Genomic DNA, 54,795 nt, shown 5'->3' on the forward strand with positions numbered 1-54,795 from the left:
GTCAGTTGGACGTCGTCGTCGAAGTCGCATCGGTCGCCGCGCCGCTGCCGGCCACGCCGACCAGAACGGCCAATGCGGGAAACAGCGCCGGGGCGAAGCCGCCCAGCAGTGGCACGAAACCCGTGACGGCCTCACTCTCGGTCAGGCAGATCGTGGTGATCTGGCTTGCCGTCATGTAGCTGGCGGATTTGACGCCGAATTCGCAGACATTCGCTTCGGTCGCCCTGGCAAAGGCGTCATCGGCAGACCCGGCGGCAGCCTGGGCAAACGCTGCGCTTGGCATCGCGAGGGCGACGGTGGCGACAAAACAGAACCTGTTCATGGAGATATCCTTTCGATCCGATAGCTATGAATTAGCAGGGGGCGACGCGGTCTCGGTAGCATTAAATACCTCGATATCTACACAACCTCCAGTTGAATCGACGCGGATGATTTTAGGGGCTGGTCGGCTGCCCCGCTTGTCGAATCGGTCTGAAGGACCGCAATCGATGGCAAGTAATGCGTCAGGCCGGTTCGTCGTCCTGAGTTGCGGCCCGTCCGGCCCGACCGCCGCGGCGTCGTGCGATCGGTGATCGCGCCAGACCTGCCTTCAGCGTCTGCATCATCGGATGATCCGCAGGCTGATCTGCATATTGATCGCACAACGCGGCCACCCGCGCCCGCAGGTCACCGGTCTGGCTTCTCTTCATCGCCCAGTCCAGAAAGATGACGCGACAGTCGGCCGCCGTGATGCCGTCGATGCGAAACGCCTCGCGGATCAGCCCGGCGGGGTCCAGAGCGTCGCCCTTCATCGGGCAAGCCGCGCGCCGATGACCGCATCGGCCGAAGCTGCCGCGTCTGCCATGGCTGCCTGCAAATCATTCATCGTGTCGAACCCCGTTTCCCGCAGCACAAAGCGGCGGCCACCTTCGCCCAGCGCACCCGGGTCCAGCACGCCACCGGTCAGCAATCGCCCGGCCGCCTGCAAGCGCCAGAAAAGCCCGGCCGCACGGTCGAGTGCTGCGCCATCTGCGGCGTCGAGCCAGCCGCCCGCGACACCGGCCGCGATCTGCCCCGGGACATCGCGCAGATCCGACCCCATGACAAGGGCCGCGGTCTGCGCGGCGAGCTCGACATCCATCAGCCGGCCCGGCCCCATCTTGGCATCCCAGTCGCCCTGCGCCGGCTTTGCGTCGGCCAGTCGCGCGCGCATGGCGGCGACGTCGGTCAGAACGCCGGGTCCGCGCCCCTTCGACTTCAGCAGGCTGCGGCGGAACGCCTCGACCCCTGCCATCAGCACCTTTGCCCCGGCAATCGGCTTGGCGCGGGTCAGCGCGAGATGTTCCCAGGTCCAGGCCTCTTCCTGCTGGTAGTCGCGGAAGGCGGCCCAGGAGGTTGCGACCGGACCCTGTTTGCCCGATGGGCGCAGGCGCATGTCGACCTCGTATAGGCGGCCATCGGCCATCGGTGCGGACAGCGCCGTGACCAGCGCCTGCGTCAGCCGCGCATAGTAGCTGCGGACCGGCAGCGGTCGCGGGCCTGTCGAATTGCCCCAGACGTCGGCGTCGTAGATCACGATCAGGTCCACGTCGGACAGGGCGTTCAACCGCCCGGCACCCAGTGACCCCATGCCCAGCACAACGGCCCCCTGCCCAGGCAGCGGTCCGTGCCTGCGGGCGAAATCGGCGCAGACGACGGGCCAGATGCCTGCGATCACCGCCTCGGCCAGGTCGGCGTAGTGCTGGCCACTGTCGGTCGCGTCCGTCAGGCCGCGCAGGTGGTGGACGCCGATGCGGAAATGCCACTCCCGCGCCCAGCGGCGGGCGATGTTCAGCGCCGTCTCGAAGTCGTCGGTGCCGCCCATCGCATCAGCAAGCGCAGTCGTCAGCGCAGCCACCCCCGGCCAAGGTGCGAAGAAATCGCCGCCGATCACCGCATCCAGCACGCCCGCGTTGCGCGATAGATACTGGGCCAGCGCCGGTGCCGTGGCGCAGATGTCGACGATCAACTGCGTCAGGCTGGGGTTCGCCTCGAACAGGGCGAATAGCTGGACGCCAGCGGGCAGGCCGGACAGGAAGGCGTCGAAGTTGATCAGCGCCTCTTCGGGCCGGGCGGCCTCTGCCAGTCGCGACAGGATGCCGGGGCGCAGGCGCTCGAAGGTCTGCACGGCGCGGGCCGACCGGAGCGCCGGGTAATCCGGCCAGCGGGCCGTGATCTCTTGCCCCCAGTCGCCCGGATCGGCCTTGCGGGGGCTGTCGGGGGCAAAGAAGCCTTCGGTCAGGCTGTGGACCTCGGTCAGGCGATCGGTCAGGTCGGCGCGCAGGGTCGCGCTGTCCGTGTCCATGAAGGCGGCCAGCCGGTCGAAGCCAGCGGCGTCCTGCGGCAGGCTGTGGGTCTGCGCGTCGTTGATCATCTGCAACCGGTGCTCGACGGTGCGATGCGCCGTGTAGTGGTCGGACAGACGGTCGCGCAGATCGACCGGTATCCAGCCCGAGGCCGCAAGCCGCGACAGTCCCGCGACAGTGCCGCGCACCCGCAATGACGCATCGCGGCCCCCCGCGATCAATTGGCGCGTCTGGGTGAAGAACTCGATCTCGCGGATGCCGCCGCGGCCCAGTTTCATGTTGTGCCCCTCAAGGGTCAGCCTGCCGCCCAGACCCTTGTGGTCGCGGATGCGCAGCCGCATGTCGTGGGCGTCCTGGATCGCGGCATAGTCCAGATGCTTGCGCCAGACGAAAGGGCGCAGCGTGTCGAGGAACCGCTGCCCCGCGGAGATGTCACCGGCACAGGGCGCGGCCTTGATGTAGGCGGCACGTTCCCAGGTGCGCCCCACGCTTTCGTAATAGCGCTCTGCGGCGGTCATCGACAGGCAGACCGGCATGACGGAGGCATCGGGCCGCAGTCGCAGGTCCGTGCGAAAAACGTAGCCGTCGGCGGTGTTGTCCGACAGCAACGCGCACATGCGACGGGTGACGCGGACAAAGGCGGCGCGGGCGGTCACGCTGTCCTCTGGCGTGAAGCGATCGTCGTCGAACAGACAGATCAGGTCGATGTCGGAGGAGTAATTGAGCTCTCCCGCGCCCTGCTTGCCCATCGCCAGCACGACCATGCCGCCTGCGTCGGCGGCGTCGTCGGGGATCAGTCCGGGCAGCTTGCCGCGCGCGATCTCGGCCGCGACAAGCGGCACGATGCAGGCCTGCACGGATGCGGCAGCAAGGTCGGTCAGCGCCTGCGTCACGGTTGACAAGGGCCAGACGCCTGCCAGATCGCACAGTGCCGTCAGCAAGGCGACCCGCGCCTTTGACTGCCGCAGGCCGGGACCGAGGTCGGCAAACGGGATCGCGGGAATCGCCGCAAGGGTCTGCGCCAGAGCCGCTTCTGGATCGTTCTGGGCGGCTTGCAGCCAATCCGCCTCTCGCGCAATCAATCCCGCAAGGTAAGGGCTGCACCCGGCGGTTCCCGCGATCAGATCGCGCAGGGGGGCGTCGGCCCAAGGCACATGAGCCGATGCGTCGGCCCCACGATCGGCGTCAAAGGGACGCGGGTGGCGGGTCATGCGGACAGAGAGGGTCATGCAGGCGTCTTTCGAGTTGGTCTTGGCGGGGCTGGAGCCGCCAGCCCTTTCGGGCAATAGTGCAAGCGTGGCGAAAGGGCTGGCGATGAGCAAGAGTTTGAAGCGGGTTCAGGCCGCATTGATCGCTGCGGGGCTGGACATCGTGCCACTGGAAATGGCGGCCGAGACGCGCACGGCGGCGCAGGCAGCAGCCGCGGCGGGCTGTGCACTGGACCAGATCGCCAAGTCGATCGTGTTTCAGGGTGCCGAGAGCGGTGCCGTCGTGCTGTTCGTCACGGCGGGCGGGCGACAGGTGGACCCTGCCCGCGCCGCTTTGGTCGCCGGTGAGGCGTTGGTGCGCGCCGACGCGGATGCGGTGCGCGCGCAGACCGGCTTTGCCATAGGTGGCGTGTCGCCGGTCGGGCATCTTTCGCCGGTGCGGGCCTTCCTCGATCCCGCGTTGCTGGCTTTCGGAACGGTCTGGGCCGCCGCCGGCACGCCGCGACACATCTTCGCCATCGCCCCGCAGGACCTCTTGCGAATTTCCGGCGCGCAAGTGGCTGATTTCGCAAGCTGATACTCGGCAATGTAAATTACCTTCACATCGACCCTTGCAGGAATGGACGTCCGACCTCATATCGAGAATGTGAACGACATTAACATCAACACCGACAGGAGCACGCCGATGTATTCGACCCCCTCTTACAGCCAACCCAGCGGCCCGATGGTCTGGTTGCGCCGCACCGAAGCCTGGCTTGACGCCCGTGGCAAGGGTGCCTGGATCGTCGCGATGATCGCGGGATTCATTCTGGTGTGGCCAGTCGGCCTCGCCCTTCTGGCCTACATGATCTGGAGCAAACGCATGTTTTCCCGCAATACACCCATTCGCGCCATGTCCCGTCCTTTTGGTGGCAGCGTGATGCAATCTTCCGGCAACCGGGCTTTTGATGCCTACAAGGAAGAGACGCTGCGCCGCCTGCAGGAAGAGCAGGACAGCTTCAACGATTTCCTCGGCCGTCTGCGCGACGCCAAGGACAAGGCCGAGTTCGACCAGTTCATGGCCGATCGCAAGGGCGACACTGCTGTGCAGGAACCGCGCAGCGACTCCTGAACTGCAAAGGCATGATGCGTCTCTGGCGGCCCCGACATCCGGGGCCGCCGCCCTGCCAATCAAAGGACCACGACAATGATGACCGCTCCCTTGCCCCTGACCAACGGCCTGCCCGACCCGGAACATGACGCCGACTTCTACGCCGGCGTGCCGACCAAACGGGCGCTGGCCTGGGCCGCCGACGTGACGCTGGTGCTGATCGTGTCGCTGCTGATCGTGCCCTTCACGGCCTTCACGGCGATCTTCTTCTTTCCGGTCCTGATGATGACGGTCGGCTTCGTCTATCGCTGGTTCACCATCGCGGGCGGGTCCGCCACGTGGGGGATGCGCCTGATGGGGATCGAACTGCGCGCACATGACGGTGCCCGCCTGAACGGCACGACCGCCTTGTTGCACACGCTGGGCTATACGGTCTCGTTCGTCACTTTTCCGCTGCAACTGCTGTCGGCGGCAATGATGGCCACCACACCGCGCGGTCAGGGCGTCAGCGACTATCTGCTGGGCACGACCGCGATCAATCGCCCCGCCTGAGCGTCACGGAGCAGGCGGAAAATCTCGGTCACGACAATTCCGCATTTCGGGGGGCTTGTCGGCGCACCCCGCGGGCCACTATCTTCACCTCATGCGCCACCTGCTTCCTCCGACGCCGCAATTCTACGTGACGGCCCCGCAACCCTGTCCGTATCTTGACGGGCGGATGGAACGAAAGCTGTTCACCGCCCTGCAGGGCGAGGCCGCGACGGCGTTGAACGATACCCTGTCAAAGCAGGGGTTCCGACGGTCGCAGAACGTGCTGTACCGGCCAAGCTGCGCCGAATGTGCCGCCTGCATGTCCGCCCGCATCCGGGTGGCGGATTTTCAGCCCACCCGCAGCCAGCGCAGGGTCCTGAAGCGCAACGCGATGCTCAAGCGCCGGGCGACCTCGCCCTGGGCGACGGAAGACCAGTACGAGCTGTTCCGCCGCTATCTTGACGCACGCCATGCGGACGGCGGGATGGCGGACATGGACATGTTCGAATTCGCCGCGATGGTCGAGGAGACGCCGGTCCGGTCGCGGCTGATCGAATACGCCGACATGCGCGACAGCAAGGCGGGACCGGTTGCGGCCTGCCTGACGGATATCCTCGATGACGGGCTGTCGATGGTGTATTCGTTCTTCGCGCCCGAGCTGGAGCGGGACAGCCCCGGCAGTTTCCTGATCCTCGATCACATCGCGATCGCGCGCGAGCTGGGTCTGCCTTACGTCTATCTGGGCTACTGGGTGCCGGGCAGTCCCAAGATGGGCTACAAGGCGAATTTCACCGCCCTCGAGATCTTTCGCGACGGCGTCTGGGCGGATATCGGCGATCCGGATGGCTACGATTCCGCGCTGCATCCGCTGTCGACCGATCCCATCGCCGAACAGGTTGCGCGGATCAACCTGCCCAACGGGTCCTCGGTCGTGCGCTAGGGCATCAAGGTCGTCCGGTCGCCCTCGACGACGATGACCTGCCCGTCCTGCAACGCGACGAATGGCATCCGCTGATCGGTCAGCCACTGCGCCGCCTTGTCCGCGCCACTGGAATCGCGATGGCCAGAGCCCGCATGCGGGACCACGGATTTCGGAAAGAGGTTGAGGCCTTCGTAGGAAATCGCCTCATCCCCGAAGGTGCCGACCTTGGGGTCGTCCATCAGATCGAGGCCGCGCAGGGTGGGTGCCGCGACGATGGCCCCGGCGCTGAAGCCGCCATAGACTAGCGCATCCTGTGCCAGCAACCCGTGGATCACCCCGTCAAAGCCGCTGGCGCGCATCGCGCGGCGCAGCACAAAGGCGTTGCCGCCCAGCACCCAGACCAGCCCGCAGGCCGAAAGCTGATCGTGCAGCCGGATCGGCGAACCGACGTAGTCCCGCAGGTCGAACCAGCCTGCTGGCAGGCCAAGCGCGTGCAGTTCGGCCACCGGGTCGTAGGTCGTCGCGGCATAGACTGCGCGCGCGGCGGCGGGGATGTAGTCCAGCGCATTGCCGATCACGAGCGTGTTGCGCCGCTTGCCGACAAGCCGCACCAGCGTATCAGCATGACGGCCAAGGCGTTGAGAGGATAGATAAAGGCGCATGGTTACAATCCGTTGGAGGCAGGAGTTCACGGACCGGCGTCTGGGTCCGCGCGTTGAAGTCCCGCCGATCCTGCATCCGATCGCGGCGCTGGCAAGTGCAAACCGCACGAAACTGTCGCGACCGAAGGGCAAGTCGCGGCCAGCACGGCATCGTCAGGAAAGCCTCCGCACAGCACGGCCTGCGTCAGCGCACTTTGCATGCGGGCCGCGCGGGGCTATCTCTGGCGTCAACATGAAGGAGGCCAGAGATGTCCGATTACACCCCGCCCGCGGTCTGGACCTGGGACGCCGAGAATGGCGGCCAGTTCGCGAAGACCAACCGCCCCATCGCCGGGGCCACCCATGACAAGGACCTGCCGCGCGGCGATCACCGTTTCCAGCTGCACTCGCTCGCCACGCCGAATGGCGTGAAGGTGACGGTCATGCTGGAGGAATTGCTGGAGGCCGGGCATGCGGGCGCGGAATATGACGCCTGGCCGATCCGCATCGGTGACGGCGATCAGTTCGGATCGGGGTTCGTCTGCATCAATCCGAATTCCAAGATCCCGGCGATGCTGGACACCCAGACCGACACCCGCATCTTCGAGAGCGCGTCGATCCTCCTCTACCTCGCCGAAGAATTCGACGCCTTCCTGCCGAAGGACCGCAAGGCGCGAACCGAGGCCATGAACTGGCTGTTCTGGCTGCAAGGCTCTGCGCCCTACCTTGGCGGCGGGTTCGGGCATTTCTACGCCTATGCACCCGAAAAGTTCGAATACCCGATCAATCGCTTCACGATGGAAGCCAAGCGCCAGCTCGATGTGCTGGACCGCAACCTGGCCGACCGCGAATACCTGAGCGGGTCCGACTATTCCATCGCGGACATGGCGACGGCCCCCTGGTATGGAGCCTTGGTCAAGGGACAGGTTTATGATGCGGCTGCGTTTCTGGACGCCGCCAGCTACACCAACGTCCTGCGCTGGGCCGATACGGTCATGAACCGCCCGGCCTACAAGCGCGGTCGCATGGTGAACCGCCTGTTCGGAGAGCCGTCCGAACAGTTGCACGAACGGCACGCCGCGTCCGATTTCGAGACGCAGACCCAGGACAAGATCGGTAAATCCGAGGGCTAGGCGGAACATCGCCTTCACCGCGGCATTGATGTGCAGACGCCCAAAGAGGATTCTGCAATGCCGACGACCGACGCCCACCCCAAAAACATCACGACCAAGGGGTGGGTTGCGCTGCTCAAACGGGTCTGGACCGAGATCGGCGACGATCATATCGGGTTGATCGCAGCGGGCTGTGCCTTCTACGGACTGCTTGCGATTTTTCCGGGACTGGTCGCCGCCATGGCGCTGGCGGGGCTTTTCACAGACCCCGCCACGATCGTGGACCAGCTTGAAACCCTGACCCGCGTGATCCCGACCGAGGCCGCGCAGATCGTCATCGATCAGGCAAAATCGGTTGCAGGAAGCGACAGCGGCGGGCTGGGGCTGGCGGCGATCTTTGGCCTCGCAACCGCCTTCTATTCCGCAACCAATGGCATGGCGGCACTGATCGAGGGGCTGAACGTCGCCTTCGACGTGACCGAACCGCGCAGCTTCTTTCGGTCCTTCGTCGTCCGGGGCGGCCTGACGCTGGGGCTGATCGCAGGCTTCTTCGGCATTGTGCTGGTACTGGTCGCCTTGCCTATCGTACTGACGTTCCTGCGCCTTCCGACCGACACGGTGTGGTATGTCATGCTGGTACGCTGGCCCGTCGTGCTGATCCTCGTGGCGGCCGGGCTGGCCGTGCTCTACCGCTTCGGCCCGGCGCGGCCAAACCGCCAGTGGCGCTGGATCACCCCGGGGGCAGCATTCGCATGCCTTCTGTGGATCGCGGGATCGGCCGCATTCGGATATTATGTCAGCAACTTCGCAACTTACAACGAGACGTTCGGCGCGTTGGGCGGCGTCATCGTCCTGCTGATGTGGCTGTGGCTGTCCGCTTACATCGTCCTTTTGGGAGCCGAGATCGATGCCGAGATCGAGGCGCAGGCCAAACAGGCTCCGTCCCCCGCCACAGCAGAGGCCGCCAGTGCCGATTCCGATCTGCTGGATGCGGGACACGCCGGCGCGAAACCGGGACAGGCGCAGGACGACCGCACCGAAATGCAGCCGCGCCCGACCGAGCGCAAAGGTGCCCCGCTCTCGTTCGGCGGATTGGCGCTTCTAGCGGGGGCAGTCGTGTTGGCAGGAAAAGGCAAAACCCGGGGCTGATTTACGAATGTTGCGAAATTTCATGACTTCACGACATTTTCTCCTGACCTGTGGTTGACCCTTTCGCGCGGTCCGCCTAGAACATCGTCACGTAAAGGAATCCCGCATGACCACGGACGTACTCATCGTAGGAAGAACGCGCATGGGCCGGTGACGGTTTGACCATAACGGTTCCCCATGCGCCCCCGTCAAACGCGGGGGCTTTTTTGTGCGATACACCCTGCGACGACGACCGCTGACAAGGACTGAAACGATGACAAAGACGATGACTGGCGCAAAGATGGTGGTGCAGGCCCTGATCGATCAGGGCGTGGAGGTCGTGTTCGGCTATCCCGGCGGAGCCGTGCTGCCGATCTATGACGAGATTTTCCAGCAGAACCATATCCAGCACGTCCTTGTCCGTCACGAACAGGGGGCCGTCCATGCCGCCGAAGGCTATGCCCGGTCCACCGGCAAGCCGGGTGTCGCGCTTGTCACCTCTGGCCCCGGTGCGACCAATGCGGTCACCGGCCTGACCGATGCATTGATGGACAGCATCCCGATCATCGTGCTGACGGGTCAGGTGCCGACCTTCATGATCGGAACCGATGCCTTTCAAGAGGCCGATACCGTCGGCATCACCCGCGCCTGCACCAAGCACAACTGGCTGGTGAAGGACACCGACAAGCTGGCCAACACCATTCACGAGGCGTTCCATGTCGCGACCTCGGGTCGGCCCGGTCCGGTTCTGATCGACATTCCCAAGGACGTGCAGTTCGCCAACGGCACTTATTCGGAAAAGGCGAAGCGCCGTTCGCACTACGCGCCCCAGGTGAAGGGCGACATCGCCACGATCACCGAACTGGCCGAGGCAATGGCCCGTGCAAAGCGTCCGGTCTTCTACACAGGCGGCGGCGTCGTGAACTCCGGCCCCGCCGCGTCGCAGTTGTTGCGTGAATTGGTGGAGGCCACGGGCTTTCCGATCACCTCGACGCTGATGGGGCTTGGCTGCTATCCTGCCTCCGGCCCCGCGTGGCTGGGGATGCTGGGGATGCACGGCACCTATGAAGCCAACATGACGATGCACGGCTGCGATCTGCTGATCAACATCGGTGCCCGGTTCGACGACCGCATCACCGGCCGCATCGACGCCTTCAGCCCCAAGTCGCAGAAGGCGCATATCGACATCGACGCGTCCAGCATCAACAAGGTGATCCACGTCGACATGCCGATCCTTGGCGACGTGGCGCATGTGCTGGAGGATCTGCTGAAGGTCTGGAAGGCGCAGGGTCGCCGCACCGAGCGGGAGTCGCTGGCGAAGTGGTGGAAGCAGATCGACGAATGGCGCAAGGTCGATTGCCTTGGTTTCACGCAGGACAGTCCGGTGATCCGGCCGCAATACGCGTTGAGCCGGCTTGAGGCGCTGACCAAGGACCACGACCGCTACATCACCACGGAGGTCGGCCAACACCAGATGTGGGCCGCGCAGTACATGGGGTTCGAGGCACCGAACCGCTGGATGACCTCCGGCGGCCTTGGCACGATGGGTTACGGCATGCCCGCTTCGATCGGCGTTCAGATGGCGCACCGTGACGCGCTAGTCATCAACGTGGCAGGCGAAGCGTCATGGCTGATGAACATGCAGGAGATGGGGACGGCGATGCAATATCGACTGCCCGTCAAGCAGTTCATCCTGAACAACGAACGCCTGGGCATGGTCCGCCAGTGGCAGCAACTGCTGCACGGCGAACGCTACAGCCAGTCCTGGTCAGAGGCCCTGCCCGACTTCGTGAAACTGGCCGAGGCCTTTGGTGCCAAGGGCATTCGTTGCGACAATCCGGACGATCTGGACGAAGCGATCAAGGAAATGATCGCCTACGACGGGCCGGTCATCTTTGACTGCCTCGTGGAAAAGCACGAGAACTGCTTTCCCATGATCCCATCGGGCAAGGCGCATAACGAAATGTTGCTGGCCAATGCGCAGGTGCAGGGGTCCATCACGGCCACGGGGGCGGTGCTGGTCTGACCGACGTCCGACCCACGCCCGAAAAGACAAGGATTTGAACATGTCGGCACTGAACATCAAGAAGGGCGCGAGCAGCCACTCCGCCTATGACCTGCGCCCCACCTTCGGGGATACCATCGAACGGCACACGCTGGCCGTGATCGTCGAGAACGAACCGGGCGTGCTGGCGCGCGTCATCGGGCTGTTCGCCGGACGCGGCTACAACATCGAAAGCCTGACCGTGGCCGAGATCGACCACACCGGACATCGGTCGCGCATCACCATCGTCACGGCAGGCACGCCGCAGGTCATCGTCCAGATCAAGGCGCAGCTTGGCCGGATCGTGCCGGTGCATGAGGTGCACGACCTGACGGTCGAAGGCCCGTCCGTCGAACGCGAACTGGCGCTGCTGAAGGTCGCCGGTCAAGGCGACGCGCGGGTCGAGGCACTGCGGCTTGCCGACATCTTTCGCGCCAGCGTGGTCGACAGCACCCTGCAATCCTTCGTGTTCGAGATCACGGGCACACCCGAAAAGATCGACGCCTTCGCGGACCTGATGCGTCCGCTTGGTCTGCAGGAGGTGGCGCGCACCGGGGTCGCAGCCCTCGCGCGCGGGACGCAAAGCCACGTCTGACGCAGTGCCCGTATGCTGCAAGGATTGGCACCATTCCGGTCGGACTCTCAGGGCCGATGCGCCATTCTGACGATCCCCTGTAGCAGCCTGCGGTTCCGATACGCACACCGCAAGCCGCACACGGCGCTACGCTCCGCGAAAGACAGCCTTTTCTGACCCGACGCCCCCCTTGCCCCTGCCCGGCAGCAGCGTCAGACTGTGCGACGAAACCGTCGAGGACCACCAATGCCGCGCAAGATCATCATAGACACGGACCCCGGACAGGACGACGCCGTCGCGATCCTGCTGGCACTGGCGTCTCCGGAACTCGAGGTGATGGGCATCACCGCGGTCGCCGGCAACGTGCCGCTGTCCCTGACCCAGCGCAACGCCAGAATCATCTGCGAACTGGCCGGTCGGTCCGACATGGGGGTCTATGTCGGCTGCGACGCGCCACTCGCGCGCCGGCTGGTGACGGCAGAGCATGTACACGGCAAGACCGGGCTTGACGGGCCGCAGATGGTGGATCCGACGATGCCCTTGCAGTCCAGACATGCGGTCGATTTCATCATCGACACCCTGCGCGGTGCGGCACCCGGCACGGTCACGCTCTGCCCTCTTGGCCCGCTGACCAACATCGCGACCGCCTTTCGCCGCGCGCCCGACATCATCGCCCGCGTGCAGGAGATCGTGTTGATGGGTGGTGCCTATTTTCAGGTCGGAAACATCACGCCCACCGCCGAATTCAACATCTACGTCGACCCCGAAGCTGCCGCCGAGGTATTTGCCGCCGGCGTGCCGCTGGTCGTCATGCCGCTTGACGTCACACACAAGGCGCTTGCGACACAGGCCCGCGTCGACGCCTTTCGCGCCCTTGGCAGCCGCGTGGGCGACATGGTCGCGGAATGGACCAACTTCTTCGAACGGTTCGACAAGGAAAAATACGGCTCGGCCGGGGCACCGCTGCATGATCCCTGTGTGATCGCCTACCTGCTGCAACCGGACCTGTTTACCGGACGGCATGTCAATGTCGTGGTCGAGACGGGCTCTGACCTAACCCTTGGCATGACTGTCGCGGACTGGTGGCGCGTCACGGACCGCGCGCCGAATGCGATGTTCATGGGCGACGTTGACGCCGATGGTTTCTTTGCCTTGCTGACCGCGCGTCTGGCCCGCCTGTGAGTACTGCAATCGCCCTTGCCTCGGCCACCGATGCCGACCGCGTCATGGACCTGATGACGCGCTATCATACGGACGCGGGCCTGCCCCACGACGATGGACATCGCGCCACTGTGGCCGGGCCGTTGCTGGACGGCTCGCCTCTTGGGGCGATCTGGCTGATCGGTCCCAAAAGCAGCCCGCTGGGGTATGTGATGGTGACGTTCGGATGGTCGATGCCGCACGGCGGCATGGTCGGCTGGCTCGAGGAATGCTACATTCGTCCCTCTGTCCGCGGCCGTGGCATCGGGACCGAGGTCCTGCACGCCGTCGCAGTGAACCTGGGCCGCGCCGGGATGAAGGCGATGCACGCGATCCTGCCCCTGGCCGACCCGGACGCCGCCGCGCGCTTTTGCACGCGGGCTGGCTTCCGCGCGGTCCCCGGCGCACGCATAATGACGGACCCGCTATGATTGCCTTCGACAACAGTTTTGCCCGGCTGCTGCCGCAAATGTTCACGCGAATAGGTCCCACGCCCGTGCCTGCGCCACAGATGCTGGCTCACAACGATGCCTTGGCCAGCATGCTGGGGATCGACCCCGACTGGCTGACAACGCGAGAGGCGCTGGCGGTCTTTGCCGGGAACACCAATCCCGCAGGGGCAGCCCCGCTGGCGCAGCTTTATGCCGGCCATCAGTTCGGCAACTGGAACCCGCAACTGGGTGACGGCCGCGCGATCCTGCTAGGCGAGGTCGTGGGCACCGACGGCATACGCCGCGACATCCAGCTGAAGGGGTCCGGCCCGACCCCCTACAGCCGGTCCGGCGACGGTCGCGCCTGGCTGGGTCCGGTGCTGCGGGAATACCTGGTGTCCGAGGCGATGGCGGCGATGGGCGTGCCCACGACCCGCGCCCTTTTTGCCGCCACGACGGGTGAAACCGTTCATCGCGAAACCGCCCTGCCCGGCGCCGTGCTGACCCGCATCGCGCAAAGTCATATCCGCGTCGGCACCTTTCAGGTCCATGCCGCGCGGCAGGACCGGGCTGCGTTGCAGGCCCTGACGGATCATGTGATCGCACGGCATTATTCGCAGGCCGACGGCATCCCCGGACTGCTGGATGCTGTCGTCGCCGCACAGGCCCGGCTGATCGCTCGGTGGATGGGACTAGGTTTCATACACGGCGTGATGAACACCGACAACATGGCCGTCAGCGGAGAGACCATCGACTATGGCCCCTGCGCCTTCATGGACGGCTATGACCCGGCGACGGTTTTCAGCAGCATCGACCGGATGGGGCGGTATGCCTATGCGAACCAGCCGGGCATCGCACTGTGGAACCTTGCCCAGTTCGCGACGGCGTTGATACCGCTGATGCCCGATCAGGACGCCGCGATCGAGGATTTTACAGGTCGCATCAATCGGTTTGGCGATCTTTATCAGGCCGAGTGGGTTTCCGTCTTCGGGGCCAAGATCGGTCTGGCCGATCCCGGTCTGGACGACGCCGACTTGATCCAGACGCTTCTGACCCTGATGGCGCAGGACCGGTTGGATTTCACGAATACCTTCGCGGGACTGAATGGCCCCGACATCGCTTCGCAGTTTTCGGATGCCGCGGGCTTTGCCGACTGGGTTGCCGCATGGCAGACACGCAGGTCCGTTGACCATGCAACGATCATGGCGGCGGCCAATCCCCGGGTGATCCCCCGCAACCACCGGATCGAAGAGGTCATCGTCGCCGCAGTCGCGGGCGATATGGCACCGTTCCACAAGCTTCTTGGCGTCGTGACACAGCCCTTTGCCCCGCTTGACGCCGCCCGCGCGCCCTATGCCGCGCCGCCGACCCCGCAAGAGATCGTGGCCGCAACCTTTTGCGGCACATGAGCGTCTAAGTTTCTTGATAGTGCCCCGCCGGAAGCTCCAGAGCCATCAACCGGACGGGACCCATCGACCTGAATCGAACCCCGCCGCAAGAACCCGGAATGTCGTGCGGGCCCCGCAGGGCCCGCTTCGTTGTTTCAAGATCGGCGCCGTTGGCTATTCGGTAACGACGACGTCCGTCATCACGTCCGGTTCGCCGGTGACGGACCCGTTGGGGCCGTCGCCACGCTTGATCTGGTCGACGATCTCCATGCCCTCGGTCACCTGACCGACGATGGTGTATTGACCGTCCAGGAACGGACCCGGTGCAAACATGATGAAGAATTGGCTGTTGGCCGAATTCGGGTCCTGGCTGCGCGCCATGCCCACGACGCCACGCTCGAAGCTCAGATCGGTGCTGAACTCTGCGGCGATGTCCGGCATCTCGGACCCGCCCGTGCCGGCGCGGGACAGATCAGCGCCCGTCTTGCCGAATTCAACGTCGCCGGTCTGCGCCATGAAGCCGTCGATGACCCGGTGGAACACCACGCCGTCGTAGCCCCCGGCGGCGGCGATCGCCTCGATCTGGGCGGCGTGCTGGGGGGCCGTGTCCTCGAAGAGGTCGACGTGGATGGTGCCGTTGGCCTCGCCCGCGACGGTGATGTCAAGGCCGGTGGCAAAGGCCGGGCCGGCCGCGAGCGTCAAGAGTGCTGCGAGCTTAAACATCTGCGGCCACCTTCATGCTGATCATCCGGTCCGGATTGCGCGGCGGCTCGCCCTTGGCGATGGCATCGACATGGGCCATGCCCTCGATCACCTGGCCATAGACGGTATACTGGCCGTTCAGGAAATCGTTGTCCTTGAAGTTGATGAAGAACTGGCTGTTGGCCGAATTCGGGCTGGACGACCGAGCGGCACCGATCGATCCGCGGGCGTGTGGCACCTTGGAGAATTCGGCAGGCAGGTCCGGCTTGTCCGAACCGCCGGTTCCGGCGCGGGAGGGGGTGTAGTCCTTTTCCATGTTCGCATGTTCCACGTCGCCGGTCTGCGCCATGAAACCGTCGATCACGCGGTGAAAGGCGACGTTGTCGTAGGCCCCGGCGCGGGCTAGTTCCTTCATGCGTTCGACGTGCTTCGGCGCCACGTCCGGCAGCAGCTGGATCACGACGTCGCCATCCTTCAGCGTCATGATGATCGTGTTTTCGGGGTCCTTGATATCGGCCATTGCGGCACCTTTCCTGTGATGAACTTGGGGGTGACATATGGCGAATGGCCCGCGATGCCAAGTCACGCCCGGTTGACGCGGGCGACCCCTTGCCACAGGAATGCGGACAAACAGCGGATGGAGGCCGGGATGGCTTGGAAGACACTCGACGACATGGAACTGGCGGGCAAGCGGGTGCTGGTGCGCGTCGATATCAACGTGCCCGTCGAGGATGGCCGCGTCACCGACACGACCCGCATCGACCGCATCGTGCCGACGGTGAAGGACATCCAGGCCAAGGGCGGTCTGCCCGTCCTTCTGGCACATTTCGACCGGCCAAAGGGCCGCGTCGTGCCGGAGATGTCGTTGAAGCAGATCGTCCCGGCGCTGGAATCCGCCTTGGGGCAGGACGTGATCTTTCTGAACGGCAACTACGGCGAAGGTGTCGCTGGGATGCAGGACGGCGACGTGGCGCTGCTGGAAAACCTGCGTTTCAACCCCGGCGAGGAGGCGAATGACGCAGGTTTCGCCAAGCGTCTTGCGTCGCTGGGCGATGTTTACGTGAACGACGCATTTTCCGCCGCACACCGGGCGCACGCCAGCACGGAGGCGCTGGCGCACCTGTTGCCCGCTTGCGCCGGGCGGCTGATGGCCGAGGAGTTGTCGGCGCTGGACCGCGCGCTGGGATCGCCCGAGCGCCCGGTGGTCGCGGTCGTTGGCGGGGCGAAGGTGTCGACGAAGCTCGATCTGCTGTCGAACCTCGTCGAGAAGGTCGATGTGCTGGTGATCGGCGGCGGCATGGCGAACACATTCCTTGCCGCCAGTGGCATCGATGTGGGCAAAAGCCTGTGCGAGCATGATCTGGCCCAAACCGCCCGTGACATTGCGCAGAAAGCCGCCGACAAAGGGTGTGAAATCCTGCTGCCGCGCGATGTCGTGGTCGCGAGGGAATTTAAGGCGGGTGCCGCCAGCGAGACGGTCAAGACCGAGGATTGCCCGGCGGACGCGATGATCCTGGATGCTGGACCCGATTCCGTCGCCCATATCATGCAGGTTCTGGAGCGGGCGAAAACGCTGGTCTGGAATGGCCCGCTGGGCGCATTCGAGATCGAGCCCTTTGATGCCGCCACCAACGCCGCAGCCAAAGCCGCAGCGCAACTGACCCGCGCTGGCAAACTTGTTTCCGTGGCCGGTGGCGGCGACACGGTTGCAGCGCTGAACAAGGCGGGTGTCGCTGGCGATTTCACCTATGTCAGCACCGCAGGGGGCGCATTCCTGGAATGGATGGAAGGCAAGACCCTGCCCGGCGTGGCGGCACTGGAGAAGTAAAGCGCTGTTTGCGCTACCATTCCCCGCGTTAGCGCAACCAGAATTGTCAACCCCTCGCCCGCTGCCTATGCAAGGGCCGGGGGCGCTGTGCCCCGGCGACAAGGGAGCGACAGGGTGAACAAGGACATGGCAGCGCAGGTGCGTGCGGGCAACGGTTTCATCGCGGCACTGGACCAGAGCGGCGGATCGACCCCCAAGGCGCTGGCGGCCTACGGTGTCACGTCGGACGCCTTTGCGTCTGACACCGAGATGTTCGACCTGATCCACAGCATGCGGGCGCGCATCGTGGCTGCCCCCGCCTTCAACGGCGACAAGGTCGTCGGCGCGATCCTGTTCGAGGATACGATGGATCGGCAATTGGCAGGCGAACCCGCACCAGCGCATCTGTGGAACACGCAGCGGGTCGTGCCATTCCTGAAGATCGACAAGGGGTTGGAGGCTCAAGTGGACGGCGTGCAGCTGATGAAGCCGATGCCCGGACTTGATGCGCTGCTGGACCGGGCGCATGGGCTGGACGTCTTCGGCACCAAGGAACGGTCGGTCATCGGGGCGGCCAATGTTGCGGGGATCGACGCCATCGTCGCCCAGCAATTCGACGTCGGCCGTCAGGTGCTGGCCCACGACATGATGCCGATCCTGGAACCCGAAATCACGATCAGCATCGCGGACAAGGCCGAGGCGGAGGCGCTGCTGCTGGACAGCGTGCTGCGCCATCTCGACACCCTTCCCGAGGGGACCGAGATCATGATCAAGCTGACGCTGCCGGAAACGCCCGGTCATTATCAGCCGCTGGTCGATCATCCCCGGATCATGCGCGTGGTCGCCCTGTCCGGGGGTTACAGCCTGGACGAGGCGACGCGGCGGCTGGCACTGAATCCGGGGATCATTGCCAGTTTCAGCCGCGCCCTGACCGAAGGGCTGTCGGCGCAGCAATCGGACGCCGACTTCGACGCCGCCATCGCGCGCAACATCGACGCAATCCACGCGGCCTCCGTCGCCGGCTGAGTCCTGCAGGCCACGGTCGCGAAAAGTTTCGTGATCGTGGCCGCTCGATCGGTTTGCAGGGTCGGCCCGATGTGGGATGGTCCACCCATGCGCTCCTCCGAGGCGCGATCGAGGCAAGACATGACCGACAGCAATCGTCCCGGACTGGGCACCCTGATCTACTTCCTGCTGACCCTGATGCTTGGGCTTTACTTCACGTTTGCCGCCGTGCAGGGCGATTACGGCCTGTTCAAGCGCGCCGAGGTGGATGCCGAGGCAAAGGTATTACGGCAGGAACTGGCCACACTGAAGGTAGAGGTGGCGAGGATGGAAAACCTGACCCGACGTCTGTCCGACGACTACCTTGATCTGGACTTGCTGGACAGTCAGGCGCGCGACGTGCTGGGCATGGTGCGAACCGACGAGATCGTCATCCAGTAGGGACCGCTGCTGGATTGGCACTAATTCGCCGCATCGCATTGCCTTGCGTCACGGCCCACTCTATCATCGATAACTAGTTTAACGCTAAACTATCTTTCGTTGCGCAGAGGGAGTGACCATGCCGCCGAAGAAACAAGACGCGAGCATTCAGGACTCGGGGGCCAACGTCTCCGCCGAAGAACTGCTGGGCCACTACCGCGAAATGCTGATGATCCGCCGTTTCGAGGAAAAGGCCGGCCAGCTTTACGGCATGGGCCTGATCGGTGGCTTCTGTCACCTCTACATCGGACAGGAAGCGGTCGTCGTTGGCCTGGAAGCCGCCGCCGGCGAAGGCGACAAGCGCGTCACATCCTACCGTGACCACGGTCACATGCTGGCATGCGGCATGGACCCCAAGGGGATCATGGCAGAGCTGACGGGCCGCGAGGGCGGCTTTTCCAAGGGCAAGGGCGGGAGCATGCACATGTTCTCGAAGGAAAAGCATTTCTACGGCGGTCACGGCATCGTCGCGGCGCAGGTGCCGCTTGGCGCGGGTCTGGCCTTCGCCGACAAGTATCTGGGCAACGACCGCGTGACCTTCGCCTATTTTGGTGACGGTGCCGCGAACCAGGGCCAGGTCTACGAGACCTACAACATGGCCGAACTCTGGGACCTGCCGGTGATCTTCGTGATCGAGAACAACCAGTATGCGATGGGCACCTCCGTGCAGCGATCCACCAAGTCGCCGTCCCTGTGGGAACGCGGTGCCGCCTATGGCATCCCCGGCGAGGAGGTCGACGGCATGGACGTGCTGGCGGTCAAGGCCGCAGGCGAAAAGGCCGTCGCGCACTGCCGTGCGGGCAAGGGACCATACATACTTGAAGTAAAAACCTACCGCTATCGCGGCCATTCGATGTCGGACCCGGCCAAGTACCGGACTCGCGAGGAAGTGCAGAAGATGCGCGACGAACGCGACCCGATCGAACAGATCCGCGAGGTTCTGCTGACCGGCAAGCACGCCAGCGAAGACGACCTGAAGGCCATCGACAAGGAGATCAAGGGCATCATCAACGACGCTGCCGAGTTCTCCAAGGAGTCGCCTGAGCCGGGCCTCGACGAGCTCTGGACCGACATCTACGCAACCGAAGTTCCGCAGGAGGCCTGAGCGATGGCAACTGAAATTCTGATGCCCGCCCTGTCCCCCACGATGGAAGAAGGCACGCTGGCGAAATGGCTGGTCAAGGAGGGCGACAAGGTGTCCTCTGGCGACATCCTGGCCGAGATCGAGACCGACAAAGCCACGATGGAATTCGAGGCCGTCGATGAAGGCATCATTGGCAAGATTGTCGTGGCCGAAGGCACCGAGGGCGTGAAGGTCAACGATGTGATCGCCCTGCTGCTCGATGACGGCGAGACGATGGACGACGTCAAGGCCGAGGCGCCCAAGGCGTCTGCCCCGGTTGCTGCCGACAAGGAACAGTCGTCCGAAACGGCCCCTGCCGCGGGCATGTCGCATCCCAAGCCGAAGGCCACCGCAAAGGCCCCGGATTCCAGCCCCGACTGGCCGGAGGGGACCGAGATGAAATCGACGACCGTCCGCGAAGCGTTGCGTGACGCGATGGCCGAGGAAATGCGCCGCGACGACAAGGTTCTGCTGATGGGCGAGGAGGTCGCCGAGTATCAGGGGGCCTACAAGATATCTCAGGGCCTGCTGGACGAATTCGGAGCCAAGCGGATCATCGATACGCCGATCACGGAACACGGCTTTGCCGGCATCGCGGTCGGTGCGGCCTTTGGCGGACTGCGTCCGATCGTGGAATTCATGACCTTCAACTTTGCCATGCAGGCGATGGACCAGATCATCAACTCTGCCGCCAAGACGCTTTACATGTCCGGCGGCCAGATGGGCGCACCGATGGTGTTCCGTGGCCCGAACGGCGCTGCCGCCCGCGTCGGCGCGCAACACAGCCAGGACTATGCCGCGTGGTTCATGCAGGTGCCGGGTCTGAAGGTGTGCATGCCCTACTCTGCTGCCGACGCGAAGGGCCTCATGAAATCCGCGATTCGCGACCCGAACCCGGTGATCTTCCTCGAAAACGAAATCCTTTACGGGCGTTCGTTCGACGTGCCGGTGATGGACGATTTCACCATCCCCTTCGGCAAGGCCAAGATCGAGCGCGCCGGTGACGACGTGTCGATCGTGTCTTTCGGCATCGGCATGACCTACGCCCTGCAAGCCGCCGACAAGCTGGCAGAAGACGGGATCGAGGCCGAGGTGATTAACCTGCGCACCCTGCGCCCGATGGATACCGAAACGATCCTGAATTCCGTCAAGAAGACCAACCGCTGCGTCACCGTCGAGGAAGGCTGGCCGCAAGGCAGCGTGGGCAGCTACATTTCGTCGGTCATCATGCAGGAAGCATTCGACTATCTGGACGCGCCGGTCATCAACTGCACCGGCAAGGACGTGCCGATGCCCTATGCCGCGAACCTGGAAAAGCTGGCGCTGACGACCACCGCCGAGGTGATCGAAGCCGTCCGCAAGGTCACCTACAAGTAAGGAACAGCGCGATGCCCACGGAAATCCTGATGCCCGCACTGTCCCCCACGATGGAGGAAGGCACGCTGGCGAAATGGCTGGTCAAGGAGGGGGACACCGTCGCCTCCGGCGACCTGCTGGCCGAGATCGAGACCGACAAGGCCACGATGGAATTCGAAGCCGTCGATGAAGGCGTGATCGGCAAGCTGATGGTCGCCGAAGGCACCGAAGGCGTGAAGGTCAATGCCGTCATCGCTGTTCTGCTGGAGGAAGGCGAGAGCATGGACGATGCCGAAGCCACCCCCAAGGACGCCACCCCGGAAAAGGCCGAAAAGGCCGACCAGAAGGCGGCACCCGCCAAAGGCTATGGCAACGACGGCGACGCGGCCCAGCAGGACAAGGACCACGACTTCAAGGCGGGCGACAAGGCTGACCAAAAGGCCGCCAAACCCGCCACGAACGCCGCCGGCGACCGCATCTTCGCGTCTCCCCTCGCCCGGCGGATCGCCGCGGACAAAGGGCTTGATCTTGCGGAGGTGACCGGCACCGGCCCGCGCGGCCGCATCGTGAAGGCGGACGTGGAGGGGGCTTCTGCCCAGCCGAAGGCCGCAGCTCAGCCTGCAAAGGCCGACGCACCGAAGACGGATGCACCGAAAGCTGCAGCGATGGCTTCTGGCCCGTCCACCGATCAGGTCATCAAGATGTATGACGGCCGTCCCTTCGAAGAGGTCAAGCTGGATGGAATGCGCAAGACCATCGCCGCGCGCCTGACCGAGGCCAAGCAGTCCGTGCCGCATTTCTATCTGCGTCGCGACATTCTGCTCGACGATTTGATGAAGTTCCGTGCCCAACTCAACAAACAGCTCGAAGCGCGAGGTGTGAAGCTGTCGGTCAACGACTTCATCATCAAGGCCTGCGCGCTGGCCCTGCAACAGGTGCCGGAAGCGAACGCCGTCTGGGCCGGTGACCGCACGCTGAAGTTCAGGAAATCGGACGTGGCCGTCGCCGTCGCCATCGAAGGTGGCTTGTTCACACCAGTCCTTCGGGATGCAGAGATGAAATCGCTCTCGGCGCTGTCTGCCGAGATGAAGGACCTGGCCACCCGCGCCCGCGACCGCAAGCTGGCCCCTGCGGAATATCAGGGCGGCAGCTTTGCGATCAGCAATCTGGGCATGTTCGGGATCGACAATTTTGATGCAATTATCAATCCGCCACACTCTGCAATTCTTGCCGTCGGCGCGGGCGTCAAGAAGCCGGTCGTCGGCAAGGACGGCGAACTGACCGTCGGCATGGTGATGTCCGTCACGCTGTCCGTCGATCACCGGGTCATCGACGGCGCGCTTGGGGCCAATCTGCTGCAAGCGATCAAGGAAAACCTTGAAAGCCCGATGACGATGCTGGCCTGACGCAAGGCCCATATCGCGTGAAAAAAGGCTCCCCATGTGGGGAGCCTTCAACACCGAGCGCCGGTGTTTTCGTCTGTTCAGTCTTCCGTCAAAAGGATGTGGTTCATCGACAGCGCCGGCTGGGCACAGCCGGCCTCACCCACGATCTTGGCCGGGACGCCGGCCACCGTCTTCATCGGCGGCACGTCATGCAGCACCACCGAACCGGCCGCAATCCGACTGCAATGACCAACCGTGATATTGCCAAGGACCTTGGCCCCGGCCCCGATCAGGACGCCGTTGCCAATCGTCGGATGCCGCTTCTCTTCCTGCTTGCCGGTGCCGCCAAGTGTCACCGAATGCAACATAGAGACATTGTCGCCCACGACCGCGGTTTCCCCAACCACCACGGAATGGGCATGGTCGATCATCAGACCCTTGCCGATCTTCGCAGCAGGATGAATGTCGACGCCAAAGACTTCTGACACCCGCATCTGAACAAAATAGGCCAGGTCCGCCTGACCGTCCTGCCACAGCCAGTGGCTTAGGCGGTAGGCCTGCACCGCCTGATAGCCCTTGAAGAACATCAGCGGCTGCATCAGGCGATGACAGGCTGGGTCGCGGTCCATCGTCGCAACCAGATCGGCGCGGGCGGCCTGCACCAGATCCGGGTCTTTCGCATAGGCCTCATCGGCGACGTCACGGATGGTCTGGGCCGACATCTCGGTCGACTCGAGCTTCATCGCGATCCGGTAGCCAAGTGCATCCTCGAACCGGTCATGTTGCAGCAGCCCCCCATGGAACATCGCACCCAACGACGGGGCATCTGCTATGGCATCACGCGCCTCTTGGCCGATGCGATCCCAGACAGGGTCGATGCTGCGAAGGTTCGCTCTTGTCTTTGCCATCGTCGTCATCCCCAACCGGACGTGTATTCCGAACATATAGCGTACCAGCGGAAAAATCAAAAGGGGACGGATGCGCCAATGCGGTCAGGATGCATCCCAAGGCGTTGCGATATGCGGCGTCGCATCTGCTTGGCCTCACGGGCTGTGCGCAGGCACATGCCGCCGCCGCCAGCGTGCCATCGCCCCAGATGACATGCCGCCGAAACGATCGCTTGCGATAGCGATCCGCGAGGCTGGCACCAGCGACGATAGCCACCGCCGCTGTCGCCCGGTCGTCGACCGGCAGCGCCAGCAAGGTCCGCGTCGCGATGTCGAGATCGGTCAGATGAAGGGGGCGCATCAACCACCGATCTCTTTTGACACGAAGGGTCCCGTGCCGTAGCGCGCCGAAAGCTGCGCCACGTGCACCACATAGGTCGTGCCGACCCCGTCAGCCAGACGCATCGCCGCACTATAGGTCCAGACCGCGTCCGACACCGTCTCTTCGCGCCGGATCACGTCGCCCTGCCGCACTTGAACGACATAGCGCTCGGCTTCTTCACCCAACGGCACATCCCCCCGGCCCCAGATATCACCGTCGATTCTCGTCTGCCTGATCCAGCTAAAGCGCATGTCATCACCAGTAGCCGTCGCCGCGATGTGAACGACGGGATAAGGACGCAGGCCATTGCCCATGAACGTGTGAACCGCGTGGCGATAACTCCGGTCGGTGACGGGTCGTTTTACCGGACCATAGCGGAAATGCCGGGTGCGCCCCCGCGCCGCCGAAGGAATCGTGATCTGCGACTGCCGTCCGTCCATGATGACAATCCGTGATCCCACCGGCCAGATATCGCGGATCATGGCCGATGACCCGCGCTGGCCACGCAGCAACTCTGTCAGATCGTAGATGCGGATTTCCGTCAACTGCGCCTGTGCGAATTGCACGATCTCCCAGTCATCGACCGATCCGTCACCGATCGCCAGGACGTTTGTACCCGCCAGCACGGCTTCCGGATCGACAGCACTCAACGCGCCGCTGAACAGCTTCACGCGCAAGACCTGCCGGTCCCAAAGCCCGGTCCGACCGCGCTTAAACGGAGCCATCAGCGTCCCGATCACGCCGCGAACGCGCAGCACCTCTTGCAGGATATAACCGTTGTCCTGCGCAGCACTGAACAGGGCGACGCCGCCCGTCCAAGGGTTGGATGTCGCGGCAAAATAGGGTTCATGCTCCACCTCGTCGCCCCGCAGCAGAGGCAGGTCCAGAAACAGTCCCGCAACCGGCGTCGGTGCCACATAGGGGGTCAGGTGCGCGCCTTCCTCGAACCGCTGCTGCGGCAGATAGATTTCCGGATCGACACGGGTCGCGTCTACCAGACGCAGTCCAGCCTCCTCGATCCGGTCGATGCAATAAAGGCCCGAGATATCGCCGTCCATCACGTCGATCACATCGCCCGCACCCAGATCGGCCTGCGACGGCGGCAGCGCCAGCGTCAGGCCATCGCGCGCGACAGCAGCCTCGTTAATTCACTGCGCCGCCAGCCGTGCTCCTTCGCCCCGCGTCAGGCCCAATGCAAATTCGCTGCGAGTCACGCCATGGGTCTCGCCCGTCGGATGGATCGCCTCCGCGACCGCGACCTCGTAGTCCCCCTCGGAGTCGACAAATCCGATCTGAACCCGCCCCTCGACCTCCGCTTCCGGCTGCCGTGTGTGGACGATGTCTGCGGCGCGCTCCGGGTCCTGGGCCAGGTCCTCTCGGCCCAGACTGCGCACGGCCAGTCCGGTGCGGTTGGTGAACACCAGCCGACCGTCACGTTCGGCAACGTCGATGCCGTAGGCCAGCAACAACGGCTGCAACTGGGACCGTGCCGATCCGATGTCATCCAGGACATAACCCCGCACCACGCCGTAAAGGCGCGAGACGTCGACAGCCGCAACCCCGGCGGTGCTGCAGATTTCGGCGACCACGCCTGCCAGGGTCCGCGACGTCGCCCGCCCGTTCAGCCAATGGCCGCGCATGTAGTTGTCGCCGTCCGACCAAAGCCCGGCGTTCGCGGGAAAGAACGGATAGGGACGCGCGTCCCAGCACCACACGTGCATCCGGTCGCGGACCAGCATCGGGCCGTCATAGTCGGGGTGGGTCGCCGTCGGATTATTGGCCCCGACGTCGAAATGCCGATAGATTGCCCGCAGATATTGCATCTGCATGAAGTCGTCCCGGCTTCCGTTCGAATAGAACGGCAGCAGGCTTTCCGACGATTTCGGATCAAGGAACTTGTTCGGTTGATTGGTGCCCTTGTCGATGGCGGCGCATCCGAATTCGGTGAACCAGAACGGCTTGCTCTGAGGCACCCACGCGGTCTTGGCCGCGATCCGCTCGCCGTTGACCCGGTTGTGGTGATCGTTGCTCCACCAGCCCCTCAGGTCCTTGCAGCGCCAGACCCAGGGCTCGCCGTCGCCATCGGTGATCGGCGTGCGGATCTGCGCCGCCCGTGCTTCGGGAGAGTGGTAGTACCAGTCGAACCCTTCGCCGCCTGCCACGTTGCCGGCCAGATAATCCAGATTGTAGATCGAACCGAAGGCCACATCCGCATGGGTCTGCCCGTCCCGCCAGTCCGAAAGCGGCATGTAGTTGTCGATCCCGATGAAGTCGATGTTCTGGTCCGCCCACAGCGGATCGAGGTGGAAGTATTTGTCCCCTGTCCCCGCAGGCTGATAACCGTGATATTCCGACCAGTCGGCCGCATAGCCGATCTTGCAATCCGGTCCCAGGATCGCGCGGACCTCGCCCGCAAGGGTACGCAGGGCTGCGACCGCAGGAAACGTGTCTCCCGGTCCGCGGATTTGTGTCAGCGCCACCATTTCCGACCCGATGCAGAAGGCACCGACGCCGCCTGCCGCCTTGCACAGATGCGCATAGTGCAGGATGAACCGACGGTATCGCCACTCGGCTGGCCCGGCATACCGCACCGTCTCGCCCTCAATCGCAAAGAAGGAAGGCTGGGCCGTTCCCATGAAATCCGCCACCTGCGACACCGCGGCCGCAGTCTGGTCCGCAGACCCATCCACGCCCGGCGCGACCGACAGCGTGACCCGCCCGCGCCACGGCAGTTTCGGCTGGCCGGGCTGTCCGGTATAGGGATCAGGCAGCGTATTGCCCGGCATCTGGTCCATCAGAATGAATGGATAGAACATCGGGCTCAGGCCCTTCGCCTTCAGCGCCCGGATCGCCTCGATGACGGCTGCATCCGCAGGCGTCCCGCCATAGACAGGCCGATCCTCCAACCGCGGCACAAGGCCTGCCTCTGCGCGACCGATGTCCGCGACGCGCCACGGCATCGGGTCGCCGTCGACGCCCCGCTGCTCGACCAGCGGTTTGACGTCACACGACCCGCAGCGCAGATCGTTGCCAAACCACGACACAACAAGGCTGACCGATCCGCATGCGGGCAGCTCCTCGTTCAATGCGGCAATTGAGCTGCTGAAATCCGTGACACCGCTCGGCGAATTGACGTTGATCGCGATTTCCTCGCCATACCCCACCTGCAGGTTCACCTGCGTCGTCGCCAGCGCATACTCGCCCATGCCGGGGATCAAGGCAACGCCCCGCACCTGCCGCGCAATATCGGCAAGATCGTTGAGAGTGCCCGGTTCCGCCGGGCGCATCACCTCGAAGGTGAACTGCGGCACGCGGTTACCGAACTGGTCCAGCGGCAGATCCTCGAACACGACATAGGCCGTGCCACGAAATGCGGGCGCATGGTCCACGCCTTCCACGGCAGCGACCTTGGGATCGGGCGATTGAGTTTCTGTCCCGTGATAGACACGCATGTTCAGCGCCTGCACCGACACTTCCTCGCCATCCGCCCAGACCCGCCCGACCCGGGCAATTTCGCCTTCGCAAAGGGCAACGGCCAGGCTGACGGTGTAGCCATACTGCGTCGATGTCGGTTGCGGCCCCGCTCCCTTGCCGCCGCCGGTCGTCGTCTCGGTCTCAGAGAAGCGGCTCACCCAGATCACATGGCCACCAATGCGCATACGACCGTGAAGACGCGCAATCGCGGCACCCTCCCCGGTGCCAGTCAGGCGAAAGCGGTCGACACGGCCCACCGCGACGGCCTCGCTGCCGGCACCAAGGATCCTCTGGTCGATGACCCGCCCCACCACTGCGCCTGCGGCACGGCCAACGGTAACCATCGAAAGCCCCATAAGCGATCCGCCGATGGACCCGCCCAGCGCCATGCCTGCGGCCGATAGAACCAGCGTTGCCATGAGTTATCCTTTCTGAAATTCGAAACGTGCCACGATGCGGCGCTTCCAGGGGTCCGAAAGAGGGCTTTCGACGACACCGTGCCGACTGTAGGCATGGACGAAGGCCGGTGCGCTGCCGATTGCCGAAATCACCCCGAGATGCTTGGCCACTGCCCCGTCGCGCATGCGGAACAGCAAGACTTGACCCGGCTTGACCGGACCGTCATCCGCCGCTGTCATATGGTGTCGGGCAGCGGCCCAAAGCACCTCCTCGCCCTGTGGCTCCGACCAGTCATCGGCATAACGCGGGATGACCGTCGGCTCGTCACCGTGCAGGCTGCGCCAGATGCCCCGGATCAATCCAAGGCAGTCGCAACCCGCCCCCTTGACCGAGGCCTGGTGCCCATAGGGCGTGCCGATCCACGAACGCGCCTCTGCCACGAGATGCATCATCGCCGCACACTCCCGCCGTCATTTGCCCCGTCGTTGCGCGGCACGGCCGTCATCCAGTCGTCGGTCGGCATGTCGGGAAAGCCGCGAAAATTGACCAGATTTCCGAATTTCACGCGACAGGTTTCAGCGCGGCGGTCACAGCCCGCGACCAGCCGCACGGTATCGCCGGGTTGCAGATCCGCACGCAACGCCTGCCACAGGACGACCCGCTGCTGACCGTTCCGGGTCCGATCCTCCTTGATGCCGGCCACGATGCCTGCCGCGGCACCGGATGTGACCTCGAACTGCCCCTGCTCGAACCACCGGTCCTTGAACCCGGCGCTGGCAAAGACGACCTCGCGTCGCGCGGTCTGCCCAAGGACCGGCAGCGTGATCGCGTAAGACGGGTCCTGCACGTCGAACTTGCAGCGCGCATCGCCCAGCACGGCCGAACAGGTCCGCAGAAAGGTCCTGCCCGTGGGCTGGTTCAGCACGTCCGTCAGTCCGCGCAACTCGACCAGAAATTGACCCGCCTGCCGCGTGATCTCTCCAATCTGGCCCCGGAATCTTAGTTGCCGCTGATTGACGTCATCCCAGCGAACCAGCCAGTTCTGAACTTTCGCCCCGTCGAAACGACCGGCAACGATATCGTCCTCTGCAATCACGTCCGATTGCAGCAATCCCATCGCTTCCGAATTGTCGACCGCAAGACCGGTGCTCAGCGCCAGTGCGCGCGCCGTCATGCCACTATCCGCCAGAAAGTCCATACCGTCGAAGGACAGCGCTCGGTCATGGTCGGTAAAGCCGAAAGTCACGCCGTCCGTTCTGGTGATCGCCCAGCACTGGCAGACATGCGTCGCCCCTTCCTTCACGTGCGCGAATAGGCCCGCGGCGGTCATATCCGCACCTCGACCACCGGCACGCTGGGGGCCTGACCCGCCTGAAAGCTCGACACAGACGTCTCGATCCGGTCCGTGTCGAACCTGACCGGCACGTCGAATTCATAGCCGGCGGTCACGATGGCCCCGATGTCGGGTGCGCGATCGAAGGTCACCAGCCCGGTCGCGACATCCAATGCAAAGTCGATGCCTTCCTGCACCTCGTCGCCCCCGATCGCGATCCTGACCGACCCGGCGACAGGCTTGGTGATCGGCCTGACATATTCGTGGGCACCGCTGACATACAGCTTCACAAGCGGGACGACTTTCGTCGTCTCGTCACCGACAGCGATCTTCTGGTCAAGCGGCTCCGGCTTCTTCGATGGCACGCACGACTTGAAGTCGCCCCAATCCTTCCAGCGAAATCCGTGCAACTGCCCTTCGCGCGCCTCGAAGAACGCGGTCAGTTGCGCGATGTCGTCCAGTGACCGCATCCCGACACCGGCATCGAACCGTCGGCGCGAATGCCGCCAAGGCGTGTTGCGCTCCTCATAGCCGTTGGTCAGCGTGACGATGTCGGTGCGCCGCTCTGGCCCACCCGTCGCGCCAAAGCTCAGATTGGCCGGAAAGCGAATATCGTGAAATGCCATCGGTCTGATCCCTTACCGGTTCCGTTGTCCGCGCCCCAGCAGGCGACCCATCTGGGCGGCGATCTGGCTTTGGCTGCGTTGAAAGCTCTGTGCGTCCGGTGTGGTCACATGCATCGTGACATTCACCGTCTGCCCGCCGCCGCCGCGAACGCCCAACCGCCCATCGGCACCTCGTGCAAGCGGCATGATCGCTTCCGGCCCTGCTTCGCCCATCAGGCCGGTGCCGCCGCGCATTCCGAAATGCGTGGGGCTGCTGACAACCCCGCCCTTGGCAAAAGGCATCACGCGCCCCTGGCTGAAGGGGGCGCCGTCCGCGAACGGCATCGCGCCCGACACCGCTGCGTTGATCCCGTCCGCCAGCAGGCCACCCGCCTGTTTCATGATCGGGTTGATCGCTGCCGCATAGGCCGTGTCGACCATCGACTTCGCGACGCTGCCCAGGGCGTCCGACAACGACTTGCCGTCAAAGATCAGCCCGTCGAAGGCCTTGCGCAATCCGCCCGCAAATCCCCGCTCAAGGTTGCCTAGGTCGCGCGTCGTCTCGCCCAGCGTGGTCTGCATGTCGCGCAGCGCCGCGTCGAATGTGGCGGCCATCGCCGCCGTGTCCCCAAGCGCGCGTTCAAGTGCTGCGGCGTTTGCGTCCAGTCCGTCGATCTGGTCCAACTCGTTCATGCCTCATGCTCCCTCTTCGGGGCGTCGGGAAACGCCCGCATCAATTCGTCCAGTTCGTTGCGCCCCAGCGGGCGCTCTGTCGCACTTTGTCCCAGCATCAGCGCCAGCTCTGCCGGCGTCAGTCGCCAGAACTGGTCGGGCGTCAGCCGCAGGCCATGCAGGCCCGCCCGCATCAGCCCGGCCCAGTCCAGCGCCCGCGTCATTGCGGTGGGGTAAAGGCGAGGGCCAGCAATTCCGCCGCCACCCGCGCCGCATGTGCCGGACCGCCGGCCAGATCCGCGCTCAGCAGATCCGCAGCTTCACCGCGCCAGCCACCGCCACGCAGGCCCGCCACCAGCAGCGCAAGCACGTCGCGCCCGCGGTAACGGCCCGCCTCGAACCGCTCGACCAGATCGACCAGCGATCCCGCATCCAGCGCCGCCTCAAGCTCTGCCAGCGCGCCCAGCGTCAGCTTCGCTGCATGCGGCACGCCGTCGATGGTGACGCGAACCTCTCCTGCCAGCGGGTTGACCATCAGATCGCCGCGACGAATGTGATCTGACCGGCACTGGACAGCGACAGTTCATAGGTCGCCTCGCCGTCGAACGTGCCCGCATACTCGATGGAGGTGATCTGGAACGGCCCTTCGACCGTGCCGAACGCCGGGATGATCACCTGGAAATCAGGCGTTTCGCCGTCGAAAAACACCTGCCGCATCCGCTCGTCCGTCGCCTCGTCGCGGAACACGCCAGACCCCGAGATACTTGCCGTCTTCACACCGGCCCCCGCCAGCAATTCACGCCAGCCGCCCGCGCTCTCCAGGCTGGTCACGTCCACGCTTTCCGCGTTGAAACTGATGCGGGATGCCCGCAGGCCTGCCGCGCTCTCGAACAGGCCGTCGCCGGTCATGTCCACCTTGACCAGAAGGTCCTTGCCGCTCTGTGCTGCCATTGTCATCGCTCCTTGGCTTTAAGATTGTGGGGCATCGTCGTTGACGGGCGTCAGTCGTCCGACAGACGCGCCCGAAAGATCAGGTCGATCCGGCGGGTGCCGCCGGTGCCGACGCGCGCCGCAGCGGCCTTGTGAAAGCGCAGGCTCAGCACCCGGCCCCGGGCCAGCGTCAGCGGATTTGCCGCAAGCGCGTCACTGACCGCCGCCGCCGCCGACTTTGCCACGGCAAAGCCCGACTGATCCGTTACGACGGAAATCGTGACCTCGTGGACCGCACCCTGACCGTCCGCATCAGAGGCATCGCGCACCTTCTCGGGACCCAGCGCCACATAAAGGCCGGGCACCTCGCCCGGCGGCAGCGCGTCGAAGATCGCCGTGCCGACCAGCGCGGTCAGCGCCGCGTCGGCCGTCAACTGCGCAAAGATGGCCGCCTGCAAGGCGTTTGACATCGCATAGCTCATGCCGCGACCTCCTCTTGGGCGTGACAGATCAGAAACCGCGCAAGGCTGTCGCGCTCTGTCACCGCAAGGATGGAATAAATTCGAACCCCCTCACGAAACCGTTGCCCTGCCCCCGGTCGGGCATCGGACCCGACAGGTGCCGCGCGCACCGTGATCTTCAACGGCACCCGGCTCAGCGCCAGCGCGTTTGCCCCGCGCTCGGTGCCGGTGCCGGGCGTGATCTCGGCCCAAAGTGTGCCAAGCGCCTGCCAGACCGTGGCGTAGCCGCCCGACTGATCGGGGGTGCGCACCGCGTGTTCCAGCATCAGCTTGCGGTTCAGCAGGGGCAGGCTCATGGCCGCCCCCCCATGAACAGGCGCACCGTCCGGTAGCGCTCGATCAACGCGGACACGCTGAACGGCATGCTGGACCCGTGCAGCGCAGTTGCGCTGCGATATTCGTAGAAATGCGCCGCCAGCAGCATCACCGCCTGTGCCAGATCGGCAGGCAGATCGGACCAGTCAGGCCCATAGCCCGCCAGAAGCTCGACATCGACACGCCCGCCCCGCGGCACCGCCGGCAAGGTCGCACCGACCGCGATCAGGGCGGGACGCTGCTGATCCGGTTCCAGCGTGTAACGCTCGGTCGCGACCGGGATCGCTGTGCCGTTGCGGTCGATCTGGACGACAGCCCCGATGGCGCTGACAGGCGCAAGCGGCAGCGGTTGCCGGTCGACCTCGCGCCACTTCGTCACGCTCCAGCGAAACTCCCGCTCCAGCAATATCTTGCCGGTGCGCGCTTCGATCGACGCAAGGGCGGCACGCAGGAATGCGGCAAGTGTTTCATCCTGCAGACCGTCGTCGGCGAATCCCGACCCCAGCCGCAGATGGTCCTTGAACCCCGCCACCGGAAGTGCGGCAGGCGGCACGCTGCTCAGTTCGACTAACATCATGGAAATTCTCCGCAATTCCTGTGGCCTATGGGTCGGGTCGGGTCCGGGCGCGCCACCTGCCCGCATTGCTCGGACGGAAGTGAGCAGCTGGACAACACGGGCCTTGCCACGTGGCAACGCACCCGGGTTTCCGCGCCGCGATTGCCTCCCCAGGCACGCGGCGCGGATCAGGGTCAGGCGGCGCTGAACTTCAGCAGCTTGATCGCCGCAAAGTCGCTGACCGTGCCGCCAACGCGCTTGGTGGCGTAGAACAGGACGTGCGGCTTGGCGCTGAAGGGGTCGCGCAGCACGCGCAGGTCGGGACGCTCGGCCACGGTATAGCCCGCGCCGAAGTCACCGAAGGCGATCGGTGTCGTGTTGATACCCGCGTCAGGCATGTCCTCGGCGATCAGCACCGGATAGCCCAGCAGACGCGCCGGCTCACCGGACGCCAGACCGTCGGACCACAAGAAGCGGCCGTCGGCGTCCTTCAGCTTGCGCACGGACCCGGCCGTGCGCGAGTTCATGACGAACACGGCACCTGCGCGGTATTCCGCACCCAGACCGTAGACTAGATCGATCATCGCATCGGTGTTGCCCAACTCGCCGGCGACGCCGGTCGGGATGTAGCCGATATTGCCCCAGGCCCAGACGTCGTTGTCCACGGTCGGATAGGCCAGGATGCCCTTCGGCTTGTCGATGCCGTCACCAATGACAAAAGCCGCGGCTTCGGATCGCGCGAACTTGTCGGCGATGCGCTGCGCCAGCCAGCCCTCGATGTCGAAGGCAGCGTCGTCCAGCAGGCGCTGGCTGGCCTTCGGCAACGCCGACAGCTCATGCAGCGGAATGGTGATGCGGTCGATGACCGGGGTGTCGGTCTCGGATTGAGAGGCCGTCTCGGTCGCCCACCCGGCCCCCATCTCGGTGTGATCGACCAGCACGTCATAGGACGTGGCGTCCACGTTCACCACGTTGGCGACGGCACGGATGCTGGCGGTCGTCGACAGTGTCGACTTGATCGTATCGGCGGTCTGCGGGTCGACCAGATATCCGCCGTCGCCGGACACGACCGTGGACAGGCCCTTGCCTTCCAGCGTCAGGCCGCGCAGGACGTCATCATCGCCAGACCGCAGATAGGCGGCGAACGCCTTCTGGTGCGGCGCTTCGGTCTCTGCCGCAAGGGCAAGCGCGGGGCGGTTCATCATCATCGTCTTGCGGTCCAGCTTGTTCATGCGGTCGTCCTGTCTTTGCAAGGTGGCGGAAATGCCGGTGGAAAAAGTCTTGAATTCGCTCACGAATCCGCTGATCGCGGTCCGCAGCTCCTCGGCCGGAGACAAAGCCTCTCCGGTCCGAGACACTGTCTCGGGGTTCGACATCGGGGTCCTCTTTCGGGGTTGGTGCGGCTGCGATCAGCCCTGACGCATTGCGCTGACCGCGTCGGTAAACACCAAAGCCAGTGCGCGCAGCGCCTGTTCGCCCGGATCATCGGCCTTGGCCGCGAAACGCGCATCGGGAAGCATCGGAAAGGTCACAAGCGACACCTCCCACAGCTCCAGCTCGGACAAGAGCCGTCCGCCCTTGTCATCCTTCGTGGCCCGCAACGTGCGGTAACCGATGAACAATCCGTCGATGGCACCAGCCTCGATCAGCGCAGCGGCCTCGCGACCGCGGGCGACGTCGGTCAGGATGCGGCCCTTGACCCACAGGCCGCGCGCATCCTCGCGCACCTCGTCCCAGACGCCGATGGGCTGGGCAGGATCGTGCTGCCACAGCATCTTGACCGTCCGGCCCTTAGACGCGAGCGCCGCCAATGACGCCGCATAGGCCCCGCGCGCAACCCGGTCGCCCCCCTGGTCCTTCATCTCGAACAACGAGGCGTAGCCGCTGATCTCGCTGCCATCGGTCACGGTCAGACCGGTCTCCGGCTGACAGAACTTGTGTTCCAATGTCATTATCGTTCCCTTCAGTGACACGTTATTGGCTTGCCAGACGGTTCAGCACTTCAAGCACCAGCAGGCCGGTGGCCCCACAGACAAGCCCCCAGACCTGCCATTCCAGCCGCCGCATCAGTCGCTCGATCCCCGACAGCCGCGCATTGATCTGACCATGCCAGACCTCCGCCGGTGCAGGCTTCGGCTCCGCGCGCGGCGCGACCCTCAGCGATACGATCTTCTCGCGCATCACTCGACCTCCTGCGCGGGCAGTCCCAGCAGACGCCGCTTCTCGGCATCCGTCAGGAATGTCGCCTCCGCCACGCGCCGCCACTGGCTGTCGCGTTCGCTCGACAGCGCCGCGATCTGATCGAGGTCGGGGCGGATATCCAGCCGCTCGCCGGTAAAGTCCGACAACCAGTCCGCAATCGCGCTCGTCACGCGGGTCGCCAGCGGCAACACCGTCAGGCGATAAAAGGCGCGGTTCGCTTCCTGGTAATTCGCGTAGGTTGCATCGCCCGGTATCCCCAGCAGCATCGGCGGCACGCCGAAGGCAATCGCGATCTCGCGCGCAGCGGCCTCCTTGGTCTTCTGGAACTCCATGTCGGACGGAGAAAACCCCATCGGCTTCCAGTCAAGGCCGCCTTCCAGCAGCATTGGCCGCCCCGCATTGCGCGCGCCCTGATGCTGGCTCTCCATCTCGTCCACCAGCCGGTTGTATTGGTCGTTGCTTAGCTGGCTCTGGCCATCCGTGCCGCGATAGACGATGGCACCGGACGGGCGCGCCGCATTGTCCAGCAGAGCCTTCGACCAGGCGCTTGCGGAATTGTGGACATCGACCGCATTCGCAGCCGCCTGCATCGGGCTGAAGCCGTAGTGATCGTCCTGCGGGTGAAAGCTCTTGATGTGACAGACCGGGCTGACCTCGCCCACCACGTCGAAACGATGATTGCGCCCGCCGACCGTGTATTCATAGGCAGCGGGCCAGCCATCGGGACCGGGGATCAGTCGCATCCGGTCCGACCGCAGCACGTGCATTTCGACCGGCAGCCCTTCGTCGGCAACGCCCTCCAGATAAGCGTTTCCGCTCAGCAGAAGCTGGCCATAGACCGCTTCCAGCAGCTCCGCCGTGCCCTGCGCCCCGTTGGGCCGGGCCAGCAGGTCCAGGACCGGATGCGTGTCGTACCGCTGCTGGCGATCCTGCACCACCAACGCCAAGGCGCTGGCCGCCTCTGCGATCAGCTTGACGGCGCGAAAGCCGATGGGATTTGCCAGAAATCCCGTCCGCGTCAGCGACGACGTGTCGCGTGCCGACCAGACCGCGCGACCGTGGCTCGCGAAGGCGACCAGCGGACCGGCGGCAGAGGCCTTCGTCTCGGGCACCGCCTCGCCCTTCACGCCACCCTTGCCGAAGAATTCAAACATTGCGCACTCCCTGGTTCCGCCGCACTTCGTCGTTCCAATGAGGGGAGTTGTGACAGTCAGGTCTGAACGTTTCCCGTCCCCACCGCCCGGGCGGCAAGGACAGGACGCAACACCCCTAAAGGCTGCGCATGCGCGGCGCGTGCCAGCCCTGCGCCGGACCGATCATCAACTCATGCAACGCCCAGACCAGCGCATCGACACGGTCCGGCGAACCCGACCCCATGAAGCCGCCCGTGGTCATCAGGCACATCTGGTCCTCCAGCGTGCCCAACCCGCGCACATGCCGCACACGGCCCTGTTCATAGAGCGCCGCGACCGGCTCTGCGCGGGCGGCCTTGCCTTTGGTCGCCGTCACCTTGCGATAGGGGACCAGCGGGTCGACCTGCCGCACGATGGCCTCGACCATGTCGCCGCCCTGATTGACTTCGGCCACCAGCCTGTCGGCATTGTGTCGCCGCACCGCCGCCACCGCAGCCCGCGCCCATTCCAGCGGAGACGCCGCCTGCACCGTCGCGTCCTCCAGCACATAGGCCCGCCAGGCTTGCGGCGGTCCCTGCATGACGACGCCGGCCACGACGATGCCGCAGGCGTCCGACCCCTTGTGACCGGTCGTCGGCGGGTCCACGGCCACGATGATGCGGTCCAGATCGGGGACCGAATTGACCAGCGCCTCCTCCAGCCCGGTGCTGGACCACAGCGCCCCCGGTGCATCCGACAGCAATACGCCATCCAGTTCCTGCCGGCCTTGCCGCGTCCCGCCAAAGCGGCGCTGAACTTCCTCCAGAAACGCGGGCGCAAGGTTCGCCGCGTTCTCGAAGGTTGTCGCATGGGTGACGACCGTGCTGCGCCGCTCCAGCATCTCGCGCAGCACCGGCACATTGCGCGGCGTCGTCGTGATGCAGGCGCGCGGATGCCGCCCAAGGCGCAACCCGAATTCCACCATGTCCCAGGTGTTGCGCCCCTGCTTCCATTTCGCCAACTCATCGGCCCAGACGGCATCGAACTGCGGTCCGCGCAGCGCCTCCGGGTCAAAGGCCGAATACAGCGTCGCCACCGCGCCATTCGGCCAGCGCAGCATCTTGCGCCCCGCGATCCAATCGGGCCGCCGGTCATCCGGCGCGCAGGCCATGATCCCGCTGTCGCCAAAGACCATCACCTCCCGCGCCTGATCGTAGGTCTCGCCGATGATCGCCACCCGCCGTGCCTGGCCGTTCGCGCGCGGCGTCGGCCCTTCGACCATCGCGCGCACCCATTCGGACCCGGCCCGTGTCTTGCCAGCCCCTCGCCCGCCAAGGATCACCCAGGACCGCCAATCTCCCGAAGGAGGCAGTTGGTGCGGCATCGCCCAGAAATCAAACAGATGTGGCAGGGCCCTGATCTGCCGATCCGTCAGCGCCGCCAGAAACGCTGCCTGAACCTGCGGCGTCGCGGATGCGATCAAGCGCGCGCCCGATCTCGCGCCGGATTGCGTCATGGTCGATATCGGCATCGTCCGAACCTGTTCCGAATTTTTCAATGAAGCTTTCCTCGGCTTTCAGAAGTTGAACGTGGATGGCCTGCAAATCGGACAGCTTTGCGACATGCGCCTTGGACGGCAGTCCGCCGTCCCTACCGATCTGGTCCAGTTGCCGCAGAAAGGTGCATTTCAGGGCCTCGAAAAACCCCGCCAGCTCGCGCACCCGCGCAAGCGCCATCGCGCGCCCGACAGGGCCCGGCTCGTCGTCAGTCTGTGTCATGAAAATCATGCCTGTCCGGTGGCTTCCGTGACAGTCGAGAGATCGGCCCGTCATGCCCTGTTCAGGGGAAAGGCATGACGGAACGTGTCTTCCAGCTCCCCGCAAATCCTGCGGGGAAAGTCTTAAGATTGGCGCGTCAGATCCGCACGGTCCGGTGAAGAACCCGCGAAGGGCCTAGTCGTTGTCGCTTTCCGCCTGCTGCGCCTCGATCGCGCGCCATGCCGCCACGTTGCGGTTGTGGTCGTCCAGATTGGTCGCAAAGGCATGGCCACCGCTGCCGTCCGCCACGAAGAAGACGAAATCCGTGGAATCGGGGTTCAACGCTGCCTCGATGCTGGCACGCCCCGGATTGGCAATCGGCGTCGGCGGCAGGCCGGGAATGACATAGGTATTCCAGGGCGTCTCCGCGTCCAATTCGCTGCGCCGCAGCCCGCGCCCCAGGATACCCTCGCCCTTCGTCACGCCGTAGATCACCGCAGGATCGGTCTGCAATCGCATTCCCCGTTCCATTCGGTTGACAAAGACGCTGGCGACCTGACGCCGTTCCGTGGGCACGCCGGTTTCCTTCTCGACGAGCGAGGCCAGGATCAGCGCCTCCTCCGGCGTCTCGACCGGCAACCCATCCGCCCGCGCGGCCCAGGCATCGGCCAGGATTTGCGCCTGTGCCGCCTGCATCTGCGCGATGATCGCCGCGCGATCGTCACCGGGCTGGAATTCATAACTGTCGGGGGCGAGCATCCCCTCCGGCGGGGTCTCGGCAATCGTGCCGTCCAGAATGTCGATCTCGCGCAGCGCGTTGGCGATCTGCCAGCTTGTCACACCCTCGGCCACGGCGAGGCGGTAACGGGTGTCGGCCTGTTCCTTGACCGTCTCATACGCGGCCGGGGCCGCGTCGACCGCAGGATCGAACTCCGCCACTTCCGTAAAGCTGCTCGTCGCCGGGTCAAGCTCTCGCACCTGCACGAGATTGCGGCGCACGCCGACGCGGTAGACGACTTCGGTGCCGCAGGTGCTTTGCCCGCTGCTGGTCACGATCCCCACGATCTGCTGCATCGACGCCTGTTCCGGCACCAGAAAGCTGCCGGCTTTCAGGTCACCCGCCAGGTCGGAATAGTCCGCCCCCATGCGAAAGATCGCGCCGGAACTGACAGCACCCTGTTCCTCCAACTGCTGGCTGACGCGCCGCATGGTCGACCCCGATTCCACCTGCACGCAGATGCCCTGCGCCAATGGGCCAGGGGCCTTGTAGGCCTGCGTCCCCCAGACGATGACACCGGCCAGCAGGAACAGCGCCACGATCAGGAAGGTGATCCCGTTGGCCGCAACATGCCGCCACATCAGCGCAGCTTTCCCAGCACCAGACTGGCGTTCGTTCCGCCGAAACCGAAAGAGTTCGACAGAGCGATATCGATCTTGCGCGCGCGCTTGCCGGTCCCGCACAGATCGATCGCCGTCTCGCAATCGACATTCTCGAGGTTGATGGTCGGTGGGGCCACCTGATCGCGGATCGCGAGGATGCTGAAGATCGCCTCGATCGCGCCGGCGGCACCCAGCAGATGACCCGTCATCGATTTGGTCGACGACATCGACAACTTTGCCGCGGCCTCCGGTCCGACCATACGTTCCACGGCACCCAGTTCGATGGTATCGGCCATCGTGGATGTGCCATGCGCATTCACATAGTCGATATCCTGCGGTGTGAGGCCCGCGTTGCGGCAGGCCGCACGCATCGCACGCTCAGCACCCTCGTGGTCAGGGGGCGGTGCGGTGATGTGATAGGCATCGCCGGACAAGCCATAGCCCAGCACTTCGGCATAGATCTTCGCGCCCCGAGCTTTCGCATGCTCAAGCTCTTCCAGCACCACGATCCCGGCACCTTCACCCATGACGAACCCGTCGCGGTCCGTGTCCCAGGGCCGGCTCGCCTTGGTGGGATCGTCGGCATATTTCGTCGACAGCGCCTTGCAGGCATTGAACCCGGCGATCCCGATCTTGCAGATCGCAGCCTCAGCGCCCCCCGCGACCATCACGTCCGCATCGCCGTGCTGGATCAGGCGGCTTGCGTCGCCGATGGCATGCGCGCCCGTCGAACAGGCGGTGACGACCGAATGGTTCGGCCCGCGAAATCCGTAACGGATCGACACCTGACCGGAAATCAGGTTGATCAGCGCGCCGGGCACAAAGAACGGCGACACGCGCCGCGGTCCCTTCTCCTCCATCATCACGGCGGTATTGGCGATGGAGTTCAGGCCCCCGATCCCCGACCCGATCAGCACCCCCGTGCGTTCCTGATCCTCGCGCTCCGTCGGCATCCAGCCTGAATCCTCGACCGCCTGCTGTGCCGCTGCCATTCCGAACAGGATGAAGGTGTCGACCTTGCGCTGCTCTTTCGGCTCCATGTATCTGTCGGGGTTGAAGGTACCATCGCTGCCGTCGCCCAGCGGCACTTCGCAGGCATAGGTGGTGACAAGCCCTTCGGGATCGAACCCGGTGATCGGCCTGGCTCCGGACCGCCCCTCCAGAATGCGCGACCAGCTGGCCTCCACCCCGTCGGCCAGCGGCGTGACAAGTCCCAGTCCCGTAACGACGACACGGCGCATCTTTCGTCCCTTCAACATCTGAATTGCGGCCCTGATACCGCAGGGTCGTCCACGGGGGCAAGAGGTCTGCGCCAATCGGTGCCCGCGCGACAGGGACCCGCCGCCTTGCGATGGCCCGCACCGAGGCTTATCCCTGTCTCGGCGTTCACCGCCGATGCAGGAGGCCGACCATGACCATCACCCACGAAGACGAGCTTGATGCCCTCAAGGCCATCGGCCGCATCGTCGCCAACACGATGCAGGCAATGGCAAAGGCCCTCGAGCCGGGCATGACGACCCGCGACCTCGACGACATCGGCCGCGCCCTGCTCGACCATGCCGGTGCCACCTCTGCGCCAGAGGCGACCTACGACTTTCCCGGTGCCACCTGCATCAGCGTGAACGAGGAAATCGCCCACGGCATCCCCGGTGACCGCATCATTCAGGCTGGCGATCTGGTGAACATCGACGTGTCGGCGTCGAAGGACGGCTACTTTGCCGATACGGGTGCCACGTTCTGCGTCAAGGATGTCACCGCCGCCCAGCGCAGGCTGTGTCACGACGGCCGCCGCGCCATGCAGATCGGCATCGCACAGGTCGCCAGCGGCAAGCCCATCGCCGGGATTGGCCGCGCCATCGGTCGCTTTGCCGCACGCGGTGGCTACACCCTGATCCGCAATCTCGCCAGTCACGGCGTCGGTCGCGCCCTGCACGAATATCCAGAGGAAATCGCGACTTGGCCCACCCGCCGCGAAACGCGCCGCATGCAGCGCGGCCTCGTGCTGACGGTAGAGCCTTTTCTGTCCACCGGCGGTCATTGGGCATTGAATGGCGATGACGACTGGACGCTTTACAGCAATCCGCCCGCTCCGGTCGTGCAATACGAACACACCGTCGTCGCGACCGATCGCGGTCCGCTGATCGTCACACACCCCGGCTGAAACGCAAAACGGCCCCCGCACATGCAGGGGCCGTTTCAACTCGGACGACGACAGGATCGCCGGACCGGGCTGCGCCTTACAGCGCGCCCTTGATGAACTTCACGGCGTCGCCAAAGGTCTGGATCGTCTCGGCGGCATCGTCGGGGATCTCGATCCCGAACTCTTCCTCGAAAGCCATGACCAGTTCCACGGTGTCAAGGCTGTCGGCGCCAAGGTCGTCGATGAACGACGCGCTTTCGACGACTTTGTCCTCTTCCACACCAAGGTGCTCCACAACGATCTTGCGTACGCGGTCTTCGACGTCGCTCATGAACAATTCCTCACGTTCCTGATGGGCCAGTGCCTGATGGCTGAAACCCGGTTGTTGAACCGACCGCCGAAGGGGCCCGTCCGTTGCTGCGTGGCCTATAACAGAGATTTGTGCACGCGCAAACGCTTTCACAAATCCCCGACGCGGACCCGCCTCAAAGCATGGCCATTCCGCCATTCACATGCAAGGTCGTGCCCGTGACATAGGCCGCTTCCTTGCTGGAAAGATAAAGCACCGCAGCCGCGATTTCCTCCGCCTCGCCCATGCGGCCCGCCGGAATCTGCCCCAGGATGCCGCCCTTCTGATCGTCGTTCAGCTTGTCGGTCATCGCCGTCGCGATGAACCCCGGTGCGACGCAGTTCACGGTGATGCCCCGGCTCGCGACCTCGTAGGCGATGGACTTGCTCATGCCGACCATGCCCGCCTTGGACGCCGCATAATTTGCCTGCCCTGGATTGCCCGTTGCCCCGACGATGGACGAGATGTTGACGATCCGCCCCCAGCGCGCCTTCATCATGCCCCGGATCGCACCCTTGCACAGGCGCATTGTGCTGGTCAGGTTGACCTCCAGCACGCTCGACCATTCGTCGTCGGACATCCGCATGAACAGGTTGTCCTTGGTGATGCCCGCGTTGTTCACGAGGATATCAAGGCTCCCCATCGCCTCCACCGCCTGCTTGGGCAGCGCGTTTACCGCCTCTGCATCCGACAGGTTGCAGGGCAGCACATGGACCCGGTCGCCCAGTTCCCTTGCCAGCGCCTCCAGCGGTTCAACCCGCGTGCCGGACAGGCCGACCGTGGCCCCGGCTCCGTGCAGCGCAGTCGCAATCGCCCCCCCGATCCCGCCGGATGCCCCGGTGATCAGCGCCGTCTTTCCTGTCAGATCGAACATCATGCGTCTCCCTTGATGGCGGCGGCGACGGCCACGGCCTCTGCGGCGGTGCCGACATTCGCCGTCGCCGCCTCTTTCTCGATGCGCCGGATCATGCCCGACAGGGCCTTTCCAGCGCCGATTTCCACGAACGACGTCACACCCTGCGCCGCCATCCAGTCCACGGACGAGGCCCAGCGCACCCGGCCCGCAACCTGTTCCACCAACTGTCGCCGGATCTGATCGGGATCGGTGACCGCCTCTGCCGTCACGTTCGCGACCAGCGGCACCGCTGGGGCCTGCATCGCCACAGCCTCCAAGGCATCGCGCATCACTTCGGCTGCCGGTTGCATCAAGGCACAGTGGAACGGGGCGGACACCGGCAGCATCAGCGCCCGCTTTGCTCCCGCCGCCTTTGCCAGCACGGCCGCCCGTTCGACGGCGGCGACGTGGCCAGAGATCACGTTCTGCGCCGGATCGTTCTCGTTTGCCAACTGGCAGACGTCGCCCTGTGCCGCATCTTCCGCGATCTGCGCCACGGTCGCCGCGTCCAGCCCAAGGATCGCGGCCATCGCGCCCACGCCCGCCGGCACCGCCTGCTGCATCGCGTCACCCCTGATGCGCAGCAGCCGCGCGCAATCCGCAATCCCGACCGCCCCTGCGACGGCAAGCGCGGAGTATTCGCCCAGCGAATGACCGGCCACGAAATCAGCGTCCGTCAACAAGATCCCCTCGGCCTCCAGCGCCCGCATCGCCGCCAGCGATGCCGCCATCAGCGCGGGCTGCGCATTGCGGGTCAGGGTCAGCGTCTCGATGGAGCCGCCGAAGATCAGCGTCGACAACGGTTCTCCCAAAGCGTCGTCGACCTCGTCGAATACCGCGCGTGCCGCGGGATAGGCGTTTGCGAGGTCCTGCCCCATGCCGATGGCCTGGGCGCCCTGCCCCGGAAAAACGAATGCCCGCATGAATGTCCCCCGTCTTGCGTGTTCGGGCCTTGATCTAGCCCGCGGGGCCCTGTCGCACAATGCCTCTGCAACAATGCGAATTGTGGGACGGCCCGCCGCGCGTTAGCTGTGCGCTCAGGCCCATGAAGGACGCGCCATGACCCAACCGACGACCTACGGCACCGTGACCAAGCTGTTTCACTGGCTCACCGCCGCCCTGATCCTCGCGATCATTCCGCTCGGCATCATCGCCTCCGACATGGCATATGACACGAACGCCCAACTTGCGCAAAAGGCGCTGCTCTTCTCGCTGCACAAGACGCTGGGTGTCACCGTGTTCATCGTGGCCTTGCTGCGCATCCTCTGGGCGCTGGGTCACGCCAAGCCCGGCCCCCTGCACCCCGAACGCAAGGCCGAGACGCTGCTGGCCGAGACCGTGCACTGGTTGCTCTACACGGCCCTCGTCATCACCCCTCTGACCGGCTGGATCGGCCATGCGGCGACGACCGGCTTCGCACCGATCTGGTGGCCCTTCGGCCAGTCCCTGCCCTTCGTGCCCAAGTCCGAGGCCGTGTCGCATCTGTTCGCCAGCCTGCACTGGGTCTTTGGCAAGGTGATGATCGCGGCACTGATCCTGCACATCGCAGGGGCCATCAAGCACGCCGTCATCGACCGTGACGCCACCCTGCGGCGCATGTGGTTCGGCAGAGTATCCGGCCCCGAGACAGGCTATCACCGCACCCCCGTCGCGGCCCCGCTGATGGCTGCCCTGATCGTCGTCGTCAGCGGCGGCGTGGCACTGGCATTGTCCGGTGGCACCGAAGAACGGCAAGCGACGGCGGCGCTTGAACAGGTCGCATCGGACTGGACCGTCCAGGACGGCACGCTTGGTATCACCGTCACGCAATTCGGCAATACCGTCCAAGGGAGTTTTGCCGACTGGACCGCCGCCATCGCCTTCAACCCCGACGCCGAAGGGAAGGCAGGTCAAGTCGACGTCACAGTTGCCATCGGTTCGTTGACGCTGGGATCGGTGACCGATCAGGCGATGGGCGCCGACTTCTTCAACGTTGCCGACTTCCCGACGGCAACCTTCAGTGCTCCGATCAAAAAGACGACCGACGGCTACATCGCCGAAGGCACTTTGACGCTCAAGGGCCAGACCGCGCCCATCTCCCTGCCTTTCACCCTTGCGCTCGACGGCGACACGGCGACCATGCAGGGCAGCACGACGCTGAACCGGATGGACTACGCCATCGGCACCAGCATGGGCGACGAAAGCAACCTCGCGTTCGATGTCGCCGTTGACGTGGCACTGACCGCCACCCGCGCCGACTGACCTATCAGGACCACAGGTGCCGGACCTGCCGCCCGTCGCGCGGCAGGTCCTGAAACGTCTCCAGCCCGTCGAAATTGTCGATGGGCATCGCCGCCACCGCCTCGGGGTCCGCCAATCGCACGTTCACGGCAATCCTGCGCCGCCCGTCGGCACCGGCCGACAGACTGCGCCAATAGGCTACGCAGCCGCAGGTCGGACAGAAGTGAAACCCGATTCCGCCATTATCGCGCAGATAGGCCGTGGTCGGGCCGGATACGGTGATCCCCTCGCCCTCCCAGTCGTAGGCCCACAATGCACTGTAGCGGCGGCAGACGGTGCAGTTGCACGCCGTCGCCCCCTCCTCGCAGCGGGTGACGCGGTAGGTCACCGCCCCGCAATGACATGCACCGTCAAACTCCATCGCAGCTCCCGGTTTTCCACGATCATGCCACAGCGCGCCGCACCGGACACGCAAAAGCCGCGCCGGGTTGCCCCGACGCGGCTGGTCTGTCGCAAGAGTGGGTGGCTTATTCGGCCTTCATCGCCTCGACCGAGATCGCGACGTTCACTTCGTCGCTGATGAAGGGCGCGAACATGCCCAGGTTGTACTCCGACCGCAGCAGGGTGACGGTCGCGTCGAACCCGGCCCAAGGCTTGCCTTCCATCGGGTGGTCGCCGACCTGGTTCAGCTTAGCATCCAGCACGACCGACTTGGTGACGTCGTTCAGGGTCAGGTCGCCGGTGATGTTGGCGGTGTCCTCGCCCGTGACCTCGATCGCGGTGGACTGGAACGTCACCATCTCGCTGTCGTCGGTCGCGTCGAAAAAGTCGGGAGACATGAAATGCTCGAACCGGGCTTCCCAGCCGGTCAGCATGGTGCGCACCGGAAACGACACGCTGACCGACGACGCGGCCGGATCTTCCTGGTCGAACTGGATCTCGCCCTCGAAGCCCGAGAACATGCCCGTCCCGGTCGAAAAACCGAGGTGGTTGTAGTCGAACACGATCTGGCTATGGCTGGGGTCGAGCGTGTAGGCTTCGGGCGCGGCAAAGGCCGGTGCGGCCATCAGTGACAGGACGGCTGCGGTCGCGAGGCTGGTCTTCATGGTCGGGTCTCTCCGGTCTGTGTTACATCGGGACCCAGATGCCTCTCGGAACCCCGGTGAACAATCCGGCAAAATCGAACATGCGCTGCGCGGCGATCAGTCGACCTCGCGGTTGATGATCAGATCGCGCCCCATGCGGTCACGCAGCCGCGCCATTTCCGGTTCCTGACCACTTGCGACCGTCATCGTGCGGGCCGTGTTGAAATAGCGCAAGACCAGCGACGGCTTGCCGCCTTCGGGCCGCGTGATGAAGACGCTCCCGATGCTGTCAAAACCGTAGCGGGCCAGGACCGTGATCGCACCGGTGCGATTGCGGACGACTTCACGCACCTCGCCGTTCATGGTGTCCACCTCGATCTGGATCAGCGTGCCGCGGCTGGCGAACCACATCAGGGCCGAACCGATCGCGCTGACGACGATCATCACCGGAATGCGGAACAGCAGGTCCGCCCCCTCGGTCATCGCCAGAAGCGTGACCGCGACGGCCAGGAACGTGGCACCGCCGATCATCGCGGCAGATTGAAGAACGACCATGCGCAGCGGCGCACTGCCTTGCGGTACCACGCGGTAACCCCAGTAGGTTTCTTCCAGCACATAGCCGCGATCGGGCACGGACGGGCGACGCGGCCGGAATGTATTCGCTGTACGTAGATCGGGAATGTCGGTCATGACACAAACCTCCTGTGGTTGTCGCCGGCGCGTTCCTGGACAATCAAGCGGCGCATCGCGGCGAAACCGTGGCAGCGTTAAGGTTTTGTTAAGCGTTTGCAGGCCTGACGCGAACGGCTTGCGCCACGCAGGCGTCTGTGTATAAGCGGCCCACTTCCGCGTTTGTGATGAACTGCGCAGTCTCTCGTGGTCGGGGTGCGGAAGTCTTGTCTGCCCCGTCCTATGAAATGCGTCGATAGAAAAGAAAAGGAACGCCATGCCGCTTTACGAGCATGTGATGATTGCGCGTCAGGACCTGTCCAACACGCAAGCAGAAGCCCTCATCGAACACTTCGGTGCCGTGCTGTCGGACAACGACGGCAAGCTGGTCGACAGCGAGTACTGGGGCGTCAAGACGATGGCCTACAAGATCAACAAGAACCGCAAGGGCCACTATGCCTTTCTGCGTTCGGATGCACCTGCGTCCGCCGTGCAGGAAATGGAACGCCTGATGCGCCTGCATGAAGACGTGATGCGCGTCCTGACCATCAAGGTCGATGCCCACGCCGAGCTGCCGTCTGTGCAGATGCAGAAACGCGACGAACGCGACACCCGTCGCGAGCGCCGCTAGGCCACATCAGGAAAGGACCATAAATCATGGCAACCAAACCGTTTTTCCGCCGTCGCAAGTCCGATCCGTTCGAGGGTGAAGGCGCCCCCGAGATCGACTACAAGGACACGCGCACACTGCAGCGCTACGTCTCCGAGCGTGGCAAGATCGTCCCCGCCCGCATCACCGCCGTCGGTGCCAAGAACCAGCGCAAGCTCGCCCAGGCGATCAAGCGCGCGCGGTTCCTGGCCCTACTGCCCTACGCCGTGAAGTAAGGAGCAAACCCATGCAAATCATTCTTCTGGAACGTGTGGCCAAGCTGGGCCAGATGGGCGAAGTCGTGACCGTCAAGGACGGCTATGCCCGCAACTTCCTGCTGCCGCAGGGCAAGGGGCTGCGCGTCAACCCTGCCAACCTCGCCCGTTTCGAGGCCGAGAAGGCCGCACTCGAGGCGCGCAATGCCGAAACCCGCGCCGGTGCGCAGGCCGAGGCCGACAAGATCGACGGCGCATCCTTCGTCGTGATTCGCTCCGCTTCCGATGCCGGTTCGCTTTACGGCTCCGTCACCCCGCGTGACGTGTCCGACGCCGCCGCCGAGAACGGCTACAAGGTCGACCGTAACCAGGTCGTCCTGCAAGGGCCGATCAAGGAACTGGGTCTGCACGACGTGATCCTGAACCTGCACCCCGAGGTCGAAGCGACGATCACTCTGAACGTTGCCCGCTCCAAGGAAGAGGCAGAGCTTCAGGCCTCCGGCAAGTCGATCCAGGAACTGGCCGCGGAAGAAGAAGCCGCCGCCGAGTTCGAGATCCAGGAACTGTTCGACGATCTCGGTGCCGCTGGCAACGATGAGGACGCGCAGCAGCGCCGCGCCGACGCCGAGTAATCGGACCGTCTGACTCGTGAAAGGCCGCCCCACCGTGGGCGGCCTTTTTCATTTCGGAAACCGGGAATGAACCAAACCCCTGTCGGAGGCATTGTCTGCCAAAGGAGAACACCATGCCCTCATCCGAAAACAAGGTCGCCATCGTCATCGGTGGCAGCGCCGGCGTCGGCCGTGCCGTCGTCGATGCCCTGCGCGCGCGCGGCTACGCCGTCGGCGTCGTCGCCCGCGGCCGCATGCGGCTCGACGAACTCGAACAGATCGGCGTCGCGACCTACGGTGCCGACGCCGGCGACGCTGCACAGCTGGATGCCGCCACCGACCACCTCGCGGACCGCCTCGGGCGGCCCGATGTCTGGGTCAACTGCGCGATGGCCACCAGTTTCTCGGCCTTCAAGGACACCCCGGCCGAGGATTTCGAACGGATCATTCGCACCACCCTGATGGGTCAAGTCAACGGCACCCGCGCCGCCCTGCGCCATATGATCCGCGGCAATATCGTGAACATCGGTTCCGGCCTCGCCTACCGCGCCGTGCCGTTGCAATCCGCCTATTGCGCGGCCAAGCATGCGATCAACGGCTTCACCGCCTCCGTCCGGTCAGAGCTGATCGCGGAACAGTCCCCCATCCATCTATCCCTCGTGCAGTTGCCCGCGATGAACACGCCGCAGTTCGACTGGGCCCGCAGCCGGCTGTCGCAACAGCCGCAACCGGCCCCGCCCGTCTATGCGCCACAAGTCGCGGCCGATGCCGTCCTGCGCGCCATCGACACGAATGCGCGCGAGCTTTTCGTGGGAAAATCGGTGCTGAAACTGGTCTTCGGCCAGTTCCTTCTTCCTGACCACCTCGACAACCGCATGTCCCGTGACGGGATCAGCGGGCAGAAATCCGACCGCCCGGCACACGGCGTGCAGACCGGCAACCTGTATGAACCCGTCGAATACCCCACGAGCGCCGCAGGCTCCTACGGTAAAGACGCTGCCGACAGCGGCGTGATCGTCGACGCAGACCGCGCGCGCAAGGCGGCCTTTTTCGGGGTGCCGCTGCTGACCCTCGCCGCCGGTGTCCTGCTGGGCCAACTCGGACGATCCGCCCGTCAGCGGCGCATTGCGCAAGACCGCCCGGCCCGCCTGCCACGATCCTTTGGCGACGACACCTATCCCCGGTAGCACCTTGCAGACCTGCCGCGCCTTGACGGACGCGGCAGGTCATGAATTGACCATGTGATCAAATTTTAACTGATCCAGCGCAGCCTTCCGCCGATTTGCGGACTGCTGTCGTGACATCGTCATGGGTGGGTCGCAGACTGGCGGCACAGAATCCCTTTCGTGAAAGCGTGCCGCCATGCCCCTCACCCTGTCCCGCCGGTCTTTTCTGGCCTCCACCGCCGGTTTCATCGCCCTGCATCCCTTCTCGGCCCGCGCCCAGGCCAATCAGGTCCACCTGCGTCTGATGGAAACCACAGACCTGCACGTCCACGTTTTCCCTTACGACTACTATGCCGACAAGCCCGTCGACACGGTTGGCCTTGCCCGCACTGCCGCGATCATCGAAAGCACCCGCGCCGAATCGACCAATTCGCTGCTGCTCGACAATGGCGACTTCCTCCAGGGCAATCCGATGGGCGACTACATCGCCTATGAACGCGGCATGAAGGACGGCGACATGCACCCGGTCATCGCCGCGATGAACACCCTCGGCTTCGACGCCTCGACGCTGGGCAACCACGAGTTCAACTACGGCCTCGACTTCCTGACCAAATCTCTGGCCGGGGCCAACTACCCCGTCGTCAGCGCCAATGTGGTGAAAACCATGGGTGCCACCGCAACCGAAGATGAGACGCTGGTCCCGCCCTACATCATCATCGACCGCGAACTGACCGACGGCGCGGGCGAGACGCATCCCATCAAGATCGGCCTGATCGGCTTCGTGCCTCCACAGATCATGAACTGGGACCGCCAGCACCTTGAAGGCAACGTCCAGACCCGCGACATCGTGGCGACAGCACAGGCCTACGTGCCGCAGATGAAAGAGGAAGGCGCGCAGATCATCATCGCGCTGTCCCACTCCGGCATTGGCGCGGCCGAAGCCGAGGATGGCATGGAAAATGCCTCCGTTCCCCTTGCCGGGGTCGACGGCATCGACGCCGTGATGACCGGTCACAGCCACCTCGTCTTTCCCTCATCCTCCTACGAGGGATTCGCAGGCGTCGACCTGGCCGCCGGCACGCTGATGGGCAAGCCCGCCGTCATGGGCGGGTTCTGGGGCAGCCACATGGGCCTGATCGACCTGATGCTGGAACGCGACGGAGACCAGTGGCGGATCGTCAGCCACACCTCCGAAGCGCGCCCAATCTCCGAGCGTGCCGAGGACGGCACCGTCACGGCGCTGGTTGAAAGCGACCAGAAGGTGCTGGACGCCGCACAGGCAGAGCATGACGCGACACTGGAATACGTGCGCCGCGCGGTCGGCACGACCGACGCCCCGCTTTACAGCTACTTCGCGCTGGTGGCCGACGATCCCTCCGTCCAGATCGTGTCGAATGCCCAGACGTGGTACATCGAACAGATGATGCAAGGCACGGTAAACGAAGGGCTTCCCATCCTGTCCGCTGCTGCGCCCTTCAAGGCCGGCGGCCGTCAGGGGCCAGAGTATTACACGGACGTGCCCGCGGGCGACGTGGCGATCAGGAACGTGGCCGACCTCTACCTCTATCCCAACACGGTCCGCGCGGTGAAGATCACCGGCGCGCAGGTGAAGGACTGGCTGGAACGGTCTGCCGGCATGTTCAACCAGATCCAGGCCGGCGCGCAGGATGCGCCGCTGCTGAACCCCGACTTCCCCAGCTACAACTTCGACGTCATCGACGGCGTGACCTATCGGATCGACCTGAGTCAGCCCTCGAAATACGACAGCGACGGCAACGTCGTCGCAGCGGACGCCAACCGCATCACCGACCTCATGTATCAGGGCCAGCCCATCGACCCGGCGCAGGACTTCATCGTGGCCACCAACAACTACCGCGCGGGCGGCGGCGGCACGTTCCCCGGCGCCGATGGCAGCACCATCGTGTTCGAGGGGCCGGACACCAACCGCGACGTCATCGTGCGCTACATCGTCGACCAGGGCACGATCAGCCCGAACGCCGATGCCAACTGGTCGTTCAAACCGATGCCCGGCACTACGGCCCTGTTTGAGACGGGTCCGAACGCAGCGCAATACGCCGAAACCATCGAAAGCGTCGAACTGCAGCCCGCCGGTGAAACTCCCGAAGGCTTCGCGCTGTATCGCATGATCCTGTGACCCGACCGGGCCGCACGCATCTGCCGTGCGGCCCTAACCGGCGTAAGTGACCAGACGTACCGTCGCGCGGCACGCGCCGCCGTCCGGCGTGCCGATCCAGATCATCAGCGGACCGCTGCCAGGATGGCGCAGCATGATCCGGGGCTGCCCCGGACCGCGGCCACTGTCGTCGTGATACCAATCCCCGTCCGCTGTCCGCACCAGAAGCCCGGTCGGACAGGTGGCGTCCGATGTGATCTCCATCGCAAGGCCAAGCATGCCGCCCAGATCCGCGGTCATGCTCGGTGCGTCGGGGAACAACATCGCGGGCACATCCGGCAAGGTAACGGATGGGCAGGTATCCAACGCGGAGTTACCGCCGGCCAACGCACGCCGCATCGTCCCCATTCGCAGCGCCGCGCCATTCGTGCGCACCTGCACGGTCGCATTCATATCGGGATTCGGGCAGGCCCAGACCACCGTGGCCGGCGCGGTCAGCAGGATCGACAACAAAACAGTCAGCAAACGCGACATGATGGGACCAGACCAAAGCGAGAAGGATGCGGCGGCAGCCGTTTGACCCATGCATCTGACATGTTCCGATTTGCCCCGGATGCAACCGTCAAAACGAAAAATGGCACCCCCGCCGAGGGGCGCCATTTCGACGTCGCATGTCTGAAGCGCAGACTTACTCTTCGCTTTCCAGCGCTTCGACGGCCTTCTGCAGGTCTTCCTTGCTGACGTCCTTCTCGGTCACATCGGCCTTGTCGAAGATGTGGTCGACGACCTTGTCCTCGAACAGCGGGGCCTGCAATTGCTGGCGGAACTGCGCGTTCTGCTGCACGAATTCAAAGAACTGACGTTCCTGACCCGGATACTGCCGCGCCTGGTTCATGACCGCCTGCGTCATTTCCTGATCCGACACCTTCACCTCGGCGCGCTGGCCGATGTCGGCCAGCAGCAGACCCAGCTTCACGCGACGCTTGGCAAGCGACATATGCTCGTCGGTCGGGTTGATTTCCGGGTGATCGTGACCCTGCACGTCGGGATTGTCCTCGTGCCACAGCTGGTGCGCGATCTGGTTGGCTTCCGCCTCGACCAGCGACGCCGGCAGATCGAAATCGACCAGCGTGTCCAGCTCGTCCAGCAGCTTGCGCTTGGCGATGGCCCGCGACGCGCCGTTGTATTCGGCCTCCAGACGCTCGCGGATTTGACCCTTCAGCGCCTCAAGGTCGTCGGCACCGAATTTCTTCGCCAGCTCGTCGTCGATCGCGGGGGCCTTGGACGCGCGGACTTCCTTGACGGTCACGTCAAAGACGGCTTCCTTGCCGGCCAGATGGGCAGCCTGATAGTCGGCGGGAAAGCTGACGGTGACTGATTTCTCCTCACCGGCCTTGGCCTTCAGCAGCTGCTCCTCGAACCCGGGGATGAAGCTATTAGATCCCAGCACCAGCGGATAGTCCTCGCCTGCGCCGCCGTCAAAGGCATCGCCGTCGATCTTGCCGACGAAGTCGATCAAGACCTGATCGCCGTCCTTGGCCGCACCCTTCTTCGCCTCGAACGTGACGGCCTGCGGGCTTTCGGCCAAGTTTTTCAGTGCCTCGTCCACGGCCGCATCATCGGCCTTCACGACCATACGCTCCAGCTTGACCTTGCTCAGGTCCGTGTCCGGCACGTCGGGCAGCTTCTCATAGGACACCTCGACCACGACATCGTCGCCCTCTTTCCAGTCGGGGTTCGTCATCTTCATCTCGGGCTGGGCCGCAGGACGATCGCCGGTCGTGGTCAGATGCTCGTTCATGGCACCGTCGATGGCTTCCTGCATCGCGTCGCCCATCAGGCGCGGGCCGAACTGCTTGCGCATCATGGCCATGGGCACCTTGCCCTTGCGGAAACCCTTCATCTCGACATCGGGCTGCGCTTCCTTCAGCTTGCCGACAACCTTGTCGTCAAGTTCCGCCGCCGTCACGGTGATCGTGTAACCGCGCTTGAGGCCTTCGTTCAGGGTCTCATTGACCTGCATGGGCTTTCCTTCTTTCTACTCAACCTTGGTGCGGGTGAAGGGACTCGAACCCCCACGCCTTGCGGCGCCAGAACCTAAATCTGGTGCGTCTACCATTCCGCCACACCCGCATGTGAAACGGGGGCGGACTTGCCCACCCCCGACTTTGCGCGGTGTCTATCAAAGGTCACACAGGGATGCGAGTGCAAATTGCATCGTACAAAAGGCAAGACAGCGCCCTTTTTCTGCCTTAGTCCTGAACGAACGATTGAGGCAGAGATCAGCAAGAGCGGGAACACGCCATGCACACCGGGACGAAGACACGCGACACCGTCGCGACAGCAGCCACGCAGCTTGTTTCCGGCGTTTGCGCCGGCACCACGATCATGACGCTGGACGGCGAAATACCGGTCGAGCATCTGACCGCCGGCACCCGCGTCATCACCCGCGACAGCGGCATGGCGGTCCTGCGGGGCGTGACCTCCCGGACCCTGCGCATCGCCCCGATCCGCATCAAGGCAGGCTCGCTTGGCCATACCCGCCCCGACCGCGACATGATGGTCGCTCCGGGTACACAAATTCACATCCGCGACTGGCGGGCAGAGGCGCTGTTCGGCAGCCCCACCGCGATGGTCGAGGCCCAGCGCCTCGTCGACGGCGAATTCCTTGCCGTGCAGGACGAGGCAGAGATGACGGTCTATACCCTGACGTTCGACCGCCAGCACATCCTCTATGCCGACGGGATCGAGATGGCTTCCGCCGCCGTCTGATCCTTCTCTCTGATGTCCAGCACAGGCCGCACCCCCCCGGGGCTGCGGCCTTTTGCTATGCGCCCAGGGCTTTCAGCACACCCGGTAGCGCCTCCGGCAAATCCTCCGCAATCAGCCCCGGCCCGAACGCCCGCGCACATTCCACATGCAGCCAAGCCCCCGCCTCGGCCGCCTGCATCGGAGCAAAGCCCCGCGCCAGCAACCCGGTGATGAACCCCGCCAGCACATCGCCCGCTCCGGCCGTCGCCAGCCAGGGTGCGGCCCGGTCATAGACCGCCGCGTTGACGCTGCACCGCCCGTCCGGGTCCGCGATCACCGTATCCGGCCCCTTGAACAGCACGACGCATCCCGCACGTCTTGCCGCGTCCCGCGTCGCGTCGACCTTTGAATAAGCCGGGCCGGTCGTCGATGGCGCATCCAGCTTCTCGGCAATCTCCGGAAACAACCGCGCGAATTCGCCCGCATGCGGCGTCAGCACGCAATCGCTGTGCAACTGCCCAAACAAGTCCGTATCCCGCGACAACAACGTCAACGCATCCGCATCCAGTAAGAGCCTGCGCCCTGCCTGCAAGGCGGTCGCAACCAGTGCCGCCTCCCGGGCGCCCGTCCCCAACCCGGGCCCCAGACACAGCGCGTTGATACGCTTGTCCTCCAGCACCGCGGCAAGCCCATCGGCATCCTTCACGCGCCGCAGCATCACCGCATTCACCTGCGCCGCATTCTCGATCAGCGCCGCTGGCGGGCACCCCACCGTCACCGCCCCTGCCCCGATCCGCAAAGCCCCCCGCGCCGCCATCCGCGCGGCACCGCCCTTGCCCACGCCGCCAGAGAGGATCAGGGCGTGACCGTGGGAATATTTGTGGCCGAGTCGCTTTGAAAACCTATTACCTTGTCCTGGGATCAGACAGACGGCG

The 54,795-nt window shown here is 64.7% G+C and carries 60 protein-coding genes, 1 tRNA gene and 1 pseudogene (1 of these 62 only partly in view); 25 read left to right on the forward strand and 37 right to left on the reverse strand.

What is annotated here, in order from left to right:
• Position 1: 1 nt before the first annotated feature.
• The 3 genes from ACOI1H_RS09030 to ACOI1H_RS09040 all read right to left on the reverse strand — a co-directional run bounded on the left by ACOI1H_RS09030 (position 2) and on the right by ACOI1H_RS09040 (position 3,553).
• Positions 2-322 carry a hypothetical protein gene (locus ACOI1H_RS09030; RefSeq protein WP_422436803.1) on the reverse strand — a complete coding sequence of 107 codons (321 nt, stop codon included), beginning with the start codon at positions 320-322 and terminating at the stop codon, positions 2-4.
• Between the two features lie 181 nt (positions 323-503).
• A complete protein-coding gene (locus tag ACOI1H_RS09035; protein ID WP_422436804.1) occupies positions 504-791 on the reverse strand; it encodes a hypothetical protein in 288 nt (95 codons plus the stop codon).
• Entirely contained in the window at positions 788-3,553 is a 2,766-nt protein-coding gene (locus tag ACOI1H_RS09040; protein ID WP_422436805.1) for a glutamine-synthetase adenylyltransferase, read from the reverse strand. The genes ACOI1H_RS09035 and ACOI1H_RS09040 overlap by 4 nt, the downstream gene beginning before the upstream one ends.
• A gap of 85 nt (positions 3,554-3,638) precedes the next feature.
• Here ACOI1H_RS09040 and ACOI1H_RS09045 point away from each other — a divergent pair, with 85 nt between their 5' ends.
• From ACOI1H_RS09045 to ACOI1H_RS09060, 4 genes are all read left to right on the forward strand, one after another.
• Positions 3,639-4,109, forward strand: coding sequence for a YbaK/EbsC family protein (locus ACOI1H_RS09045; RefSeq protein WP_422436806.1), 471 nt, complete (start codon positions 3,639-3,641; stop codon positions 4,107-4,109).
• A 108-nt stretch (positions 4,110-4,217) separates the two neighbouring features.
• Positions 4,218-4,643, forward strand: coding sequence for a DUF2852 domain-containing protein (locus tag ACOI1H_RS09050; protein ID WP_422436807.1), 426 nt, complete (start codon positions 4,218-4,220; stop codon positions 4,641-4,643).
• A 75-nt stretch (positions 4,644-4,718) separates the two neighbouring features.
• Positions 4,719-5,174 (forward strand): RDD family protein, encoded by a 456-nt coding sequence (locus tag ACOI1H_RS09055; protein WP_422436809.1) that lies wholly within the window; start codon positions 4,719-4,721, stop codon positions 5,172-5,174.
• 91 nt (positions 5,175-5,265) lie between these two features.
• A complete protein-coding gene (locus ACOI1H_RS09060; protein ID WP_422436810.1) occupies positions 5,266-6,093 on the forward strand; it encodes an arginyltransferase in 828 nt (275 codons plus the stop codon).
• Here the strand turns inward: ACOI1H_RS09060 and ACOI1H_RS09065 are convergent.
• Entirely contained in the window at positions 6,090-6,737 is a 648-nt protein-coding gene (locus ACOI1H_RS09065; RefSeq protein WP_422436812.1) for a Type 1 glutamine amidotransferase-like domain-containing protein, read from the reverse strand. The two genes, ACOI1H_RS09060 and ACOI1H_RS09065, sit on opposite strands and share 4 nt — an antisense overlap.
• Before the next feature lie 248 nt (positions 6,738-6,985).
• Between ACOI1H_RS09065 and yghU the strand changes: the two genes are divergently transcribed.
• From yghU to ACOI1H_RS09100, 7 genes are all read left to right on the forward strand, one after another.
• Positions 6,986-7,849, forward strand: coding sequence for a glutathione-dependent disulfide-bond oxidoreductase (gene yghU, locus ACOI1H_RS09070; protein WP_422436814.1), 864 nt, complete (start codon positions 6,986-6,988; stop codon positions 7,847-7,849).
• A gap of 57 nt (positions 7,850-7,906) precedes the next feature.
• The gene (locus ACOI1H_RS09075; protein ID WP_422436816.1) at positions 7,907-8,977 is read left to right on the forward strand and encodes a YihY/virulence factor BrkB family protein; all 1,071 of its coding nucleotides are present in this window, start codon (positions 7,907-7,909) and stop codon (positions 8,975-8,977) included.
• Between the two features lie 253 nt (positions 8,978-9,230).
• Positions 9,231-10,982 (forward strand): acetolactate synthase 3 large subunit, encoded by a 1,752-nt coding sequence (locus tag ACOI1H_RS09080; protein WP_422436818.1) that lies wholly within the window; start codon positions 9,231-9,233, stop codon positions 10,980-10,982.
• Positions 10,983-11,022: 40 nt separating this feature from the next.
• On the forward strand, positions 11,023-11,595 hold the full coding sequence (ilvN, locus tag ACOI1H_RS09085) for an acetolactate synthase small subunit (protein WP_422436820.1): 573 nt from the start codon (positions 11,023-11,025) through the stop codon (positions 11,593-11,595).
• Positions 11,596-11,820: 225 nt separating this feature from the next.
• Positions 11,821-12,756, forward strand: coding sequence for a nucleoside hydrolase (locus ACOI1H_RS09090; protein WP_422436822.1), 936 nt, complete (start codon positions 11,821-11,823; stop codon positions 12,754-12,756).
• Entirely contained in the window at positions 12,753-13,205 is a 453-nt protein-coding gene (locus ACOI1H_RS09095; protein WP_422436824.1) for a GNAT family N-acetyltransferase, read from the forward strand. The genes ACOI1H_RS09090 and ACOI1H_RS09095 overlap by 4 nt, the downstream gene beginning before the upstream one ends.
• The gene (locus ACOI1H_RS09100) at positions 13,202-14,614 is read left to right on the forward strand and encodes a protein adenylyltransferase SelO (RefSeq protein ID WP_422436825.1); all 1,413 of its coding nucleotides are present in this window, start codon (positions 13,202-13,204) and stop codon (positions 14,612-14,614) included. Before ACOI1H_RS09095 ends, ACOI1H_RS09100 begins: the two co-directional genes overlap by 4 nt.
• Positions 14,615-14,767: 153 nt before the next feature.
• Here ACOI1H_RS09100 and ACOI1H_RS09105 read toward each other — a convergent pair whose 3' ends face one another.
• Both ACOI1H_RS09105 and ACOI1H_RS09110 read right to left on the reverse strand, forming a co-directional pair.
• Positions 14,768-15,316, reverse strand: coding sequence for a peptidylprolyl isomerase (locus ACOI1H_RS09105; protein ID WP_422436827.1), 549 nt, complete (start codon positions 15,314-15,316; stop codon positions 14,768-14,770).
• Positions 15,309-15,815: a peptidylprolyl isomerase gene (locus ACOI1H_RS09110; RefSeq protein WP_422436829.1), complete on the reverse strand. Its 507-nt coding sequence runs from the start codon at positions 15,813-15,815 to the stop codon at positions 15,309-15,311. Before ACOI1H_RS09110 ends, ACOI1H_RS09105 begins: the two co-directional genes overlap by 8 nt.
• 129 nt (positions 15,816-15,944) lie before the next feature.
• On the opposite strand from ACOI1H_RS09110, the gene ACOI1H_RS09115 reads away from it, so the two are divergent.
• The 6 genes from ACOI1H_RS09115 to ACOI1H_RS09140 all read left to right on the forward strand — a co-directional run bounded on the left by ACOI1H_RS09115 (position 15,945) and on the right by ACOI1H_RS09140 (position 22,472).
• On the forward strand, positions 15,945-17,123 hold the full coding sequence (locus tag ACOI1H_RS09115) for a phosphoglycerate kinase (RefSeq protein WP_422436831.1): 1,179 nt from the start codon (positions 15,945-15,947) through the stop codon (positions 17,121-17,123).
• Positions 17,124-17,249: 126 nt separating this feature from the next.
• Positions 17,250-18,128, forward strand: coding sequence for a fructose bisphosphate aldolase (locus ACOI1H_RS09120; protein ID WP_422436907.1), 879 nt, complete (start codon positions 17,250-17,252; stop codon positions 18,126-18,128).
• Between the two features lie 120 nt (positions 18,129-18,248).
• A complete protein-coding gene (locus tag ACOI1H_RS09125) occupies positions 18,249-18,548 on the forward strand; it encodes an FtsB family cell division protein (RefSeq protein WP_422436833.1) in 300 nt (99 codons plus the stop codon).
• A gap of 118 nt (positions 18,549-18,666) precedes the next feature.
• The gene (gene pdhA, locus ACOI1H_RS09130) at positions 18,667-19,692 is read left to right on the forward strand and encodes a pyruvate dehydrogenase (acetyl-transferring) E1 component subunit alpha (RefSeq protein WP_422436834.1); all 1,026 of its coding nucleotides are present in this window, start codon (positions 18,667-18,669) and stop codon (positions 19,690-19,692) included.
• 3 nt (positions 19,693-19,695) lie between these two features.
• Entirely contained in the window at positions 19,696-21,087 is a 1,392-nt protein-coding gene (locus tag ACOI1H_RS09135) for a pyruvate dehydrogenase complex E1 component subunit beta (protein WP_422436836.1), read from the forward strand.
• An 11-nt stretch (positions 21,088-21,098) separates the two neighbouring features.
• The gene (locus tag ACOI1H_RS09140; protein WP_422436837.1) at positions 21,099-22,472 is read left to right on the forward strand and encodes a pyruvate dehydrogenase complex dihydrolipoamide acetyltransferase; all 1,374 of its coding nucleotides are present in this window, start codon (positions 21,099-21,101) and stop codon (positions 22,470-22,472) included.
• 77 nt (positions 22,473-22,549) lie between these two features.
• Here the strand turns inward: ACOI1H_RS09140 and cysE are convergent, their stop codons facing one another.
• From cysE to fabF, 21 genes and pseudogenes are all read right to left on the reverse strand, one after another.
• Complete coding sequence (gene cysE, locus ACOI1H_RS09145; protein WP_422436839.1) at positions 22,550-23,359, reverse strand: serine O-acetyltransferase; 810 nt, start codon at positions 23,357-23,359, stop codon at positions 22,550-22,552.
• A complete protein-coding gene (locus ACOI1H_RS09150) occupies positions 23,289-23,699 on the reverse strand; it encodes a hypothetical protein (RefSeq protein WP_422436841.1) in 411 nt (136 codons plus the stop codon). The genes cysE and ACOI1H_RS09150 overlap by 71 nt, the downstream gene beginning before the upstream one ends.
• Positions 23,699-27,613 (reverse strand): annotated as a pseudogene (locus ACOI1H_RS09155) (baseplate multidomain protein megatron). The gene ACOI1H_RS09150 and the pseudogene ACOI1H_RS09155 overlap by 1 nt, the downstream one beginning before the upstream one ends.
• A 3-nt stretch (positions 27,614-27,616) precedes the next feature.
• Positions 27,617-28,045: a peptidase gene (locus ACOI1H_RS09160; protein WP_422436843.1), complete on the reverse strand. Its 429-nt coding sequence runs from the start codon at positions 28,043-28,045 to the stop codon at positions 27,617-27,619.
• Positions 28,042-28,923 (reverse strand): DUF2163 domain-containing protein, encoded by an 882-nt coding sequence (locus ACOI1H_RS09165; RefSeq protein ID WP_422436844.1) that lies wholly within the window; start codon positions 28,921-28,923, stop codon positions 28,042-28,044. Before ACOI1H_RS09165 ends, ACOI1H_RS09160 begins: the two co-directional genes overlap by 4 nt.
• On the reverse strand, positions 28,920-29,552 hold the full coding sequence (locus tag ACOI1H_RS09170; protein WP_422436846.1) for a phage distal tail protein, Rcc01695 family: 633 nt from the start codon (positions 29,550-29,552) through the stop codon (positions 28,920-28,922). The genes ACOI1H_RS09165 and ACOI1H_RS09170 overlap by 4 nt, the downstream gene beginning before the upstream one ends.
• 12 nt (positions 29,553-29,564) lie before the next feature.
• Entirely contained in the window at positions 29,565-30,224 is a 660-nt protein-coding gene (locus tag ACOI1H_RS09175; protein WP_422436848.1) for a phage tail tape measure protein, read from the reverse strand.
• Positions 30,221-30,427, reverse strand: a complete 207-nt coding sequence (locus ACOI1H_RS09180) for a rcc01693 family protein (RefSeq protein ID WP_422436850.1) — start codon at positions 30,425-30,427, stop codon at positions 30,221-30,223. The genes ACOI1H_RS09175 and ACOI1H_RS09180 overlap by 4 nt, the downstream gene beginning before the upstream one ends.
• Positions 30,424-30,738 (reverse strand): gene transfer agent family protein, encoded by a 315-nt coding sequence (locus ACOI1H_RS09185; protein ID WP_422436851.1) that lies wholly within the window; start codon positions 30,736-30,738, stop codon positions 30,424-30,426. The genes ACOI1H_RS09180 and ACOI1H_RS09185 overlap by 4 nt, the downstream gene beginning before the upstream one ends.
• Positions 30,738-31,154, reverse strand: a complete 417-nt coding sequence (locus tag ACOI1H_RS09190) for a phage major tail protein, TP901-1 family (RefSeq protein WP_422436852.1) — start codon at positions 31,152-31,154, stop codon at positions 30,738-30,740. The genes ACOI1H_RS09185 and ACOI1H_RS09190 overlap by 1 nt, the downstream gene beginning before the upstream one ends.
• Positions 31,155-31,204: 50 nt before the next feature.
• On the reverse strand, positions 31,205-31,615 hold the full coding sequence (locus tag ACOI1H_RS09195; protein ID WP_422436854.1) for a DUF3168 domain-containing protein: 411 nt from the start codon (positions 31,613-31,615) through the stop codon (positions 31,205-31,207).
• Positions 31,612-31,950, reverse strand: coding sequence for a head-tail adaptor protein (locus ACOI1H_RS09200; protein ID WP_422436855.1), 339 nt, complete (start codon positions 31,948-31,950; stop codon positions 31,612-31,614). Before ACOI1H_RS09200 ends, ACOI1H_RS09195 begins: the two co-directional genes overlap by 4 nt.
• Positions 31,947-32,546 (reverse strand): head-tail connector protein, encoded by a 600-nt coding sequence (locus tag ACOI1H_RS09205; RefSeq protein ID WP_422436857.1) that lies wholly within the window; start codon positions 32,544-32,546, stop codon positions 31,947-31,949. The genes ACOI1H_RS09200 and ACOI1H_RS09205 overlap by 4 nt, the downstream gene beginning before the upstream one ends.
• A gap of 173 nt (positions 32,547-32,719) precedes the next feature.
• Entirely contained in the window at positions 32,720-33,901 is a 1,182-nt protein-coding gene (locus ACOI1H_RS09210; protein WP_422436858.1) for a phage major capsid protein, read from the reverse strand.
• A 33-nt stretch (positions 33,902-33,934) separates the two neighbouring features.
• The gene (locus ACOI1H_RS09215; RefSeq protein ID WP_422436860.1) at positions 33,935-34,477 is read right to left on the reverse strand and encodes an HK97 family phage prohead protease; all 543 of its coding nucleotides are present in this window, start codon (positions 34,475-34,477) and stop codon (positions 33,935-33,937) included.
• A gap of 22 nt (positions 34,478-34,499) precedes the next feature.
• Positions 34,500-34,706: a hypothetical protein gene (locus tag ACOI1H_RS09220; protein ID WP_422436861.1), complete on the reverse strand. Its 207-nt coding sequence runs from the start codon at positions 34,704-34,706 to the stop codon at positions 34,500-34,502.
• Positions 34,706-35,881 (reverse strand): phage portal protein, encoded by a 1,176-nt coding sequence (locus ACOI1H_RS09225; protein ID WP_422436863.1) that lies wholly within the window; start codon positions 35,879-35,881, stop codon positions 34,706-34,708. Before ACOI1H_RS09225 ends, ACOI1H_RS09220 begins: the two co-directional genes overlap by 1 nt.
• A 115-nt stretch (positions 35,882-35,996) precedes the next feature.
• Entirely contained in the window at positions 35,997-37,322 is a 1,326-nt protein-coding gene (locus ACOI1H_RS09230) for a DNA-packaging protein (RefSeq protein ID WP_422436865.1), read from the reverse strand.
• A complete protein-coding gene (locus ACOI1H_RS09235; RefSeq protein WP_422436866.1) occupies positions 37,234-37,617 on the reverse strand; it encodes a hypothetical protein in 384 nt (127 codons plus the stop codon). Before ACOI1H_RS09235 ends, ACOI1H_RS09230 begins: the two co-directional genes overlap by 89 nt.
• Positions 37,618-37,791: 174 nt before the next feature.
• Positions 37,792-38,955: an endolytic transglycosylase MltG gene (gene mltG / locus ACOI1H_RS09240; RefSeq protein WP_422436867.1), complete on the reverse strand. Its 1,164-nt coding sequence runs from the start codon at positions 38,953-38,955 to the stop codon at positions 37,792-37,794.
• Positions 38,955-40,217 carry a beta-ketoacyl-ACP synthase II gene (gene fabF, locus ACOI1H_RS09245; protein ID WP_422436868.1) on the reverse strand — a complete coding sequence of 421 codons (1,263 nt, stop codon included), beginning with the start codon at positions 40,215-40,217 and terminating at the stop codon, positions 38,955-38,957. The genes mltG and fabF overlap by 1 nt, the downstream gene beginning before the upstream one ends.
• Before the next feature lie 170 nt (positions 40,218-40,387).
• Here fabF and map point away from each other — a divergent pair, with 170 nt between their 5' ends.
• Positions 40,388-41,137, forward strand: a complete 750-nt coding sequence (map, locus tag ACOI1H_RS09250; protein ID WP_422436870.1) for a type I methionyl aminopeptidase — start codon at positions 40,388-40,390, stop codon at positions 41,135-41,137.
• A gap of 76 nt (positions 41,138-41,213) precedes the next feature.
• On the opposite strand, the gene ACOI1H_RS09255 is transcribed toward map, so the two are convergent.
• The 3 genes from ACOI1H_RS09255 to fabD form a co-directional block, all read right to left on the reverse strand.
• Entirely contained in the window at positions 41,214-41,447 is a 234-nt protein-coding gene (locus ACOI1H_RS09255) for an acyl carrier protein (RefSeq protein WP_422436872.1), read from the reverse strand.
• 154 nt (positions 41,448-41,601) lie between these two features.
• Positions 41,602-42,339 carry a 3-oxoacyl-[acyl-carrier-protein] reductase gene (gene fabG / locus ACOI1H_RS09260; RefSeq protein WP_422436908.1) on the reverse strand — a complete coding sequence of 246 codons (738 nt, stop codon included), beginning with the start codon at positions 42,337-42,339 and terminating at the stop codon, positions 41,602-41,604.
• Positions 42,339-43,283, reverse strand: coding sequence for an ACP S-malonyltransferase (gene fabD, locus ACOI1H_RS09265; protein WP_422436873.1), 945 nt, complete (start codon positions 43,281-43,283; stop codon positions 42,339-42,341). The genes fabG and fabD overlap by 1 nt, the downstream gene beginning before the upstream one ends.
• Before the next feature lie 136 nt (positions 43,284-43,419).
• On the opposite strand from fabD, the gene ACOI1H_RS09270 reads away from it, so the two are divergent.
• Complete coding sequence (locus ACOI1H_RS09270) at positions 43,420-44,601, forward strand: cytochrome b/b6 domain-containing protein (RefSeq protein ID WP_422436875.1); 1,182 nt, start codon at positions 43,420-43,422, stop codon at positions 44,599-44,601.
• Between the two features lie 4 nt (positions 44,602-44,605).
• On the opposite strand, the gene ACOI1H_RS09275 is transcribed toward ACOI1H_RS09270, so the two are convergent.
• From ACOI1H_RS09275 to ACOI1H_RS09285, 3 genes are all read right to left on the reverse strand, one after another.
• On the reverse strand, positions 44,606-45,001 hold the full coding sequence (locus ACOI1H_RS09275; protein ID WP_422436877.1) for a GFA family protein: 396 nt from the start codon (positions 44,999-45,001) through the stop codon (positions 44,606-44,608).
• Between the two features lie 106 nt (positions 45,002-45,107).
• On the reverse strand, positions 45,108-45,686 hold the full coding sequence (locus ACOI1H_RS09280) for a YceI family protein (protein ID WP_422436878.1): 579 nt from the start codon (positions 45,684-45,686) through the stop codon (positions 45,108-45,110).
• A gap of 96 nt (positions 45,687-45,782) precedes the next feature.
• Entirely contained in the window at positions 45,783-46,355 is a 573-nt protein-coding gene (locus ACOI1H_RS09285) for a hypothetical protein (RefSeq protein WP_422436880.1), read from the reverse strand.
• Between the two features lie 256 nt (positions 46,356-46,611).
• Here ACOI1H_RS09285 and rpsF point away from each other — a divergent pair, with 256 nt between their 5' ends.
• The 5 genes from rpsF to ACOI1H_RS09310 all read left to right on the forward strand — a co-directional run bounded on the left by rpsF (position 46,612) and on the right by ACOI1H_RS09310 (position 51,130).
• The gene (rpsF, locus tag ACOI1H_RS09290) at positions 46,612-46,965 is read left to right on the forward strand and encodes a 30S ribosomal protein S6 (RefSeq protein ID WP_422436882.1); all 354 of its coding nucleotides are present in this window, start codon (positions 46,612-46,614) and stop codon (positions 46,963-46,965) included.
• Positions 46,966-46,991: 26 nt separating this feature from the next.
• Entirely contained in the window at positions 46,992-47,219 is a 228-nt protein-coding gene (gene rpsR, locus ACOI1H_RS09295; RefSeq protein ID WP_422436884.1) for a 30S ribosomal protein S18, read from the forward strand.
• An 11-nt stretch (positions 47,220-47,230) separates the two neighbouring features.
• Positions 47,231-47,830: a 50S ribosomal protein L9 gene (rplI, locus tag ACOI1H_RS09300; protein ID WP_422436885.1), complete on the forward strand. Its 600-nt coding sequence runs from the start codon at positions 47,231-47,233 to the stop codon at positions 47,828-47,830.
• Positions 47,831-47,943: 113 nt separating this feature from the next.
• Positions 47,944-48,996 carry an SDR family oxidoreductase gene (locus ACOI1H_RS09305; RefSeq protein WP_422436886.1) on the forward strand — a complete coding sequence of 351 codons (1,053 nt, stop codon included), beginning with the start codon at positions 47,944-47,946 and terminating at the stop codon, positions 48,994-48,996.
• 175 nt (positions 48,997-49,171) lie between these two features.
• Complete coding sequence (locus ACOI1H_RS09310) at positions 49,172-51,130, forward strand: bifunctional 2',3'-cyclic-nucleotide 2'-phosphodiesterase/3'-nucleotidase (RefSeq protein WP_422436888.1); 1,959 nt, start codon at positions 49,172-49,174, stop codon at positions 51,128-51,130.
• 33 nt (positions 51,131-51,163) lie between these two features.
• Here ACOI1H_RS09310 and ACOI1H_RS09315 read toward each other — a convergent pair whose 3' ends face one another.
• The 3 genes from ACOI1H_RS09315 to ACOI1H_RS09325 all read right to left on the reverse strand — a co-directional run bounded on the left by ACOI1H_RS09315 (position 51,164) and on the right by ACOI1H_RS09325 (position 53,242).
• Entirely contained in the window at positions 51,164-51,643 is a 480-nt protein-coding gene (locus tag ACOI1H_RS09315) for a hypothetical protein (protein WP_422436890.1), read from the reverse strand.
• A 154-nt stretch (positions 51,644-51,797) separates the two neighbouring features.
• Complete coding sequence (gene tig / locus ACOI1H_RS09320; RefSeq protein WP_422436892.1) at positions 51,798-53,132, reverse strand: trigger factor; 1,335 nt, start codon at positions 53,130-53,132, stop codon at positions 51,798-51,800.
• Between the two features lie 26 nt (positions 53,133-53,158).
• A tRNA-Leu gene (locus tag ACOI1H_RS09325) sits at positions 53,159-53,242 on the reverse strand.
• Positions 53,243-53,413: 171 nt separating this feature from the next.
• Between ACOI1H_RS09325 and ACOI1H_RS09330 the strand changes: the two genes are divergently transcribed.
• On the forward strand, positions 53,414-53,881 hold the full coding sequence (locus tag ACOI1H_RS09330) for a Hint domain-containing protein (protein ID WP_422436894.1): 468 nt from the start codon (positions 53,414-53,416) through the stop codon (positions 53,879-53,881).
• A 55-nt stretch (positions 53,882-53,936) separates the two neighbouring features.
• On the opposite strand, the gene ACOI1H_RS09335 is transcribed toward ACOI1H_RS09330, so the two are convergent.
• Positions 53,937-54,795 carry the 3' portion of an NAD(P)H-hydrate dehydratase gene (locus ACOI1H_RS09335; protein ID WP_422436895.1) on the reverse strand. 716 nt of this gene lie beyond the right edge of the window, so the window shows 859 of its 1,575 coding nt (coding positions 717-1,575); the start codon falls outside the window, past its right edge; its stop codon occupies positions 53,937-53,939.

The organism is Loktanella sp. DJP18 (assembly GCF_049310965.1).
Classification (GTDB): Bacteria; Pseudomonadota; Alphaproteobacteria; order Rhodobacterales; family Rhodobacteraceae; genus Loktanella.

Bases quoted from the DNA above. Each gene is read 5' to 3' on its own strand.
- ACOI1H_RS09040 (WP_422436805.1), bottom strand. From the start codon at position 3,553: ATGACCCTCTCTGTCCGCATGACCCGCCACCCGCGTCCCTTTGACGCC.
- ACOI1H_RS09270 (WP_422436875.1), top strand. From the start codon at position 43,420: ATGACCCAACCGACGACCTACGGCACCGTGACCAAGCTGTTTCACTGG.
- ACOI1H_RS09315 (WP_422436890.1), bottom strand. From the start codon at position 51,643: ATGTCGCGTTTGCTGACTGTTTTGTTGTCGATCCTGCTGACCGCGCCG.
- ACOI1H_RS09055 (WP_422436809.1), top strand. From the start codon at position 4,719: ATGATGACCGCTCCCTTGCCCCTGACCAACGGCCTGCCCGACCCGGAA.
- ACOI1H_RS09160 (WP_422436843.1), bottom strand. From the start codon at position 28,045: ATGATGCATCTCGTGGCAGAGGCGCGTTCGTGGATCGGCACGCCCTAT.
- ACOI1H_RS09065 (WP_422436812.1), bottom strand. From the start codon at position 6,737: ATGCGCCTTTATCTATCCTCTCAACGCCTTGGCCGTCATGCTGATACG.
- ACOI1H_RS09275 (WP_422436877.1), bottom strand. From the start codon at position 45,001: ATGGAGTTTGACGGTGCATGTCATTGCGGGGCGGTGACCTACCGCGTC.
- ACOI1H_RS09080 (WP_422436818.1), top strand. From the start codon at position 9,231: ATGACAAAGACGATGACTGGCGCAAAGATGGTGGTGCAGGCCCTGATC.
- ACOI1H_RS09135 (WP_422436836.1), top strand. From the start codon at position 19,696: ATGGCAACTGAAATTCTGATGCCCGCCCTGTCCCCCACGATGGAAGAA.
- yghU (WP_422436814.1), top strand. From the start codon at position 6,986: ATGTCCGATTACACCCCGCCCGCGGTCTGGACCTGGGACGCCGAGAAT.
- fabG (WP_422436908.1), bottom strand. From the start codon at position 42,339: ATGTTCGATCTGACAGGAAAGACGGCGCTGATCACCGGGGCATCCGGC.
- ACOI1H_RS09205 (WP_422436857.1), bottom strand. From the start codon at position 32,546: ATGATGTTAGTCGAACTGAGCAGCGTGCCGCCTGCCGCACTTCCGGTG.
- ACOI1H_RS09045 (WP_422436806.1), top strand. From the start codon at position 3,639: ATGAGCAAGAGTTTGAAGCGGGTTCAGGCCGCATTGATCGCTGCGGGG.
- ACOI1H_RS09285 (WP_422436880.1), bottom strand. From the start codon at position 46,355: ATGACCGACATTCCCGATCTACGTACAGCGAATACATTCCGGCCGCGT.
- ACOI1H_RS09060 (WP_422436810.1), top strand. From the start codon at position 5,266: ATGCGCCACCTGCTTCCTCCGACGCCGCAATTCTACGTGACGGCCCCG.
- ACOI1H_RS09280 (WP_422436878.1), bottom strand. From the start codon at position 45,686: ATGAAGACCAGCCTCGCGACCGCAGCCGTCCTGTCACTGATGGCCGCA.
- ACOI1H_RS09180 (WP_422436850.1), bottom strand. From the start codon at position 30,427: ATGACGCGGGCGCTGGACTGGGCCGGGCTGATGCGGGCGGGCCTGCAT.
- ACOI1H_RS09305 (WP_422436886.1), top strand. From the start codon at position 47,944: ATGCCCTCATCCGAAAACAAGGTCGCCATCGTCATCGGTGGCAGCGCC.
- ACOI1H_RS09210 (WP_422436858.1), bottom strand. From the start codon at position 33,901: ATGTCGAACCCCGAGACAGTGTCTCGGACCGGAGAGGCTTTGTCTCCG.
- ACOI1H_RS09100 (WP_422436825.1), top strand. From the start codon at position 13,202: ATGATTGCCTTCGACAACAGTTTTGCCCGGCTGCTGCCGCAAATGTTC.
- tig (WP_422436892.1), bottom strand. From the start codon at position 53,132: ATGCAGGTCAATGAGACCCTGAACGAAGGCCTCAAGCGCGGTTACACG.
- ACOI1H_RS09310 (WP_422436888.1), top strand. From the start codon at position 49,172: ATGCCCCTCACCCTGTCCCGCCGGTCTTTTCTGGCCTCCACCGCCGGT.
- ACOI1H_RS09140 (WP_422436837.1), top strand. From the start codon at position 21,099: ATGCCCACGGAAATCCTGATGCCCGCACTGTCCCCCACGATGGAGGAA.
- ACOI1H_RS09190 (WP_422436852.1), bottom strand. From the start codon at position 31,154: ATGGCAGCACAGAGCGGCAAGGACCTTCTGGTCAAGGTGGACATGACC.
- ACOI1H_RS09330 (WP_422436894.1), top strand. From the start codon at position 53,414: ATGCACACCGGGACGAAGACACGCGACACCGTCGCGACAGCAGCCACG.
- mltG (WP_422436867.1), bottom strand. From the start codon at position 38,955: ATGTGGCGGCATGTTGCGGCCAACGGGATCACCTTCCTGATCGTGGCG.
- ACOI1H_RS09150 (WP_422436841.1), bottom strand. From the start codon at position 23,699: ATGCGCCCCCTTCATCTGACCGATCTCGACATCGCGACGCGGACCTTG.
- ACOI1H_RS09220 (WP_422436861.1), bottom strand. From the start codon at position 34,706: ATGCGCGAGAAGATCGTATCGCTGAGGGTCGCGCCGCGCGCGGAGCCG.
- ACOI1H_RS09175 (WP_422436848.1), bottom strand. From the start codon at position 30,224: ATGAACGAGTTGGACCAGATCGACGGACTGGACGCAAACGCCGCAGCA.
- ACOI1H_RS09235 (WP_422436866.1), bottom strand. From the start codon at position 37,617: ATGACACAGACTGACGACGAGCCGGGCCCTGTCGGGCGCGCGATGGCG.
- rpsF (WP_422436882.1), top strand. From the start codon at position 46,612: ATGCCGCTTTACGAGCATGTGATGATTGCGCGTCAGGACCTGTCCAAC.
- ACOI1H_RS09120 (WP_422436907.1), top strand. From the start codon at position 17,250: ATGGCAGCGCAGGTGCGTGCGGGCAACGGTTTCATCGCGGCACTGGAC.
- ACOI1H_RS09195 (WP_422436854.1), bottom strand. From the start codon at position 31,615: ATGAGCTATGCGATGTCAAACGCCTTGCAGGCGGCCATCTTTGCGCAG.
- ACOI1H_RS09090 (WP_422436822.1), top strand. From the start codon at position 11,821: ATGCCGCGCAAGATCATCATAGACACGGACCCCGGACAGGACGACGCC.
- ACOI1H_RS09035 (WP_422436804.1), bottom strand. From the start codon at position 791: ATGAAGGGCGACGCTCTGGACCCCGCCGGGCTGATCCGCGAGGCGTTT.
- rplI (WP_422436885.1), top strand. From the start codon at position 47,231: ATGCAAATCATTCTTCTGGAACGTGTGGCCAAGCTGGGCCAGATGGGC.
- fabD (WP_422436873.1), bottom strand. From the start codon at position 43,283: ATGCGGGCATTCGTTTTTCCGGGGCAGGGCGCCCAGGCCATCGGCATG.
- ACOI1H_RS09115 (WP_422436831.1), top strand. From the start codon at position 15,945: ATGGCTTGGAAGACACTCGACGACATGGAACTGGCGGGCAAGCGGGTG.
- ACOI1H_RS09165 (WP_422436844.1), bottom strand. From the start codon at position 28,923: ATGACCGCCGCGGGCCTATTCGCGCACGTGAAGGAAGGGGCGACGCAT.
- cysE (WP_422436839.1), bottom strand. From the start codon at position 23,359: ATGGCAAAGACAAGAGCGAACCTTCGCAGCATCGACCCTGTCTGGGAT.
- fabF (WP_422436868.1), bottom strand. From the start codon at position 40,217: ATGCGCCGTGTCGTCGTTACGGGACTGGGACTTGTCACGCCGCTGGCC.
- ACOI1H_RS09170 (WP_422436846.1), bottom strand. From the start codon at position 29,552: ATGGCATTTCACGATATTCGCTTTCCGGCCAATCTGAGCTTTGGCGCG.
- ACOI1H_RS09105 (WP_422436827.1), bottom strand. From the start codon at position 15,316: ATGTTTAAGCTCGCAGCACTCTTGACGCTCGCGGCCGGCCCGGCCTTT.
- map (WP_422436870.1), top strand. From the start codon at position 40,388: ATGACCATCACCCACGAAGACGAGCTTGATGCCCTCAAGGCCATCGGC.
- ACOI1H_RS09255 (WP_422436872.1), bottom strand. From the start codon at position 41,447: ATGAGCGACGTCGAAGACCGCGTACGCAAGATCGTTGTGGAGCACCTT.
- ACOI1H_RS09125 (WP_422436833.1), top strand. From the start codon at position 18,249: ATGACCGACAGCAATCGTCCCGGACTGGGCACCCTGATCTACTTCCTG.
- ACOI1H_RS09030 (WP_422436803.1), bottom strand. From the start codon at position 322: ATGAACAGGTTCTGTTTTGTCGCCACCGTCGCCCTCGCGATGCCAAGC.
- ACOI1H_RS09110 (WP_422436829.1), bottom strand. From the start codon at position 15,815: ATGGCCGATATCAAGGACCCCGAAAACACGATCATCATGACGCTGAAG.
- ACOI1H_RS09225 (WP_422436863.1), bottom strand. From the start codon at position 35,881: ATGTTTGAATTCTTCGGCAAGGGTGGCGTGAAGGGCGAGGCGGTGCCC.
- ACOI1H_RS09215 (WP_422436860.1), bottom strand. From the start codon at position 34,477: ATGACATTGGAACACAAGTTCTGTCAGCCGGAGACCGGTCTGACCGTG.
- ACOI1H_RS09200 (WP_422436855.1), bottom strand. From the start codon at position 31,950: ATGAGCCTGCCCCTGCTGAACCGCAAGCTGATGCTGGAACACGCGGTG.
- rpsR (WP_422436884.1), top strand. From the start codon at position 46,992: ATGGCAACCAAACCGTTTTTCCGCCGTCGCAAGTCCGATCCGTTCGAG.
- ACOI1H_RS09075 (WP_422436816.1), top strand. From the start codon at position 7,907: ATGCCGACGACCGACGCCCACCCCAAAAACATCACGACCAAGGGGTGG.
- ilvN (WP_422436820.1), top strand. From the start codon at position 11,023: ATGTCGGCACTGAACATCAAGAAGGGCGCGAGCAGCCACTCCGCCTAT.
- ACOI1H_RS09185 (WP_422436851.1), bottom strand. From the start codon at position 30,738: ATGGTCAACCCGCTGGCAGGAGAGGTTCGCGTCACCATCGACGGCGTG.
- pdhA (WP_422436834.1), top strand. From the start codon at position 18,667: ATGCCGCCGAAGAAACAAGACGCGAGCATTCAGGACTCGGGGGCCAAC.
- ACOI1H_RS09050 (WP_422436807.1), top strand. From the start codon at position 4,218: ATGTATTCGACCCCCTCTTACAGCCAACCCAGCGGCCCGATGGTCTGG.